At 72.7% G+C, this 55509-nt stretch carries 53 protein-coding genes (1 of these 53 only partly in view); 23 read left to right on the top strand and 30 right to left on the bottom strand.

Going from position 1 to position 55509, the window contains the following annotated elements:
- Together metK and ABD385_RS34515 are read right to left on the bottom strand one after the other, a co-directional pair.
- Positions 1-147 carry the start of a methionine adenosyltransferase gene (metK, locus tag ABD385_RS34520; RefSeq protein ID WP_344583387.1) on the bottom strand. 1068 nt of this gene lie to the left of the window's left edge, so the window shows 147 of its 1215 coding nt (coding positions 1-147); the start codon lies at positions 145-147; the stop codon falls past the left edge of the window.
- Positions 148-270: 123 nt separating this feature from the next.
- Positions 271-1086: an SDR family NAD(P)-dependent oxidoreductase gene (locus tag ABD385_RS34515; protein WP_344583385.1), complete on the bottom strand. Its 816-nt coding sequence runs from the start codon at positions 1084-1086 to the stop codon at positions 271-273.
- A 446-nt stretch (positions 1087-1532) separates the two neighbouring features.
- On the opposite strand from ABD385_RS34515, the gene ABD385_RS34510 reads away from it, so the two are divergent.
- Entirely contained in the window at positions 1533-2246 is a 714-nt protein-coding gene (locus tag ABD385_RS34510; protein ID WP_344583384.1) for a sensor histidine kinase, read from the top strand.
- Positions 2243-2914 carry a response regulator gene (locus ABD385_RS34505; RefSeq protein ID WP_344583383.1) on the top strand — a complete coding sequence of 224 codons (672 nt, stop codon included), beginning with the start codon at positions 2243-2245 and terminating at the stop codon, positions 2912-2914. The genes ABD385_RS34510 and ABD385_RS34505 overlap by 4 nt, the downstream gene beginning before the upstream one ends.
- A gap of 78 nt (positions 2915-2992) precedes the next feature.
- Here ABD385_RS34505 and leuD read toward each other — a convergent pair whose 3' ends face one another.
- Entirely contained in the window at positions 2993-3643 is a 651-nt protein-coding gene (gene leuD / locus ABD385_RS34500; protein ID WP_344583381.1) for a 3-isopropylmalate dehydratase small subunit, read from the bottom strand.
- Complete coding sequence (locus tag ABD385_RS34495; protein ID WP_344583380.1) at positions 3640-5310, bottom strand: 2-isopropylmalate synthase; 1671 nt, start codon at positions 5308-5310, stop codon at positions 3640-3642. The genes leuD and ABD385_RS34495 overlap by 4 nt, the downstream gene beginning before the upstream one ends.
- A 182-nt stretch (positions 5311-5492) precedes the next feature.
- Here ABD385_RS34495 and leuC point away from each other — a divergent pair, with 182 nt between their 5' ends.
- From leuC to ABD385_RS34470, 5 genes are all read left to right on the top strand, one after another.
- Positions 5493-6896 carry a 3-isopropylmalate dehydratase large subunit gene (leuC, locus tag ABD385_RS34490; RefSeq protein ID WP_344583378.1) on the top strand — a complete coding sequence of 468 codons (1404 nt, stop codon included), beginning with the start codon at positions 5493-5495 and terminating at the stop codon, positions 6894-6896.
- A complete protein-coding gene (leuB, locus tag ABD385_RS34485) occupies positions 6893-7984 on the top strand; it encodes a 3-isopropylmalate dehydrogenase (RefSeq protein ID WP_344583376.1) in 1092 nt (363 codons plus the stop codon). Before leuC ends, leuB begins: the two co-directional genes overlap by 4 nt.
- Before the next feature lie 19 nt (positions 7985-8003).
- Positions 8004-8966, top strand: coding sequence for an aminotransferase class IV (locus ABD385_RS34480; RefSeq protein WP_344583374.1), 963 nt, complete (start codon positions 8004-8006; stop codon positions 8964-8966).
- Positions 8967-9041: 75 nt separating this feature from the next.
- Complete coding sequence (locus ABD385_RS34475; RefSeq protein ID WP_344583372.1) at positions 9042-9452, top strand: RidA family protein; 411 nt, start codon at positions 9042-9044, stop codon at positions 9450-9452.
- A gap of 211 nt (positions 9453-9663) precedes the next feature.
- On the top strand, positions 9664-10266 hold the full coding sequence (locus ABD385_RS34470) for a TetR family transcriptional regulator (protein WP_344583370.1): 603 nt from the start codon (positions 9664-9666) through the stop codon (positions 10264-10266).
- Here the strand turns inward: ABD385_RS34470 and ABD385_RS34465 are convergent.
- Positions 10256-10906, bottom strand: a complete 651-nt coding sequence (locus tag ABD385_RS34465; RefSeq protein ID WP_344583368.1) for a CGNR zinc finger domain-containing protein — start codon at positions 10904-10906, stop codon at positions 10256-10258. The genes ABD385_RS34470 and ABD385_RS34465 overlap by 11 nt on opposite strands.
- A gap of 92 nt (positions 10907-10998) precedes the next feature.
- Between ABD385_RS34465 and ABD385_RS34460 the strand changes: the two genes are divergently transcribed.
- The 3 genes from ABD385_RS34460 to ABD385_RS34450 all read left to right on the top strand — a co-directional run bounded on the left by ABD385_RS34460 (position 10999) and on the right by ABD385_RS34450 (position 14173).
- Positions 10999-11847, top strand: a complete 849-nt coding sequence (locus ABD385_RS34460) for an alpha/beta fold hydrolase (protein WP_344583366.1) — start codon at positions 10999-11001, stop codon at positions 11845-11847.
- Positions 11848-11938: 91 nt separating this feature from the next.
- Positions 11939-13372, top strand: coding sequence for an MFS transporter (locus ABD385_RS34455; protein WP_344583364.1), 1434 nt, complete (start codon positions 11939-11941; stop codon positions 13370-13372).
- 57 nt (positions 13373-13429) lie between these two features.
- Positions 13430-14173 (top strand): hypothetical protein, encoded by a 744-nt coding sequence (locus ABD385_RS34450; RefSeq protein WP_344583362.1) that lies wholly within the window; start codon positions 13430-13432, stop codon positions 14171-14173.
- A 92-nt stretch (positions 14174-14265) separates the two neighbouring features.
- Here ABD385_RS34450 and ABD385_RS34445 read toward each other — a convergent pair whose 3' ends face one another.
- The 3 genes from ABD385_RS34445 to ABD385_RS34435 are packed head-to-tail and all read right to left on the bottom strand — an operon-like array spanning position 14266 to position 16544.
- A complete protein-coding gene (locus tag ABD385_RS34445; RefSeq protein ID WP_344583360.1) occupies positions 14266-14805 on the bottom strand; it encodes a hypothetical protein in 540 nt (179 codons plus the stop codon).
- A 12-nt stretch (positions 14806-14817) separates the two neighbouring features.
- Positions 14818-15705 carry a cyclase family protein gene (locus tag ABD385_RS34440; protein ID WP_344583358.1) on the bottom strand — a complete coding sequence of 296 codons (888 nt, stop codon included), beginning with the start codon at positions 15703-15705 and terminating at the stop codon, positions 14818-14820.
- Positions 15702-16544: a YmdB family metallophosphoesterase gene (locus tag ABD385_RS34435; protein WP_344583356.1), complete on the bottom strand. Its 843-nt coding sequence runs from the start codon at positions 16542-16544 to the stop codon at positions 15702-15704. Before ABD385_RS34435 ends, ABD385_RS34440 begins: the two co-directional genes overlap by 4 nt.
- A 312-nt stretch (positions 16545-16856) precedes the next feature.
- Here ABD385_RS34435 and ABD385_RS34430 point away from each other — a divergent pair, with 312 nt between their 5' ends.
- From ABD385_RS34430 to ABD385_RS34420, 3 genes are read left to right on the top strand one after another with little or no spacing between them, the layout of a single operon-like run.
- A complete protein-coding gene (locus ABD385_RS34430; RefSeq protein ID WP_344583354.1) occupies positions 16857-18251 on the top strand; it encodes a cation:proton antiporter in 1395 nt (464 codons plus the stop codon).
- Entirely contained in the window at positions 18248-19027 is a 780-nt protein-coding gene (locus tag ABD385_RS34425; protein ID WP_344583353.1) for an SDR family NAD(P)-dependent oxidoreductase, read from the top strand. The genes ABD385_RS34430 and ABD385_RS34425 overlap by 4 nt, the downstream gene beginning before the upstream one ends.
- A gap of 59 nt (positions 19028-19086) precedes the next feature.
- Positions 19087-19671: an adenine phosphoribosyltransferase gene (locus ABD385_RS34420; RefSeq protein WP_344583351.1), complete on the top strand. Its 585-nt coding sequence runs from the start codon at positions 19087-19089 to the stop codon at positions 19669-19671.
- A gap of 102 nt (positions 19672-19773) precedes the next feature.
- Here the strand turns inward: ABD385_RS34420 and mtnP are convergent, their stop codons facing one another.
- Complete coding sequence (mtnP, locus tag ABD385_RS34415) at positions 19774-20679, bottom strand: S-methyl-5'-thioadenosine phosphorylase (RefSeq protein WP_344583349.1); 906 nt, start codon at positions 20677-20679, stop codon at positions 19774-19776.
- Between the two features lie 314 nt (positions 20680-20993).
- Here mtnP and ilvD point away from each other — a divergent pair, with 314 nt between their 5' ends.
- Together ilvD and ABD385_RS34405 are read left to right on the top strand one after the other, a co-directional pair.
- Complete coding sequence (gene ilvD / locus ABD385_RS34410; protein ID WP_344583347.1) at positions 20994-22661, top strand: dihydroxy-acid dehydratase; 1668 nt, start codon at positions 20994-20996, stop codon at positions 22659-22661.
- Positions 22662-22722: 61 nt separating this feature from the next.
- Positions 22723-23121, top strand: a complete 399-nt coding sequence (locus ABD385_RS34405) for a DUF1330 domain-containing protein (protein ID WP_344583346.1) — start codon at positions 22723-22725, stop codon at positions 23119-23121.
- An 18-nt stretch (positions 23122-23139) separates the two neighbouring features.
- Here ABD385_RS34405 and ABD385_RS34400 read toward each other — a convergent pair whose 3' ends face one another.
- The 5 genes from ABD385_RS34400 to ABD385_RS34380 form a co-directional block, all read right to left on the bottom strand.
- Positions 23140-23718 carry an Rv1733c family protein gene (locus ABD385_RS34400; RefSeq protein ID WP_344583345.1) on the bottom strand — a complete coding sequence of 193 codons (579 nt, stop codon included), beginning with the start codon at positions 23716-23718 and terminating at the stop codon, positions 23140-23142.
- A gap of 254 nt (positions 23719-23972) precedes the next feature.
- Complete coding sequence (locus ABD385_RS34395; RefSeq protein ID WP_344583343.1) at positions 23973-24260, bottom strand: hypothetical protein; 288 nt, start codon at positions 24258-24260, stop codon at positions 23973-23975.
- A gap of 29 nt (positions 24261-24289) precedes the next feature.
- Positions 24290-25096: an SDR family NAD(P)-dependent oxidoreductase gene (locus ABD385_RS34390; RefSeq protein ID WP_344583342.1), complete on the bottom strand. Its 807-nt coding sequence runs from the start codon at positions 25094-25096 to the stop codon at positions 24290-24292.
- Positions 25097-25425: 329 nt separating this feature from the next.
- Entirely contained in the window at positions 25426-25959 is a 534-nt protein-coding gene (locus ABD385_RS34385) for a DUF1648 domain-containing protein (RefSeq protein WP_344583340.1), read from the bottom strand.
- Between the two features lie 85 nt (positions 25960-26044).
- Entirely contained in the window at positions 26045-28462 is a 2418-nt protein-coding gene (locus tag ABD385_RS34380; protein ID WP_344583338.1) for an NACHT domain-containing protein, read from the bottom strand.
- Positions 28463-28620: 158 nt separating this feature from the next.
- On the opposite strand from ABD385_RS34380, the gene ABD385_RS34375 reads away from it, so the two are divergent.
- The 3 genes from ABD385_RS34375 (at position 28621) to ABD385_RS34365 (ending at position 31281) form a co-directional block, all read left to right on the top strand.
- Positions 28621-29682, top strand: coding sequence for a BTAD domain-containing putative transcriptional regulator (locus ABD385_RS34375; protein WP_344583337.1), 1062 nt, complete (start codon positions 28621-28623; stop codon positions 29680-29682).
- The gene (locus ABD385_RS34370) at positions 29679-30395 is read left to right on the top strand and encodes a DUF6585 family protein (protein ID WP_344583336.1); all 717 of its coding nucleotides are present in this window, start codon (positions 29679-29681) and stop codon (positions 30393-30395) included. The genes ABD385_RS34375 and ABD385_RS34370 overlap by 4 nt, the downstream gene beginning before the upstream one ends.
- 133 nt (positions 30396-30528) lie before the next feature.
- The gene (locus tag ABD385_RS34365) at positions 30529-31281 is read left to right on the top strand and encodes a PE-PPE domain-containing protein (protein ID WP_344583335.1); all 753 of its coding nucleotides are present in this window, start codon (positions 30529-30531) and stop codon (positions 31279-31281) included.
- Positions 31282-31373: 92 nt separating this feature from the next.
- Here ABD385_RS34365 and ABD385_RS34360 read toward each other — a convergent pair whose 3' ends face one another.
- From ABD385_RS34360 to ABD385_RS34350, 3 genes are all read right to left on the bottom strand, one after another.
- Positions 31374-32504 carry an amidase domain-containing protein gene (locus ABD385_RS34360; protein WP_344583334.1) on the bottom strand — a complete coding sequence of 377 codons (1131 nt, stop codon included), beginning with the start codon at positions 32502-32504 and terminating at the stop codon, positions 31374-31376.
- A 159-nt stretch (positions 32505-32663) separates the two neighbouring features.
- On the bottom strand, positions 32664-33953 hold the full coding sequence (locus tag ABD385_RS34355; protein ID WP_344583333.1) for a polysaccharide deacetylase family protein: 1290 nt from the start codon (positions 33951-33953) through the stop codon (positions 32664-32666).
- Positions 33954-34025: 72 nt separating this feature from the next.
- A complete protein-coding gene (locus ABD385_RS34350; RefSeq protein ID WP_344583331.1) occupies positions 34026-36011 on the bottom strand; it encodes a transglycosylase domain-containing protein in 1986 nt (661 codons plus the stop codon).
- A gap of 783 nt (positions 36012-36794) precedes the next feature.
- Between ABD385_RS34350 and ABD385_RS34345 the strand changes: the two genes are divergently transcribed.
- Entirely contained in the window at positions 36795-37154 is a 360-nt protein-coding gene (locus ABD385_RS34345; protein WP_344583329.1) for a hypothetical protein, read from the top strand.
- A gap of 191 nt (positions 37155-37345) precedes the next feature.
- Here the strand turns inward: ABD385_RS34345 and ABD385_RS34340 are convergent, their stop codons facing one another.
- Positions 37346-38320 carry an alpha/beta fold hydrolase gene (locus ABD385_RS34340; RefSeq protein WP_344583327.1) on the bottom strand — a complete coding sequence of 325 codons (975 nt, stop codon included), beginning with the start codon at positions 38318-38320 and terminating at the stop codon, positions 37346-37348.
- A 126-nt stretch (positions 38321-38446) separates the two neighbouring features.
- Here ABD385_RS34340 and ABD385_RS34335 point away from each other — a divergent pair, with 126 nt between their 5' ends.
- Positions 38447-39085, top strand: coding sequence for a TetR/AcrR family transcriptional regulator (locus tag ABD385_RS34335; protein WP_344583325.1), 639 nt, complete (start codon positions 38447-38449; stop codon positions 39083-39085).
- Between the two features lie 61 nt (positions 39086-39146).
- Here the strand turns inward: ABD385_RS34335 and ABD385_RS34330 are convergent, their stop codons facing one another.
- From ABD385_RS34330 to ABD385_RS34320, 3 genes are all read right to left on the bottom strand, one after another.
- A complete protein-coding gene (locus ABD385_RS34330; protein WP_344583324.1) occupies positions 39147-40244 on the bottom strand; it encodes an alcohol dehydrogenase catalytic domain-containing protein in 1098 nt (365 codons plus the stop codon).
- Between the two features lie 3 nt (positions 40245-40247).
- Positions 40248-41432: an LLM class flavin-dependent oxidoreductase gene (locus ABD385_RS34325; RefSeq protein ID WP_344583323.1), complete on the bottom strand. Its 1185-nt coding sequence runs from the start codon at positions 41430-41432 to the stop codon at positions 40248-40250.
- Between the two features lie 515 nt (positions 41433-41947).
- Positions 41948-42787 carry an SDR family oxidoreductase gene (locus ABD385_RS34320; RefSeq protein WP_344583322.1) on the bottom strand — a complete coding sequence of 280 codons (840 nt, stop codon included), beginning with the start codon at positions 42785-42787 and terminating at the stop codon, positions 41948-41950.
- 339 nt (positions 42788-43126) lie between these two features.
- Between ABD385_RS34320 and ABD385_RS34315 the strand changes: the two genes are divergently transcribed.
- On the top strand, positions 43127-43669 hold the full coding sequence (locus tag ABD385_RS34315; protein ID WP_344583320.1) for a DUF1707 SHOCT-like domain-containing protein: 543 nt from the start codon (positions 43127-43129) through the stop codon (positions 43667-43669).
- Positions 43670-43790: 121 nt separating this feature from the next.
- Here the strand turns inward: ABD385_RS34315 and ABD385_RS34310 are convergent, their stop codons facing one another.
- A complete protein-coding gene (locus tag ABD385_RS34310) occupies positions 43791-44459 on the bottom strand; it encodes a DUF4097 family beta strand repeat-containing protein (RefSeq protein ID WP_344583318.1) in 669 nt (222 codons plus the stop codon).
- A gap of 401 nt (positions 44460-44860) precedes the next feature.
- Positions 44861-45439: a HutD/Ves family protein gene (locus ABD385_RS34305; RefSeq protein WP_344583316.1), complete on the bottom strand. Its 579-nt coding sequence runs from the start codon at positions 45437-45439 to the stop codon at positions 44861-44863.
- A 225-nt stretch (positions 45440-45664) separates the two neighbouring features.
- Here ABD385_RS34305 and ABD385_RS34300 point away from each other — a divergent pair, with 225 nt between their 5' ends.
- Positions 45665-46507, top strand: a complete 843-nt coding sequence (locus ABD385_RS34300; protein WP_344583314.1) for a class I SAM-dependent methyltransferase — start codon at positions 45665-45667, stop codon at positions 46505-46507.
- A 97-nt stretch (positions 46508-46604) separates the two neighbouring features.
- On the opposite strand, the gene ABD385_RS34295 is transcribed toward ABD385_RS34300, so the two are convergent.
- From ABD385_RS34295 to ABD385_RS34265, 7 genes are all read right to left on the bottom strand, one after another.
- Positions 46605-47600 carry an ABC transporter substrate-binding protein gene (locus ABD385_RS34295; RefSeq protein ID WP_344583312.1) on the bottom strand — a complete coding sequence of 332 codons (996 nt, stop codon included), beginning with the start codon at positions 47598-47600 and terminating at the stop codon, positions 46605-46607.
- A gap of 38 nt (positions 47601-47638) precedes the next feature.
- Positions 47639-48382, bottom strand: a complete 744-nt coding sequence (locus ABD385_RS34290) for an ABC transporter ATP-binding protein (protein WP_344583310.1) — start codon at positions 48380-48382, stop codon at positions 47639-47641.
- A complete protein-coding gene (locus ABD385_RS34285; protein ID WP_344583308.1) occupies positions 48355-49248 on the bottom strand; it encodes an ABC transporter permease in 894 nt (297 codons plus the stop codon). The genes ABD385_RS34290 and ABD385_RS34285 overlap by 28 nt, the downstream gene beginning before the upstream one ends.
- A gap of 414 nt (positions 49249-49662) precedes the next feature.
- On the bottom strand, positions 49663-50694 hold the full coding sequence (locus ABD385_RS34280) for an acyl-CoA dehydrogenase family protein (RefSeq protein ID WP_344583306.1): 1032 nt from the start codon (positions 50692-50694) through the stop codon (positions 49663-49665).
- Positions 50691-51857, bottom strand: a complete 1167-nt coding sequence (locus ABD385_RS34275) for an acyl-CoA dehydrogenase family protein (RefSeq protein ID WP_344583304.1) — start codon at positions 51855-51857, stop codon at positions 50691-50693. The genes ABD385_RS34280 and ABD385_RS34275 overlap by 4 nt, the downstream gene beginning before the upstream one ends.
- A 64-nt stretch (positions 51858-51921) precedes the next feature.
- Positions 51922-52767 carry an enoyl-CoA hydratase/isomerase family protein gene (locus tag ABD385_RS34270; RefSeq protein WP_344583302.1) on the bottom strand — a complete coding sequence of 282 codons (846 nt, stop codon included), beginning with the start codon at positions 52765-52767 and terminating at the stop codon, positions 51922-51924.
- Between the two features lie 85 nt (positions 52768-52852).
- On the bottom strand, positions 52853-54034 hold the full coding sequence (locus tag ABD385_RS34265) for a CaiB/BaiF CoA transferase family protein (RefSeq protein WP_344583300.1): 1182 nt from the start codon (positions 54032-54034) through the stop codon (positions 52853-52855).
- A gap of 121 nt (positions 54035-54155) precedes the next feature.
- On the opposite strand from ABD385_RS34265, the gene ABD385_RS34260 reads away from it, so the two are divergent.
- On the top strand, positions 54156-55085 hold the full coding sequence (locus tag ABD385_RS34260) for a LysR family transcriptional regulator (protein WP_344583298.1): 930 nt from the start codon (positions 54156-54158) through the stop codon (positions 55083-55085).
- Positions 55086-55509 lie beyond the last annotated feature (424 nt).

Below are 55509 nucleotides of genomic sequence, written 5' to 3'. Positions count from 1 at the left end.
TCCGGTGGTGATCAGCGTTTCCACGGCGACGCGGGAGCCGGGGTCCTCGCGCAGCAGGGCGTCGAGGATGGTGTCGCTGATCTGGTCGGCGATCTTGTCGGGGTGGCCCTCGGTCACGGATTCCGAAGTGAACAGCGTGGAGGTCATGGGGTCTCCTGGGAAAGGATGCGGGCGGTGCGGGAACGAACGGGTGGGTGTCGGGCCGTATGTGACGGACAGTCATGAATGGGTCGTGGTGAGCCGGGGCGTGCGGACGTGGCGAGTTGGTCCTCAGGCCGCGGTGCGTTTGCGCAGCCGCAGTGCTCGCCAGGTGGCGTCCGCGGTCCAACCGCCGTCCACCGGCAGGGCGGTGCCGTTGACGTAGGCGCTCAGCGCGGGGTCGGCGAGGTAGGCGACGGCCTCGGCGATGTCGGTGGGCGTGGCGAAGCGGGCGAGCGGCACGCGGTCGACGATGTCCTGCGGGGTGTAGGCGCCGGAGGCGAGGTCGGCCTCGTCCATCTCGGTCTTGACGAAGCCGGGGCAGACGGCGTTGACGCGGACGCCACGACCGCCCCACTCCACCGCCAGGGTGCGGGTGAGGCCCAACACCCCGTGTTTGCTGGCGTTGTAGGCCACGCGGTCGGGAATGCCGCCGAGCCCGGCGATGGACGCGATGTTCACGATCGTGCCGGGCTCGTCGGAGCCGAGCATGACCGTGCCGAAGGCCCGACTGAGCAGGAACGGTCCGGTGAGGTTGACGTCCAGCACGCGGCGCCACTGGGCGGCGGGGGTGGATTCGGCGGGCGCGATCAGACCGATGCCGGCGTTGTTGACCAGGACGTCGACGCGGCCGAAGTGGTGGAGGACCTCGTCCGTGGCGGCCGCCACGGCGGCCTCGTCGGAGACGTCGGCGACGACTCCGACGGCCTTGGCGCCCGCGGCCTGGAAGGGGCCGAGGCCGTCGAGCGTCTCCTTGGGGTGCGCCAGGTCGATGAGGGCGAGCGAGTAGCCCCGGGCGGCGAGGACTTCGGCGACCCGGCGGCCGATTCCCTGCCGGGCGCCGGTGACGACGGCGACCCTGGCGTTGGCGTTCCTACCGTTTGTCATGGGCTCCAGCGTCGCCGCGGCGCTCGTGCGGCACATCCGGCGAAGGTGACAGCGCGCACTGCGCTTTGGGGACACCGACGGTGGGCGCACCGGAGCGCGACGGCGACGCCGAGGGGCAACAGGCGGCGTCCGGAAGGGGACATGATCGCCCGTCAGACGCTCTATCCAAGCTACATAAAGAGCGCTATCTTTTGTTCTGTGAGCGCCTGAAGGGAGGCGTCTGATCGGCGGGCCGCCTGTGTCGCGAGTGCTGACGGGCGGGGGAAACGCTGGGCGACCAGGGCTGGATCCCGTGGGCGCAGGACAAAGGGCCCAGCACGCCGAAGGATTTCCTTTCTTGCACCGCAACGGATTCCGCCGTGCCCCAGTGCGTGCATCGCGCGCATTCGGTGCGTTCATTCCCGACCATCCCGGACCGCGGACGATGTTTGAGGAAGTGCTGTGTGATGACACGCGACGCAATGACACTGCCGGGGCTTCCCGGGATGTGGGACCGTCCACCGATAGCGGAGGACGCCGGGCCGCCGGGCCGGCGCGCACCCTCCACGGGCGAACGGGCGCCGTCCGCCGACGCCGACCGGCCGGCCGACGCCGGCGCTCCGCTGGCCCCGTCGGACCGGCAGGGGCTGAGCCGCGAGCTCCACGACTGCGTCGCCCACGCCATCGTCGTCGGCCTCAACTCCATCGAACTCAGCGAGTTCTACGCGGCCGACGGCCGTCCGGAGCGCGCCAGGGACAAGCGGACCGACGCCGTGCGCCTCCTCCACCAGGCACTGCACACCGTCAAGGAACTGGCCGCCCGTCTGCGGACGCCCGGGACGGACCACCGGCCCGCCGCACACCCACCGGCCCCGGTGCCCGGGTGCGCCGCGGACGTCAGCGAGGTCTACCTGATCCTGCGCGAGGCGTTGGGCAACGCCCTCGCGCACGCCGGCGCCGACGACATCACCATCTCCCTGCGCACCCGCAACGGCATGCTGCTCGCCGACGTCGTCGACGACGGCGACGGCCTGGAGAGCGGTGGACGGGAGCGTTCGCCGGGGCTCGGGCTGGCGTCCATGAAGGAGCGCGCCGCCCTGTTGGGGGGCTCACTCCGCACGAGCCCGGGGCCCCGAGGGGGCACCCGCATCGCCGTCACGGTGCCGCTGGTGGCCCGGTGACCGCGGGGGCCGGCGTCGCCGCCCGGGTCGTCATCGCCGACGACCACACGCTCTTCCGCGAGGGCATCGTCGAGATCTGCGACAACGAGCACGACCTGGACGTCGTCGGCCAGGCCGGACACGGTGAGCTGGCCGTCGCGCTGGTCCGCCGGACCGGCCCGGACGTCGTCCTGCTGGACGTGGAGATGCCGGGACCGGGTGCCGAGGAGACCCTCACGCAGATGCTCGGCGTCCCGGAGCCGCCCCGCGTCGCCATCCTGACGATGCACGACGACGCCCGCATGGTGAGCCGGCTGCTGGCGATCGGTGCCCAGGCGTACATCTCCAAGAGCTCCACGCGCGAGGAGTTGCTCGCCGCGATCCGGGCCGTGCGCAACGACTCCGACCGGGTGGTGCTCTCCGTCGCCAAGGAAACCGTGAGCCGACTGGAGAGACCCGCCCAAGGTCCGCTCTCCGCACGCGAGTTGGAGGTCCTCGGACTCGTGGCTCGGGGGCTGAGCAACGCCCAGGTCGCCGGCGAGCTCTACATCTCCGAAGGCACCGTCAAGCGCCATCTGACCAACATCTACCTCAAGCTCGAAGTCCGCTCCCGCATGAGCGCCATCAACAAGGCGATGGCCATGCGCCTGCTCCCGGCCGCCACGGAGACCGGCGCCCCAGGGCGTTGACCCGAGCGCAGGAAGGCCGCCCCGCACGCCGGGGCGGCCTTCCTCCAGCGCGACGGCGGGGACGGGCGGGGACCGGGATCACCCGGCCTTCGAGCCACCCGTGCCGTCGCCCGGCCCACCGACGGCCGCGCGGGACGCCGCGACCCGGGGCAGCCACCCGGGCCGCCGCTCCTCGTGCGCGTCGATCCCGGCACCGCGGCGCAGCGTGATGTCAATGTCGTCCAGCCCGCTCATCAACTGCCAACGGCTGTGCTCGCCGATCTCGAACGGGATGCGCAGGTCGCCGGTGAACAGGGCGCGTTCCGCGAGGTCCACGGTGACCTCGGTGGTCGGGTCGGCTTCGATCAGCGCCCACAGCCGCTCCACCTCCTCCTTCGGAACCCGCGGCGTCACCAGCTGGTTCTTGGCCGCGTTGGCGCGGAAGATGTCGCCGAAGGACGGGGCGACCACCGCGCGGAACCCGAAGTCGCGCAGCGCCCACACCGCGTGCTCGCGCGAGGACCCGATGCCGAAGTCCGGGCCCGCCACCAAGATGCTCGCCCCGGCGTGGGCCGGTCGGTTCAGGACGAAGTCGGCCTCCTGCCGCCAGCGGTGGAACAGCGTGTCCTCGTAGCCCGTACGCCCGAGGCGCTTGCAGAACTCGGCCGGGATGATCTGGTCGGTGTCCACGTCACGACGGCGCAGCGGAGCCGCCGTGCCCGCATGCCGCACCACGGGTACCGGACTCACGCCGCCACCTCCGCGACCAGCCGCCGGGCCACCGAGCGCAGCGCCCTGGCCAGGCTCTCCTCCTCCGTCGCCGCGACGCCGACCCCCCAACGGGTGGTGGTGCCCACCGACGCCTCGGCGTAGGCCACGTGCCGCGCCTCCCCGGCCCGCGGTCCCTGCACCCGCGTCTCGCCCAACGAGCCCTCCAGGGCGTGCCGGGCCAGCAGGACGTCCAGGACCGCCCGCGGCGACGACCGGTCCTCCAACGGGCCGGGCAGCGGCGCGCCGTCCGCCTCGTGCAGGTAGTCCTCCGCGAACCACACCAGGAGCTGGTCCGCCGTCACCTCGCCGCCCGCCTCGGCCTTGGTCTGCACGATCGAGGCGAACTCGATCTGTAGCCGGCGCGGCAGTTCGAAGGCGTGCGCCGTGCGCATCAGGTGGGACACCCCGCCCTTGCCCGACTGCCCGTTGATCCGGATCAACGCCTGGTAGTCCCGGCCCACGTCGCGCGGGTCGATCGGCAGGTACGGCACGTCCCACGCCGCGGACCCGCTCTCCTCCAGGGCCCGCAGCCCCTTGGCGATCGCGTCCTGGTGGGAACCCGCGAAGGAGGTGTAGGCGAAGTCGCCGACCCACGGGTGACGCGGCGAGACCGGCATGCGGTTGCACTGCTCGACCAGCCGGCGCGCCTCGTCCAAGTCCCCGAGGTCAAGGTTCGGGTCGATGCCCTGCGAGTACAGGTTCATCGCCAGCGTGATCAGGCAGACGTTGCCGGCCCGCTCGCCGTTGCCGAACAGGGTCCCCTCGACCCGGTCCGCGCCGGCCAGGAGCGCCAGTTCGGTCGCGGCGACCGCCGAGCCGCGGTCGTTGTGCGTGTGCAGGGTCAGCGAGATCGCCTCGCGGTGGGCCAGGTTGCGGTGCATCCACTCGATGCGGTCGGCGAACTCGTGCGGGGGGTACGCCTCGACGGACGCCGGCAGCACGACGCGGACCTGGTCCGCGGGTTCGGGACGCCACAGCTCCAGGACCGCGTTGTGCACCTCCAACGCGAACTCCGGCTCGGTCTGCGTGAAGGACTCCGTGCCGTACTGCAGGTAGATCTCGGTGCCCGGCAGCGAGTCGCGCAGCTTCAGCGCCCGCTCCGCACCCCGCAGGGCCAATGCCTTGACCTCCGCCCGGCTCATCCGGAACACCGCACGCCGCTGCGTCACCGACGTCGGGTTGAAGATCTGCACGATGGCGCGCGGCGCGCCCTCGATCGCCTTGACGGTGTCCTCGATCATCCCGTCGCGGATGGGCGACATGACCTGGATCGTCACGTCGTCGGGGATGGCGTCCCGCTCGATCACGTCGCGGGTGAATTCCAGGTCGGCGCGACTGGCCATCGGGAAGCCCAGCTCGATCTCCTTGAAGCCGAGCCGCACCAGGAGGTCGTACATCACCCGCTTGCGCTCGATGTCCATCGGCTCCAGCAGCGCCTGGTTGCCGTCCCGCAGGTCGACGCTGCACCACGTCGGTGCGCGTTCGGGCACGCGGTCCGGCCAGGTCCGGTCCGTCAGCCTGAACGGCTCGTACCGACGGTACTTGTGCACGGGCATGGCGCCGGGGCGCTGCGCCCGGTCCGCCGCGCCGGGCGGTTCGGGGGTCGGTGTCCGGTCCGATGCATTCTTTCCGGGAGAGTAAGTCACGCCCAGAGTGTCCTCCCGCCACCTCGGAATTCGCGCCCGACGATGGATGAATTTCCGCTGCCACCGGAGCGGAACCGACATGTGACTTTCGTCGTACCCGAGCTGCGTCCATGTGCCCGGAATGAATTTCCGCGCCAATTCGCCTTCAAATACGGGAATGCCGAGCGCTACCGTTCACGGCCATGGGTCTTACCTTGGCCGAGAAGATATGGCAGGAACACACGGTCCACCAGGACGAGAACCTGCCCGACCTGATCTACATCGATCTGCACCTCATGCACGAGATGACCAGCCCGCAGGCCTTCGACGGGCTACGGGCCGCGGGCCGCCGGGTGCGCCGCCCCGACCTGACCGTCGCCACCGCCGACCACAACGTCCCGACCGACCTCACCGACGGCCGCCGCACCATCTCCGACCCGGTGTCCCGCGCCCAGGTGCAGGCCCTGCGCGAGAACTGCGCGGAGTTCGGCGTCGCACTCTACGACCTGGACGACGAGCAGCAGGGCATCGTCCACGTCATCGGCCCCCAACTGGGTCTCACCCAGCCGGGCATGACGATCGTCTGCGGCGACAGCCACACCAGCACGCACGGCGCGTTCGGCGCCCTCGCCTTCGGCATCGGCACCAGCGAGGTCGAACACGTCCTCGCCACCCAGACGTTGGCCGTGCCGCCGTTCCGCTCCATGGCCGTCAACGTCGACGGCAGGTTGCCGGCGGGCGTCACCGCCAAGGACCTCATCCTCGCCGTCATCGCCCGCATCGGCACCGGCGGCGGCCAGGGGTACGTCATCGAATACCGCGGCGAGGCCGTGCGCGGCCTGTCGATGGAAGCCCGGATGACCGTGTGCAACATGTCCATCGAAGCCGGCGCCCGAGCCGGCCTGATCGCACCCGACGACACCACCCTGGCCTACCTCAAGGGCCGCCCGCACGCGCCCACCGGTGCCGCCTGGGACGCCGCCGCGGCCCACTGGAGCGCCCTCGCGACCGATGCGGACGCGGTCTTCGACAAGGAGGTCACCCTCGACGCCTCCGAGCTGAGCCCCTACGTCACCTGGGGCACCAACCCCGGCCAGGGCGCTCCCCTCAACGGCACCGTGCCCGACCCGGACTCCTTCACCGACCCGGGCGCACGCGAGGCGGCGCGCACGGCCCAGTCGTACATGGGCCTTGCCCCGGGCACGCCGCTGCGCAGCATCACCGTCGACACCGTCTTCGTCGGCTCCTGCACCAACGGTCGCCTGGAGGACCTGCGGGCCGCCGCCGAGGTCCTGCGCGGCCGCCGCGTCGCCCCCGGCGTGCGGGCCCTCGTCGTCCCCGGATCCACCCGCGTGCGCCTGGACGCCGAGGCCGAGGGGCTGGACGAGGTCTTCCGTGCCGCCGGTGCGGAATGGCGCTCGGCCGGCTGCTCGATGTGCATCGGCGTCAACCCCGACCGCCTCCGGCCGGCCCAGCGCAGCGCCTCCACCTCCAACCGCAACTTCGAAGGCCGCCAGGGCGACCGCGCCCGCACCCACCTGGTCTCCCCGCCGGTCGCCGCGGCCGCCGCCGTCCTGGGACGCCTCGCCTCCCCGGAGGAACTGTGACCACTTCCCCCGCACCAGCGGCACCCGCCGCACGGCCGCGGATCGTCGCCCTCCCCGGCGACGGCATCGGCCCCGAGGTCGTCGCCTCCGCCCTCCAAGTGCTGCACGCGGTGGGCGACTTCGCGGTGGTGGAGCACCCCGTGGGAGCCGCCGCCATCGACCGGACGGGGCAGCCGCTGCCGCCGGACACCCTGGCCGCCTGCGCCGCTGCCGACGCCGTGCTGCTCGGCGCCGTCGGCACCGGACACCAGCCCGCCGACCCCGAAGCGCCCCGACCCGAACAGGGCGTTCTCGAACTGCGTGCGGCGCTCGGGCTGTACGCCAACCTCCGCCCGGTGCGGGCCCTTCCGGCCCTCGCCGCCGCGAGTCCGCTCAAGCCGGAACGCACCAAGGGCGTCGACCTGATCGTCGTGCGCGAACTCACCGGCGGCCTGTACTTCGGCCGGCGCGCCCGCACCGCCGACGACGCCTACGACACCTGCACCTACACCGTCACCGAGATCGAGCGGGTGACCCGGGTCGCCTGCGAACTCGCCTCCCGCACCGGCCGCCGCGCCCGAGTGACCTCCGTCGACAAGGCGAACGTCCTGGACACCTCCCGGTTGTGGCGCGAGACGGTCACCCGGGTCGTGGCACGCGAATACCCGCACGTGGCGCTCGACCACCTGCTCGTCGACACCGCCGCGATGCGCCTGGTCACCGACCCCGCGTCCTTCGACGTCGTCCTCACCGAGAACATGTTCGGCGACATCCTCAGCGACGAGACGGCGGCCATCACCGGGTCCCTCGGGCTGCTGCCCAGCGCCTCCCTGCCCGGCGCCCCCGACCCGGACGGCGGGATCCGCGGCGGGCTCTTCGAACCCGTGCACGGCTCCGCCCCCGACATCGCGGGCCGCGGCCAGGCCAGCCCCCTCGGCACCGTCCTCTCCGTCGCCCTGATGCTCCGTCACGGACTGGGGCGGCCGGCAGCCGCCGACGCGGTCGAGGCCGCCGTCGAACGCGCCCTGGACGCCGGACTGCGCACGCCCGACCTCGGCGGCTCCGCCACCACCGACGACACCACGCGCGCCGTGCTCGCGGCCCTGTGAGAGGAGACGAGCGCACGAGATGACTCCACCGACCTCGGCCCACACCCACTGGGAAGGCCCTGGGGCCCCACGCGTCGCCCCCGGCCGCGGCATCCCCTTCGGCAGCAGCAGCGTCCAGCACGGCACCGCCGTCTTCGAAGGCATCCGGTGCTACGCCGGCGCGCGCGGCCCCGCACTGTTCCGCCTCGACGACCACCTGCTCCGGCTGCTGAACTCGGCCCGGCTGCTGGGCATCCGCCACGACCACGACCTGCCCCGGCTGCGCGCGGCGACGCTGTCCGCCGCGGCGGCGAGCGGCTTCGCCGACGCCTACGTGCGCCCCGGACTCTTCGCCACCGACCCGATCCTGAGCATCGACCTCTCCTCGTTGCCGTTCACGCTGGGCGTCGAGGTCTGGCCGGTCGCCGCGCCGCCTTCCGCACCGGCCGCTGCGGAACCCGGCGTCCGGCTGACCGTCTCGCCGTGGCGCCGCCCCTCGCCGGCGACCTTCCCCCCGCGCGCCAAGGCCGTCGGCACCTACGTCACCTCGGCCTTGGCCAAGACCGCGGCAGTGACCGCCGGCTTCGACGACGCCCTGCAACTCGACTGCGTGACCGGCCGGGTCGCCGAGGCCACCGTCTCCAACGTGTTCCTCGTCAGGCAGGGCCGGTTGTGCACGCCGTGGCTCGCGGACAGCCTGCTCGCCGGCATCACCCGCGACACCGTGCTGACCCTCGCCCGTGACCTGGGGATCGAGGTCGCCGAGGAGCCGGTGGACGTGGGCGACGTGCGCGCGGCGCAGGAGGTCTTCCTCACCGGCACCGCCAGCGAACTGGTGCCGGTCGCATCGCTGGACGGCCACCGGTACGCGCCCGAACGCCCGGTGTTCGACGCGATCGCGGCGGCCTTCCGGGCGACGGTGACAGGCCGCGCCGGACATCCGGAGTGGCGTACGCCGGTGGCCGCGCCCCGGCCGGACGCCCCGGCGGCGCTCGCGTCCTGACCCCGTCCTCGGCACCACCGGATCCCCGGGCGCCCGCCCGGCCGCCGCACCCCGTCCCCTTCCGGAGGAAACCCCATGAGCAACAGCACCAACGAGCGTCAACTCTTCAGTTCCGGCTCCCCGTTCGAGGCGGTGGTCGGCTACTCCCGTGCCGTGCGGGTCGGTCCGTTCGTCTCCGTCTCCGGGACGACGGCCTCGGGGCCCGAGGGCCCGATCGGCGGCGACGACGCGGGCCGGCAGGCCGCCGAGGTGCTGCACCGCATCGCCGCGGCCCTCAAGGAGGCCGGCAGCGACGTCGGCGACGTGGTCCGCACCCGGGTCCACCTCACCGACATCGCGGACTTCGACGCCGTCGCCCGCGCGCACGCCGCGGTGTTCGGGCAGGCGCGGCCGGCCACCACCTTCGTCGGGAACGCGGCGCTGGCGCACCCCGCCCTGCTGGTGGAGATCGAGGCCGATGCGATCGTCCCGGAGGACGGTCGCTGATTCGACGCATGCCGCCACGACGAGAGAGACCGACCCGAAGAACGGCGCCACCCCACGTACGCACCCGCCCGGCTCCGACGGGCCGGGTGGCGGGCGACGTCGCAGCCGAGCGGCGCACGGAGCACCGGGGCCACGTCCCGGGTGCGGCTCCGTGCGCCGCTCGTGGCGCACTGGCACCGGAGGGCGGGCAGCCGGACGAGAAAGGCATCTGGTGATCCAGCAACGAGCCGTACAGACGCGTCGACGTGTCCTGCAGGCGGGCGCCGCGGAGTTCGCTCGGCGGGGCTACGCGGCCACCACGCTCACCCACATCACGCGGACGGCGGGGGTGACGATGGGGGCGATCACCTTCCACTTCGCGTCGAAACGGGCGCTGGCCGACGCGGTCTGCGCGCAGGGGCACCGGATCACGCGCGAGGCCGTGGCGCCCGGCGGGGGTGCGGGGCGCGGGCTACAGGCGGTCGTCGACATCACGCACGCCCTGATGCTGCTGCTCGGCGAGAACGACCTCGTCCGTGCCGCGAGCCGGTTGGGCGGCGAGGTGGGGGACCGGAACGGTTGGTACGGGGCGTGGCTGCCCCACCTGCACGCGGCCTGCGTCCGCGCGGGCCGGGAGGGGGCGTTGCGGGCGGGGGTGGACCCGGCGACGGTGACCGTGCTGGCGGTCGGCCTCGTCGCGGCGGCGGAGACCGCGGCGCTCCAGGCCGCCTGTGCCCAGGCCGGCACGACGACGGCGGCGCAACTCACCCGGGCCTGGCGGACCCTGCTGGGCGCCGTCGCCCCGCCGGACGGCGCCCCGGGCCTCAGCCCCTGAGGTCCGGGGCGTCCGGGTCCTCCGGGGGGCCGGCCGGGCCCGCCGCCCCTCGACCCGTTCCGCCGTCCTCCGTGGTGCCGTTCGGCTTTGGGGGCGTCAGTCGGCGGGCGCGGTGCTTGGCGACGTTGAGGCGGTTGCCGCACAGTTCGGGCATGCAGTAGCGGCGCCGCCCCGCCTTGCTGGTGTCCACGAACATGCCGTCGCACACGGGCGAGGCGCAGTGCCGGATGCGATCGTGACGGAGCGTGCGGAGCACGCCCAGGAGACCGGTGCCGATGACGGCGGCCAGTTGCTGCGCGAGCGGGGCCCGGGGATCCGTGGTCACGTACCACTGCCAGCGCCCGTCCACGTCCCGTTCGAGGAACGGACCCACGCTGGCCCGTCCGACCAGGGCGTTCGCGCCCGCCACCACCTGGTCCTCGCTGTCGGACTCCAGGAGCGCGCGCAACTCCCCGCGCAGCGCCAGCACCTGCTCCAGATCCTGCTCGGTCGCCCGGCGCCCGGGCTCCGGGGGGTCGACCGGAACCTCGAACTCCACCAGGAAGCGGTCGAGCGCGGCGGGATCCACGAGCATTTCGCCCGTGCTCCTGCGGACCAGGGCGGAGGTGTTGACCAGGTCGGTCGCGACACCTGCACCCAACGCGTAATCGGAAAAAAGAAACTTCAAGCCTTACTCCATGCTAGAGTAACTGGAGAACATTGATTATACCCCTTAGCTCTGGAGGGATCGGCATGAGCACGCATGCCCAGCCCACCCCGTGGAAGCTCCACCAGCGCGTCCCGGTCGCCGGCGGCGAGGTCGCCACCGGGATCTTCGGCGAGGGCCCGCCGGTGGTCCTCGTCCACGGCACCCCCGCCTCCTCCTACCTCTGGCGCAACGCCGTCCCCGCCCTCGCCCGCCACCACACCGTCTACGTCTGGGACCTCCTCGGCTTCGGCGCCTCCCGGATCGCCCCCGGGGCCACCCCCTCCATCGCCCAGCAGGCCCGCACCCTCGCCGAGCTCGTCGACCACTGGGGGCTGACCGCACCCGCCCTCGTCGGCCACGACATCGGCGGCGGCGTGGTCGTGCGCGCCCACCTCCACGACACGGTGCCGGCCTCCCACCTCGCGCTCCTCGACGCCGCCGTCCTCGGCCCCTGGAACACCCCCTTCACCGAACACCAGCAGCGCTACGCCGAGGCGTACCGCACCATGCCGGCCCACATCTTCGACGACCTCGTCACCGCCCGCCTGCGCACCGCGGCGCACCACCCGCTGTCCGAAGCGGCCGCCGCGGCCTACCGCGCCCCCTGGGCGGGCGCCGAAGGGCAGCGGCGCTGGATCGACCAGGTCTGCGCCGTCACCTACGAAGACACCCGCGAGGCCGTCGACCGGCTCGGTGAGATCACCGTGCCCACCCTCGTCCTGTGGGGCGCCGAAGACCAATGGCTGCCCACCACCACGGGCGACCGGCTCGCGGCCGCCATCCCCGGCGCCGAGCGCCTCACCCTGCCCGGCGCCGGCCACTTCGTCGCCGAGGACCAGCCGGAGGAGACGGCCGAGGCGCTGGTCGCGTTCTTCGGGCACCAGCGCGGCTGACCGGGATGCGGCGCGCCGCCGCGCCCGCCCCGCACCCCGCGTGCCCACGCCCTCCGTCCCGCCCCGCCGGCCCCCGTCTGGAGGATCCGTCATGTCCGCCCTCACCCCGCCCACCCCCGCCCCGGGCTCCCCGCCCGCTGCGGCCGGCCCGACCGGTGCGTTACCGGAGCAGCAGCCCGCCCCCGGTGGACGCCCGGGCGTCGCGCTCCTGGCCGCGCTCCTCGGCTTCCTCATCATCACCGTCGACGTGTCCGGCGTGAACATCGCGCTGCCCGCGATCCGTTCGAGCCTGCACGGTGGCATGGCGGGCCTGCAATGGGTCGTCGACGCCTACACCCTGATGTTCGCCGCGCTGATGCTCTCCGCCGGCGCCTTCGCCGACCGCGCCGGGGCCCGCCGCGCCTACGCCCTCGGCGTCGCCCTCTTCACCGTCGCCTCCCTCGCCTGCGCCCTCGCCCCCGGCATCGGCACCCTGATCGCCGCCCGGGTCGTCCAGGGCAGCGCCGCCGCCGCCGTCATGCCCGCCTCCCTCGCCCTCATCCGGCAGACCTACGAGGACCCCGGACGCCGCGCCCGCGCGATCGCGCTGTGGTCGGTGGGCGGCTCGCTCGCCATGGCCATCGGCCCCGTGCTCGGCGGCGCCCTCACCGAAACCGCCGGCTGGCGCGCCGTGTTCCTCCTGAACCTCCCCGTCGGCGCCGTCATCCTCGGGCTCCTCGCCCGCGTCCCCGTCTCGGCCCGCCGGCGCGTCCCCTTCGACCCGGCCGGCCAGGCCACCGCCGTCCTCGCCCTCGCGGCCCTGGCCTACGCCGTCATCGAGGGCGGCCACGCGGGCCGGCTGACCTGGAGTTGCGCCGTCGCGCTCGGCATCGCCCTGGCCGCGGCCCTGGGCTTTCGCACCGCCGAGGCCCGGCACCCCGCTCCGATGGTGCCGCTGGAGATGTTCCGGCAGCGCGAGGTCGTCGTCACCCTCTCCGTCGGCTTCGCCGTCAACGCCGCCTACTACGGCACGATCTTCCTGCTCGGCCTCTACTACCAACAGCTGCGCGGCATGTCCGGCACCGCCGCCGGGCTGATGTTCGTGCCCACCGCCGCCGTGATCACCGCCGTGAACCTCCTCTCGCCGCGCCTCGCCGACCGTTACGGGCGCCGGCCCGTCATCGTGTGGGGGCAAGCCCTCCTCGCCCTGGCCATGGCGGCGTTGCTGGTGCTCGGGCCCGACACCCCGGCCTGGCTCGTCCTCGTGCTGCTCCTGCCGTTCGGCATCAGCGCGGTGACCGTCCCCGCACTGACCGCCCTGCTCATGGACCGCGTGCCGGGCCACCGCGCCGGCACCGCCTCCGGACTGCTCAACGCCATGCGGCAGACCGGCGGCGCGCTCGCCGTCGCCCTCTTCGGCACGCTGCTCGCAGGACCCGCCGACGGCGACTTCTCCGTCGGCGGGCTCCACCTCAGCCTCGCCCTCGCCGCCGCCCTGCTGTGCGCCACCACCCTGCTGGCGCGCCTGCTGCTGCCCCGCGACTGACCGGCCGGGCCCGCCCGGTCGCACCGCCGGCTCCACACCGGAAAGGACACGACACTCATGAAGGCACTCCTCCGCTCGCTGCAACGGCTCTTCCAGGACGCGCCCCACCTCGACGCCACCGGGCCGGCCCTCCACCCCAGCGCCCCGCCGTTCCACCGTCACGAAGGCCGTACCTCCGACCGCCCGGCCCCCGCGCACCCGTCCGCGCCGCCGACGGCTCGCGCCGAGCGCCCGACCGTCCGTGGCGTGCCCCCGCAGCCCACGCGGTCCGCCGCGGCGGACGAACCGACGAGTCGGCCCGCGGACCGGTCGGCCTCCCGAACGGAGAACCCGTTGGACACCGTCGCCTTCCTCGCCTACCTCGACGGCCGGCAGAGCCGCTGGCGGCTCACCCTGGACGACTGCATCGCGCACGCCGGCGAGGACCCGCGCGCCCGGCTCCTCGCCGTCTTCGACGCGCTGAAGGAGTGGGCCGTCTCGCCGTCCGGCTTCCGCAGCTGCGCCTTCGTCCACGCCCAGGTCGAACTCGTCCGTCCCGAGCACCCGGCCCGCACCGTCGTCGCCCGCCACAAGCACGCCCTGCGCACACGGGTGCGGGAACTCGCCGAGGCCACCGGCACCCCCGACTCCGACCTGCTGGCCGACCAACTCCTGTTGCTGTACGAGGGCGTCATCGCCCAGTACACGGTCGGCACCGTGCACGACGCGGTGGACCGGGCCCATGCCACCGCCCGGCAGCTCATCGCCGCCGCGACCCCCTACCCGCTGGACGCCTTCTGGGCCGGTCCGCGGGCGTCGTGAGGGCGGCCCCGGACGCACACGGACGCGGCGCGCCGGGAAGACCGCTCACACGTCTTCCCGGCCCGCCGCGTCCGTCGGCCGACCGGTACGTCCTACGGCTGGGCCACGAGGGTCACGTGGTCCACGCCCTGGGCCGCCGGGATGCCCGCGCCGAGGCACTTGTACGCATCGGGGGCGGGCGAGGCGAGGACCCGGGTCGCGGCGTAACCCGCGAAACGGCCCGTCAGCACCTCTCCCACGCCCGCCGAGACGGTCTGCCCCGCCGGGCGGCCCACGACGTAGGTGAAGGTGGCGGTGGACCCGCCGCCGGTGTCCCAGCGGAACTGCGGGGAGCCCACCGAAATCAGCTGGTTGGACAGGCAACTCGCCTCCACCACGTAGCTGGAGGAGAAGACGACCGAGGTGACCGCCCCGCCCGTGCACGACAGCGTGCTGCGCGCGGTGACCCGGGTGGGGCGTTTGCGCACGGTCAGGCCGGGCGAGAACGTCTCCGCGATCGTGCCCGAACAGGAGACGACCCGCGGCTCGGGCGCACCGGCGGCCCACGCGGGCCCGGCGGCCAGCGTGCCGCCCGTCACCGCGAGCAGCAGGGCACCGGACAGGCCGGCGGAACGGCGTATCGAAGAACGCATGGTGACTCTCCCTCAGGTTCCCTGTGGGTGTGCGGGGTCCTCGGCGGCGGGCGGCACGAACGCCACCGCGCGCCCGGGTGCGCCGGTACCGCCCTCGACCTTCAGCGGCAGGAAGCAGAACCACGCGCCCCGTGCCGGCAGCCGGTCCAACCCGGTCAGGCACTCGACGTACACCGCGCCGGCGCTCAGCCCGCGGACGTGGGCCGGCACGCCGTCGTGCGCGGCACCCATCGACGGTGCGTCGGTGCCGACGCACCGCACGCCGCGGTCCAACAGCAGCTCGACCGCGGCCACATCGGGCGCGGGCCAGCCGGGCGCGCGCCCGGTCACGATGACGTCGTACAGGTACCCGTCGCCCTCGGGGCCGCGCCGGTAGCGCGCGTCCCAGCCGGTGCGCAGCAGCACCACCTCACCCGCGGTCAGGCTGCCGTGGCGACGCTCCCAGGCGATCAGGTGGTCCGCCGTGATGAACGGGCTCACCCCGCCCTCGCCCCGCCCGCCGGTGTCGAAGGTCGCGGGCGCCGTGAGGTCCACGACGGCCGCGGGCCCCATCAGCTGGGACACCGGCACCCGTTCGGCGGTGACCTCGCCCGCCGGGCCGGCGTGCGGCAGTCCGGAGTCCGGGGGCGGGACGAAGTGACTGGGCGCGTCGAAGTGCGTCCCGGTGTGCTCGTCGATCGCCATCCAGCGGGTGGCGTAGGGCGCACCGCTGCGGTTGTAGACGGCCTGGGCACCGTTCCTGCGCGTGGCGAACCAGCTCCAGAGCTTGTGCTGGTAGGGCTGGTGGGCGGGCCAGTGGCAGGGCAGGTCCTCGGCCAGCGTCAGCGAGAGGTCGAGCACCGTGCACGCCTGGAGCTGCGGGACCGGCAGCCCGTCGGCGGAAGCGGGGCGAGTCGTCATGCGGCCACCCCCGCCCGGTCGTGGGCCGTCCGCGGACCGCCGGCCGCTTCGTCGTCCGGCCAGGAGACCCGCTCCATGCGCACCGCACGCCCCTGACGGACCTCCAGGACCACCGCCCCCAGCACCAACGGGCCCACGCTCACCGACGGCATCGCGCCGGAGAACGGGTTCCCCGTCGAGCGCAACCCCGAGACGAGGTTCGCGGGCGCGAAACCCTGGACGCCGTCGCCGGGACCGGTCATGCCGACCTCGGTGACGAACGCCGTCCCACCGGGCAGCAGGTACAGCGGCCCGGTCGCCTCGTGGGTGTGACTGCCGAACACGGCGGCGGCCTCGCCGTCCACCGCGTGCGCGAAGATCTGCTTCTCCAGCACGTGGTCGCCGTGGTAGTCGACGATCACCGCTCCCCGTCGGTCCGCCCGCTGCCAACCCTCCCACGCGGGAAGGAACTTGCCGGCCGTGGCCTTGACCGACTTCATGGCGCAGTGATCGGCCAGGTTGAGCACCGTCACCGTCTCACCGGCGGCGTCGGCGTGCAGCACGCCCCGGCCCGGCACCCCCGGCGCGAGGTTGGCCGGACGGATGACCTGGGGAAGCTCCAGCAGGCCGACGGACTCCTCACTGTCCCAGGAGTGATTGCCGCCGGTGATCACGTCGGCGCCGGCCGCGAGCAACCGGTCCACCTGGGCGGCGCCCATGCCGAGGCCGTTGGGCGCGCTGTTCTCGGCGTTCACCACCACCAGGTCCACCCGGTGCCTGCGGCGCAGCTCGGGCAGGCTCGCCGCCAGCCGCTCGGTGGCGCGCTCCCCGACGACGTCTCCACAAAACAGGACGATCATGTGCGACTCCTCAGCCGGTCGAAATTCGAAACGCAGGACAGAAATCAGCAAACGCGCACCGAATTGTGCCGGCCCGCGCCGCCCGGCCGCATCAACCAAGGGTCGTACGGCCGCTGCGACCTCGGTGTCGCCGGGTGAGCGCAGGCGACCGATTCCTCGGGCAACCCGCCGCAGTACGGTGCGCAATTCGCGGTAGCCGAATCCCACTCAACGGGCAGGAATGCCAAGGACCTTACGTCGATTCGAAAAGGCGCCAGCCTCATTACGCTTCCGGACATTCATGTCCACCATTCGATGAATTTCGGAGGCCTGATGACGCTGTCGACAGTCGACGTCGCCCATCTGCTGGTCGCCCTCCTGGTCCTCGTCGTCGCCGCACACACCGCGGGCCGGCTGTTCGCCCGGCTCCGTCAACCACCGGTGATCGGCGAGATCGTGGGCGGCCTGCTGCTCGGACCGACCGTCCTGGGCGCCCTCGCGCCGCACTTCACCGCCCGGCTCTTCCCCGCGACGGGGCCGGTCGCCACCGGCCTGGACGCCGTCAACCAGATCGGCCTGCTGCTGCTGATGTTCCTCGCCGGCGCCGAACTGCGGATCCGCGCGGGCAGGAAGGAGCGCCGCACCGCCGCGGTCATCGCCGCGGCGGGGCTGGTCCTGCCCTTCGCCGCCGGGGTCCTCGTGGTCCTCCTGATCGGCCACCACGACGTCGCGGGGCCCAACGGCACCGCCCTGACCCTCGCGCTCGTCTTCGGCATCGCCACCGCCGTCGCCGCGATCCCGGTGATCTCCCGGATCCTGATGGACCTCGGCATCCAGGACACGCCGTTCGCCCGCATCGTCCTCATGGTCGCCGTCGCCGAGGACGCCGTCCTCTACATCGTCCTGGCCGTCGTGCTCGGCCTCGCCGCGGCCCGGTCCGACGGTGCCGGCGGCCTGTGGAACGCGATCGGCACCGACGCACCGCTGCCGACCATGGCGTACTACCTCGTGGCCACCCTGGTGTTCTTCGCCGTCTGCACGGCCTGGGGACCACGGCTCTTTCGCTGGCTGGCCAGCCGCCGCTGGAACCTGGTGGAACGTCAGAACCCGACCGCCTTCCGGCTGGCGGCCCTCTTCGCCGGCGTCGCGGTGTGCGCGGCCCTGGGCATCAACACCGTCTTCGGTGCGCTGATGGCCGGGATCTGCGCCGCCCGCAGCGACTCCGGCAGCCCGGACCTCCAGGCCGAGGGCCGATCGCTGCACGCCTGGGAGGCGATCCGGCACTTCTCCCTGGCCTTCTTCGTCCCGGTCTACTTCGCGCTGGTCGGTCTGCGTCTGGACCTGGCCCGCCAGCTCGACCCCGTCTTCTTCGCCTGGTTCCTCGCCCTGGCGTGCCTCGTGAAGGGCGGCAGCGTCTGGCTGGCCGGGATGGTGACGGGCGCGGGACGCAGCGCCGCCACCCGCCTCGCGGTCGCGCTCAACGCCCGTGGCACGCCCGGCATCCTGCTCGCCAGCGTCACCTACGGCGCCGGCATCATCAACGCCCACTTCTTCGCCGCGCTCGTCCTGATGTCCATCGTGACCTGCCAGATCGCCGGATTCTGGCTGGACCGCGCCTGCCGCCGCGACGCCCGCGCCACCGGGCCGGCCGCCGCCCGCCCCGGCCCGCCCACCGCCCCGGAACCGCACTCCACGGCTCCGACCGCGATCCCCCAGGAGGTCCCGTGACCGCACCCCCGGAAGCCCGCCGCCTGCGCGGCAAGACGTGCCTGATCACCGGCGCCGCGCAGGGCATCGGCCGGGCCACGGCCGAACGCTTCGCCGCGGAGGGGGCCCGCCTCGTCCTCGGCGACATCGACGGTGCCGCACTCGGCCGGCTCGCCACCCGACTGACCGCCGCCGGCACCGAAGTCCGCACCGCCGTCGGCGACGTGGCCGACCCCGGTGCCGCCTACCGGATGACCGACACCGCCATGGAGAGCTACGGACGACTGGACGTACTGGTCGCCAACGCCGGCGTCCTGCCCCTGCAACGCATCACCGAGGCCACCCCGCAGGACTGGGACCACGTCATGGCGGTCGACGGCCGCGGCATGTTCCTGTCCTGCAAATACGCGATCGAGGCCATGCTGCCGAACCGCAGCGGCTCCATCGTCTGCCTCTCCTCCATCTCCGGCCTCGCCGGCCAGGAGTCGCAGAGCACCTACGGTCCGGCCAAGTTCGTCGCCTCCGGACTGACGCTGCACCTGGCGGTGGAATGGGCCGCGCACGGCATCCGCGTCAACGCCGTCGCGCCCGGCACCATCAGGACCGACCGGGTACGGCGCCTGCCCGACGAACCGGGCGGCGCCGACTACCTCGCCGACGTCGCCCGCCGCCACCCGCTCGGCCGGATCGGCGAACCCGCCGAAGTCGCCGCCGCCATCTGCTTCCTCGCCTCCGACGAAGCCTCCTTCGTCACCGGCGCGATCCTTCCCGTCGACGGCGGCTACCTGGCGCAGTGACCCGACCACGACCCGCACCCCGGCCACCTGTTGGCCGACCCACCACGAGAGCAGGAGCCATGACACCCCAGCCCACGACGGTCCCCGCGACCACGCCCGCCGACCCGCCCGGAACCGCCGCCCTCCGGGCCGCCGTCCGGCAACGCATCCGCGTCGTCCCCGACTTCCCCGAGCCCGGCATCCGGTTCCAGGACCTCACCCCGGTCTTCGGGGACCCGGAACTCGTACGGCGCCTGGCCGTGACCTTCACCGCGGCCTTCGACGGCGCCTTCGACCGCGTCCTGGCGATCGAGGCCCGCGGCTTCGTCCTCGGCACCGCCGTGGCCGCCGCCGCGGACCGTCCGCTCGTCCTCGCCCGCAAGAAGGGCAAGCTCCCAGGCCCGGTGCACCGCGCCGACTACGCCCTGGAGTACGGCACGGCGACCCTGGAGATCCAGCGCGACGCCCTGGCGCCGGACGACCGCGTCCTGGTCGTCGACGACGTCCTCGCCACCGGCGGCACCTTCGCAGCGGCCGGCGCGCTCGTCGCCGACGCCGGTGCCACCGTGGCCGGTTACGCCGTCGCGGCCAGCATCGCCGGCCTCCACGGTGCCGCCCGACTCGCCCCCGCCCGGGTCTTCTCCCTCCTGACCACCGCCGACTGACGGCCCCGACGACGGTCCGGGACCGGCGGCCCGGACCGAGCGGCCGGTACGCCGAGGGCCCGGTCCCCGCCGCAGCGGGAACCGGGCCCTCACACCGTGCCGCTACGCGGCGGGCGGTGGCCCCTGCGCCGCGAAGTGCCGGCCCACCAACAGCCGGTTGCGTTCCCGGCTCGCCTGCGGCACGGCGTCCAGCGGCGTGATCACCGAGGTCGCCAACGCGTTCTGGCAGGCGCACTTCGGCTCCGGATCGAGCGATTCCAACAGCGCGACCAGACTCGCCTTGGCGGCCGCACTGTTGCGCCGCATCACCTCCGCCACCCCGCTGGCGCTGACGTCATCGGTCTCGGCGCGCCAGCAGTCGTAGTCCGTCACCAGCGCGAGCCCGGCGTAGCACAGCTCCGCCTCACGCGCGAGCTTGGCCTCCGGCAGGGCCGTCATCCCGATGACGTCCAGCCCCCACGACCGGTACAGCTCGGACTCCGCCCGGGTGGAGAACTGCGGTCCCTCCATGCAGCAGTACGTACCGGAGGCGTGGACGACCGCGTCCGTGGCGCGCCGCGCCGCCGCGCCCAGCAGCTCGCGCAACCGGCCGCAGAACGGCTCTCCGAACGGCACGTGCACGACGATGTCCTCGTCGAAGAAGGTCGTCTCCCGCCGGTTGCGGGTCCGGTCCACGACCTGGTCCGGGGTCACGAGATCGCCCGGCCGGAGCTCCTCGCGCAGGCTGCCCACCGCGCTGACACTGATCAGTTGACGCACGCCCAGGCTCTTGAGGGCGTAGACGTTGGCGCGTGCCGGCACGTTGGTGGGCACGATCTGGTGCCGCCGCCCGTGCCGGGGCAGGAAGGCCACCCTGATCCCGCCCAACGAACCGACGACCAGCGCGTCGCTGGGATCGCCGTACGGGGTCACCACCCGGACCTCACGCACGTCGGTCAGCGCCTCCAGGTCGTAGAGCCCGCTCCCGCCGATGATCCCGACCTCGACCGCGTCCGATTCGGTTGTCATGCCGCACACTCCATTCCGCTCGCCGTCATAGCGACACCTGCCTTTCTCGCTCGGACGCTACCGGCGCCGTGCGCCGCGCGAAATTCACCGCCGGCGCACCCCACTGCGACGCGGGGCACAGTGCACCGGCCCGAAAGTCGTAGGCGAACGGGCGCACCGGCCCGAATTCCACCGCATTCCCTTTCCCCACTGCCCCTTTCCGGCGGGCTTCCCTAAACTCCACCGCAAGAAAAGCAAGAGAAGCAAGGAGAAAGCACCTCGCGCGGCGAGGGGAGTTCCACTCCCGCCATCCGCAGAAGAGTCCCGGAGGGACGATGCCAGCGAATCCGTTTCTGTGCGGCCGTGACCGTGCTCCGGCGCGAGCGGCCCTGCGCGCCACCGGCCTGTCGACCGAGGACCTGTCCCGGCCGATGATCGGCGTGGCCCACAGCTGGATCGGCACGATGCCGTGCAACCTCAACCACCGCCGCCTGGCGGAGTCCGTGATGCGGGGTGTCCGCGACGCGGGCGGCACCCCGCTGGAGATCAACACCATCGCGATCTCCGACGTGATCACGATGGGGACGGAGGGGATGCGGACCTCCCTCGTCAGCCGGGAGGTGATCGCCGACTCCATCGAACTCGTGGGCCGCGGCCACGCGTTGGACGGTCTGATCACCATCGCGGGGTGCGACAAGACCCTGCCGGCCGCCGCGTTGGCGCACGTCCGCCTCGGACTGCCGGGCCTGGTCCTGTACTCCGGCACGATGCTGCCGGGGCGCTTCCGCGACGCCGAGGTGACGCTCCAGGACGTCTTCGAAGCGGTCGGCCGCAACGCCGCCGGCGAACTGGACGACACCGGGCTCGCCGAACTGGAACGGGCCGCCTGCCCCGGCGCCGGCGCCTGCGCGGGCCACTACACCGCGAACACGATGGCGATGGCCCTGGAGTTCCTCGGCCTGAGCCCGTTCGGCTCCATGGACCCGCCGGCCGCCGACCCGAGGCGGACGGCGGTCTGCGAGGACGCGGGCGCACTGGTCATGCGCATGGTGGAGCAGGACCTGACACCCCAGAAGATCCTCTCCCCGAGCGCGTTCCACAACGCGATCACGGCGGGTACGGCCACCGGCGGGTCCACCAACCTCGTCCTCCACCTCCTGGCCATCGCCCGCGAAGCGGGCATCGCACTCGACCTGACGGACTTCGACGCGATCAGCTCCCGCACCCCGGTCATCGCCGACCTGCGCCCCAGCGGCCGCTTCACCGCGGTGGACCTGGACCGCGCCGGCGGCACCCGTGTGGTGGGCCGCGTGCTGAACGAAGCGGGACTGCTCGACGCGGACGCCCCGACCGTGACGGGACGGACCGTGGCCGAAGAGGTGCGCGAGGCCCGGGAGACCCCGGGCCAGCAGGTCGTCGTGCCGGCCGGGCGCGCCCTGAGCCCGACCGGCGGACTGCTGGTCCTCAAGGGCAACCTCGCGCCCTCGGGCTCGGTGGTCAAGGCGTCCGCCACGATGACGCCGCGCTTGACGGGGCCCGCGGTGGTCTTCGACCGCGAGGAGGACGCGATGGCCGCGGTGCAGGCCGGGCGGATCCGCCGCGGAGACGTCGTGGTGATCCGGTACGAGGGGCCGCGCGGCGGGCCGGGCATGCGGGAGATGCTGGGCGTCACGGCGGCGCTGGTGGGCCGCGGCCTCGGGCCGCACGTGGGACTGGTGACCGACGGCCGCTTCTCCGGAGCGTCCCGGGGACTGATGGCCGGTCACGTCGCACCGGAGGCCGCGGTCGGCGGACCGCTGGCCGCACTGCGCGACGGCGACCAGGTGACCATCGACCTCCGCCGGCGGGAACTGTCGGTGGCGCTGTCCGCGTCCGACCTGGCGGACCGCCTGGCGGCCTGGACCGCGCCGCGCCCCCGTTACGACTCGGGCGTGCTGGGAAAGTACGGGTCGTTGGTGTCCTGCGCGTCGACGGGGGCGGTGACGACGCCGGTGCGTGCCTGACGCCCACGGACCCCTTAAAAGACTCCGACGGATCGATGACGGAAAGACAGGAGAGTGTGCCATGGCGGTGGACCCCACGGGCCGGAGCCTGAAGCAGTTCCTCCAGGCGGACCCCGAGGCCCCGGTGGTGATGCTGAACCTGCTGCGCTTCGCCCCCGGAAGCGGGGAGGAGGGCTACGCGGACTACCTCCGGCACTTCCGGCCGCACGCCGAACGGGTGGGCGCCACCATCCTCTACTACGGCCTGGGCTCCACCCCGGTGGTCGCCGAGCCGGGCCAGGACTGGGACGCGGTGCTGCTGGTGTCCTACCCGTCCCGCAGCGCCTTCTGCGAGATGGTCCGCGACGACGCGTACCAACGCGGTACGCAGCTGCGCACCTCGGCGGTGACCGAGGCGGTGCTGCAACCGACGTCGGACGCCGCCGAACGGGTGTGGGGGAGCGCGACCGCGCACCCCTGAACAGGCCCGTCGCCGCCGTCAGATGCGTCCGTCGTGCCAGCGGGGCCCGCCCTCGGCCCACTCGCGCTCCCACTGCCGGATGCGGCGCGCCCTCAGGTGGTGGCGCACCCCATGGAGGACGCCCCACAGCACGGCGCCCCATCCGACCGCCGTCAGGACGCCCACCAGCGCGGCCGCGACCACGCCACCGGTCGCGTCCAACGGCTCCTGGGTGAGCCGTCCGCTGCCGTCCAGCCACACCGCAACGCCCGATCCCGCCTTGCGCCCGGCCTCGACCTGCGTGACCCCGCGGTGCAGGGTGCTGCGGGCATCGCGCCAGCGGACGGGTGCCCGCACCGTGTCGAGGTTCCCGCCGTCGGAGTAGGGGCGTTCCGTGCGGCCGGGGGCGTCGTCCACCAGAACGGCGGTGGCGGGGTAGCGCTCCAGGCGCTGGTTCCGAAAGGCGTCGTGGGCCGCCCGGCCCGTGACGACACCGACACCGGGGCCGCCGATCACCACCAGCACCAGGACCAGCAGCAGCACCGCGGCCTCCACGACGTCGGACGGGCGCTTGAGCGGATTGTTCCGCCAACGCCACAACACCTTCACCGGGTTCACGGCCGACGCCTCCCCACGCCTGGACTGCGGACCCGCGCCACCCCCGCACGACCGGCCGGCGCCACCGTTCCGCTGCCGCGCCGCCCGACACGCCAACCAGCCGCATGGCCAAGGGGGTTGAGGGCCCGTACGCACATGAGGGGCCAGTGTGCCGTGCGCACCGGCGCGGACGGGGCGAGCGCGCAGAACTGGCCGGTATCCGTCGCGTCGGCCGCGGGGATCCAGTCACCCGGCGGCCGACCGGAGCGCTCGCGCTACCAGCCGCGCCACAGCTGGTACCGGACGGTCGCGACGAGGTAGGCGACGAGGCACGCCAGCCCCGGGAAGAGCGCCATCCCGACGACGGCACTGATCCCGCGGAAGCCGGACTCGGGCCCCGACACGGCGAACGCCACGAAACCCGCAACACCCGGCAGCAGGAGGGCGATCGCCCACGCCCGGCGGACCGCGATGCGCCGCCGCCAGGCGAGGTCCTCGTGGCGCCACCGGATCGCGGGAGCTTCCTCCTGGGCCCGGCGCACCGCCTCGGCACGCCGGCCCACGTGGCGCTCGGCGGGGCCGAGGGCGTCGCTCAGGCGTGCCGACCGACGAGCTCGTCGGCACGCCTGGTGAGGCGTTTGACGGTGCGGCCCTCGGTGGCGCCCGGGGCCGGTTCGACGCGTTCGTCGCGGTCGTAGTAGGCGCCGTTGACGACGTCGGTGGCCGGGTCGCACAGCCGGACGACGTGCGCCGCCCCCCGCGCCGCCGGTTCGCCCTCGACTCCGTAGAGCGACAGCAACCCCGTGGCGCAGACGCCCGGGTGGACGGAGACCGCGGTGACCCGCGGGTCGGCGGCGAAAACGGTGAGTGCGAGCTGGGATTGGGCGTAGGCGGCGAGCCGGGAGTACCGGCGGGACCGTTGCAGGTCGTTCCACTGGAGGGAGGCGGTGCGGTGCAGCGACGAGGAGACGTTGACGACGCGCCCACCGGGGCCGTCGGTGAGCACCGGCTCCAGGAGGCGGGTCAGCAGGTAGTGGGCGAGGAAGTTGACTTGGAAGGCGGTTTCGTAGCCGTCGGCCGTCAGGGTGTGGCGCTCCGGAGCCGCGGTGGCGGCGTTGTTGACCAGGACGTCCAGGCGGGGGTGGTCGGCGAGGACCCGGCGTGCCATCGCCGTCACCTCGTCGAGGCACCCGAAGTCCGCGGACAGCGCGCACAGTCGGCCGGCATCGAGGCCCGTGGCGGCGAGCCGCTCGGTGGCCGCGCGGGCCTCCGCGAGGGTGCGGCCGTGCACGAGGACGGTGGCACCGCGTTCGGCGAGCTGCCTGGCGGTCTCGTGACCGATGCCGGAGGTGGCACCGGTCACCAGGACGGTGAGGGAGGAAAGGTCGAAGGTGGACATGATCCATCCGCAGGAAGAGGGAAGGGGGCGAGTGCGCCGCATCCGCGGCCCGGGGCAACGGCGACGGGCGCACGAGGGAGCGGGGCGCCTGATGTGGTCAGCGCGCCCCGTCGGAATGCGGAGAGCCCTCAGCGCGAGGCGGAACTCTCCGTGCAGCGCGGCGCACGACACGGGGCCGCCGGATGAGGCGGACGGTCGAGAAGGAGCCAGGCGCTGTTCACAGGAGCCATCCCAGCCCGCCCGGCACCTGCGGTGCAAGGCGGCCGCGCTCCTTTTGTTACGTCCCTGATGAGCCGGGTTCCCCAGACGTCCTCCCCGCCCCCGGGGCTTCAGCTCGCGGGTGTGCGGCGGTCGCGGACGGCGGCCAGCACCGTCCCGGCGGTCCCGGCGAGCAGCGGCACCACCATGGCCGCGAACAGCCAGCCGGACACGTGCGGGTCGGCCGTGGAACGCCACAGCACCGCGCAGCCGACCAGGAGCGAGAGGCCCGTGCAGGCGTTGAGCACCAGCAACGCCCGGGCGGTGCGCAGCGCCGAGGCGCGGGTGCGGGGTCGGTTGAGGGAAGAGCGCACCAGTCCGTTGCCGAACGCTGCCGCGTCCTTGGGCAGTTCGGCCTCCGGTGTCACGCGCAGCATCAGCTCGGCGCAGGCGGTCAGCAGCACGGTCGCTCCGAGGTGCACGAAGACCAGCGCGAACGCGCTGCCGATCGTCGGTTCGGTCCAGGCGTCCACGCCGTCGATGCCGATGTGCCGGGGGATCCGGTCCGGAAGGTGGGGGTAGCGCAGGACGCCCCAGACGAGGAGTGCGGCGAGCAGTGCGACGTTGGGAAGCAGCCACCGGCGGATCGGACGTGAGAAGACCATGGGGTCGATTGTCCGCCGTCGGCGCGTTCGCCGCAGGGGATGGCGCGCGTCCGGTCGCGCGCGGGTGCCTGGTGCGCTCGTCGCTTCAGTGGTCCACCGTGTGGGCCTCTGTCCGGGTGGGGGTTCGGCGTGGTGCGCGCGAGCCGCGGGCGAGGTGGTGCTGGAGGCGGGCGTGGCGGAACTGGTAGACCGCGCCGGCCTGGCGGAGCACGCCCCGTCGGTAGGCGTCTTCGAGGAAGGCGACGACGGACCAGGGGAGCCGGCCGGTCAGCGGCAGCCAGATCCGGGAGAAGACCGTCCACTGGCCCCAGGAGGTCAGGCTGAACGCGTAGCCGAGGGCGCCGCCGAGCCCGCTGATGACGCCCAGTTTGAGTGCGGCCGTGAGGTTCCAGACGAGCGGCCCCAGGACCGCCGACGCGGGGTAGACCACCGCCATGGATCCGAAGCCGACGAGCACGCCGAAGGCCGGTGACCAGAGAAGGAGTTGGGTGGCGACGGTACGGCCGTTCGTCCGCAGCAGGCTGATCGGATTGACGGCGGTGCGGATGTCCAGAGGCGTTTCGAAGAGGGTGAGCAGGCCGAGGGCGGGGCCGGCCGCCAGGGCGAACATCAGGCCGTAGATGACGCCGTCGCCGACGCTGCCGGCCACGACGTCCGGGAGCCCGACGTGGGCGACGGCGCCGTTCAGAATCCCGCGCACGAAGCCGTAGCCGACGCCGAAGACCAGGCCGCAGAGCCCCCCGATCGCCAGGCGCCGGAGGGGATTTCGGCCGGTTCTCCGCTCCCCGCTGCGGAGCTTCATGCGGACGACGGACGGCTCCACGGCGGTGTCCTTGGCCGCGACCAGGAACCAGTACGCGATCCCGAACAGGAGCCCCGTGAGGAGCCCCGCCACCAGCCCGTCCAGGAGTTGGTACGCCAAGGAGTCGAAGAGGGTGCCGACGACGCCGTCGACGAGCGCGATGGTCAGGCCGATCACCAGCGCGGTGACCAGCGTGCGCGTGGTGCGGCGCATCCCGTGGCCCAGGCGCCACCACTCCAGGTCGGGGGTGTCGAGCCGGTTCAGGTGCTGGGCGAGGTAGCCGAGCCAGTGCCGGGCGCGCTCCGGGTCCCAGGCGCGGAGCGGCCCACTGCCGGGGCGGTGTTCGGGGCGGGGGCGGTAGGCGGTCGTGACGAAGTTGTCGAGGAGGTGGTCCTCCAGTTCCTCGGGGGTGGCGAAGTGGCGGGTGTCCAGCAGCGCGGCCGGGTCGCCGTCGGGGGTGTCGCTGTAGACGGCGCGGGCGAGGGTGACCATCAGCGGAGTGGTCAGCACCGCGGCGAGGTTGGTGCCGGCCCGGCTGCGCGGCCGCTCGCGCAGTGCGTGCAGCACGGGTTCCCAGCCGGTCGCCGAGCGGCCGCGGGCCTTGCGGGCGGTGCGCGGCAGGTACGCGGCCAGGTCGTCGAGGGTGAGATCGGTGAGTTCGACCGCGGCGGCGGAGGTGAGGACGTCGGTCTCGGCCACTGCGGCGGCGTACTCGGACGGCCGGCTCGTCAGGAGCAGCGGCAGCGTCGTGGCGTTGAGGGCCTCCAGTGCGGGGCGGCGCAGGCCGTCGGCGATCTCGTCGAAGCCGTCCAGCACGGGGAGGATCCGGCCGGTCTCGACGAGCCCCTCGGCGAGGTTCGTCCCCCCGGGCCCGGGGGCGGCGAGGCCGGGGTGATCGCGCCGGAGTTGCGCGGCGAGCCAGTCCCGGAGCGTGATGGCGGTCGGGTCCCACGAGCCGATGCTGAAGATCACCGGCACGGCGTCGGCGCGGCCCCTGGCCTTCAGGTGGTCCAGGACGAACCGGACGGTGAGGATCGTCTTGCCGGAGCCCGAGCGGCCCAGCACCACCAGTCGCCCGGACGGGATCCGCCGGTACACGTCCACGATCGCGTCGAGTTGCCCGCCCAGTTCCAGGGGGGCGTGGGCCTCCCCAGGGGGCAGGCGGCGGATGTTGGCCCAGTGGTCGGTCAGTTCCTCGGCGACCGGCCGCCAGCGCACCGGCAGCGGATAGGGGTCGTGGACCTGCCGCTGTTCCTCCTCGCGTCGCCAGCGGGCGGCCACCGTCTGCGCGACCTGGTCGGCGACGTCGGCCAGGACCTCGTGCAGCGGCGACCGTGGCGGATCGCTCGGCGTCGGCTCGGGGGTGGCGGGAACGGCGGGTGGAACGGGCGGTTCCGCCGGACTCCCGGCGTCCGGACCGGTGCCCTCTCGACCCATGCTGTTCGGACCCGTGCCGTCCGGATCCGTGCTGTCCGGGGTCCGCAGGACGGCGGTCGACAGGAGTCGTTCGCGTTCCTCGGGACGCAGCCCGAGCGCGTCGGCCAGCAGCCGCACGGTGGTCACCCGTGGGTCGGCGCGTTCGCCGGTCTCCAGTCCGCGGATGGTGCGGACGCCCACTCCGGCGCGTTCCGCCAGGGCTTCCTGCGTCAGGTTCGCCTCCCGTCGCAGCCTCTTCAACAGCGCACTGAACTCACTGGTCACGGGTCTCGGCCTTCCCCCGGCATGTCGATATCCCCAGGTGAGGGACTCTAGCGCGGCCACCGGCCGGATACGGCCGGTCTGTCGGCCTGTTCGTTCAACCGCCCCGGGAGCAGCGTCGTCGGCAACTGCCCGACCGCCTCAGCTCAGGAGAGCCCGCAATGCCGACCACCGCGGCCCTCGACCGCCCGACCGCCACCGAACTCACCCGCCAGGAGTGCGAGGTGCTCCGTGCGGTCGGCTGCGGCCTGACCGACGGCGAGGTCGCCGGTGCCCTCGCCCTGACCGAGCCCGCGGTCGACGTCCACCTCCGCCGGATCCTCGCCAAGCTGGAACTGCGCGACCGGGCCGCCGCCATCGTCCACGCCTTCGACTGCGGGCTGGTCGTCCCGGGACGGGGCCCCCGCGTGGCGGCCCGCCCCGTGCCGCGGGCCACCGTCCGCCGGGCGCCGGAACGACGGGTGCGGATCTCCGTGCTCGGGCCGCTGCGCGCGTGGTACGACGGGCAGCCCGTGGACCTGGGGCATCTGCGCCAGCAGGCCGTGCTGGCGGCGTTGGCGCTGTGCCGGGACCGGACGGTCAGCAAGGACGAACTGCTCGACGGGATCTGGGGGATGGAGCCGCCGCTCACGAAGGTCGTGCCGGTGTACATCTACCGCCTCCGCAAGGTCCTGCAGACCGGGAACGGCACGGAGTCGGTGATCCGGCACGACCGGTGCGGCTACCGGTTGGTCCCCGGCGCGGTCGAGGTGGACGAGGCGCGGATGGAGGAACTGGTCACCGCCGCCGGCGCGGCCGAGCGGGCCGGCGAAGTGGCCGAGGCGGTCCGCGTCCACGCCCAGGCGCTGGGCCTGTTCGGCAGCGAGCCGCTCGCCGGGCTCCCGGGCCCGTTCGCGGAGCTGGAGCGGCTGCGGCTCGCCGAGCGCCGGACCGGGCTGCTGCTGCGCAAGCTGGACCTGCAACTGCGGCTGGGCCGGCACGCGGAGACGGTCGGCGAGCTGTGGGCGCTGGCCACGGCCCAGCCGTTGGACGAACCGGTCGCCGCGCTGCTGATGCGCGCGCTGTGTCTCAGCGGCCGGCAGGCCGACGCGCTGTCCGTGTTCGAGCGCACCCGCCGCAGGTTGGCCGACGAGTTGGGGGTGTCGCCCAGCCGGCTGTTGCGGCGGACGCACCAGACGATCATGCGCGGGTGCGATGCCGGCCTCGCTCCGACCGCGCCATGACCGCAGCGACGCCGCGCGCCCGCGGAGCGGAGCTGCTGCTGGCGCGGATCTCCGCGGCGGCCGGCCGCGCCCGCCTCGGCAGACGACGGGCCACCTACCCGGTGACCGCCCACCGCCCCCGCGCGCGCAGGGGCCCGTTCCGAGCGATCCGGCTGCTGGCGCACCTCGCCCCGGGCGGCGGCTCCACCGCGTCGAGGGCGAGCCCGAACGCGCGACTGGACCTGTACGAGCACGGGGCGACCGTTGCCCTGAACGGCCGGATCCACGTCGTCCGTTACGACACCACCTCGATGTTCCGGCACCGCACCCGGTCGCGCGGATCCGCCCCTTCCGGTGGCTCCGTCCGCCACACGCTCACCGACGTCGACTTCCGGTACCTGGTGCTGCGCGGCGGTCCGGACGGCGGTGATCCGCTGCCCTGGGAGGCGGAGCTCCAACGGGCCGTCACCCGGGCCCAGTTACCCGGCGCCCTGGCCGCGCTCCGACGGGGCGAACGCCTCTCCTTCGGAGACGTCTGGCTGACCGGGGAGCAGATCGGCTCCGGCGGGCGTCGCACGCCATGGTCACGGGTGCAGCGGATCGGCGTGCAGGAGGGGGTCCTCGTGGTCACCACCGGTGGTGCGGAGCACCGGTGCGGGCCGGTGTCCAGGATCCCCAACCCCTTCGTGTTCTGGGCGCTCGTCGAACGCCATCGCACCGACGGCGCCCGCTGACCACCGGGGGCCCGGCACCGTCCGCTGCGTCGGTGCCGCGTCCCCCGGGTTTCATCCCCATTCCAACGACGGCGGCTAACGTCGTTCCCTCATGGACGACTTGTCCCGTCCCAGCTCAAGGAGAATCCGAGCGATGACCCTGCGCGCCCGATGGAAGGCGGCGATCGGTACGGTCGGCGCAACGGCCATGGTGGCCCTCACCGCCGCCATGCCCGTCGCCCACGCCGCTCCGGTGCACCACTACTACCTGGAGATCGGCGGTACGGGCTCGGCGGCGCCCGCGCCCGCCTGCACCTCGACCTTCGCGTTCGCCAACAAGCACCTCAACGGCGGCATCCCGGTGCCGGTCTGCTACCCGGCGAGCGCCGGCCCCTGGCTCAACGGCCACAACGCCCCGGACATCGGCGCCCCCAGCTACGACGCCAGCGTCCAGGAGGGGTACCGCAACCTGCTGGCCGCCGCCGAGCAGACCTACCACCGCGATCCGCACGCCCGCTTCACGATCGTGGGGTACTCCCAGGGCGCCCAGGCGGCCGACCAGGTGCTCCGGACGATCGCCGACGGCCGCACCGAGATACCCCGCTCCCAGGTGAACGGCATGCTCTACGCCGACCCCATGCAGCCCGGCACCGGCGTCTGGGCGCGTGTTCCGCAGGGGTGGAGCGCCCTGGGGTTCACGTCCACGGGGGCCGCCCCGGCGAAGTACGACGGCGTGCCGGTGCGGCGCTTCTGCATCCGCACCGACCTGGCGTGCGACGCCACCTCGATCCAGTCCGTGCCCGGATTCCTGAACCAGCACCCCAAGTACTGGCAGGACGGCAACGTCATGACGCAGACCATCGGCCACGACGGCGGTGACGGCATCACCTGGTACGACGCCCAGTAGGTCGTCGGCCCCAGTGCTGCGGGGCAGCCGCCGAGCCGTCCTGACCGGTCCGGCGACCGCCCCGCAGCCCGGCACCGGGCACGCAGGTCCGCTCAGGTGCGGTAGGCGTAGTACGCGGCGCTCGGGTACGACGCGATGAGGCTGGCCACCGACCTGTTGTAGGTGTCGGTGGAGTGGTAGGTGAGGTACGGCACGCCCTGCCGGCTGCGGCTGGTGACGATCATGGAGTGGTCCTTGGACCCGTCCCGGTCGAAGTCCAGCTGGAGCACGTCCCCGACGTCCATTTGGTAGACGTTGGCGAGGCTGGTGGCCCGCTTGGAGGACAGGGCGAACCAGGAGAACTCGTTCACGCCGACGAAGGAGTCCGACTGGATCTCGGCGTTGCCGAACCACTTGTGGAAGTCCGTCGTGTAGCCGGGGACGTGCTGCCAACCGCCCGCCTTCAGGGCCTGGCTGACGAAGTTGGTGCAGTCCCCACCGGCGCCGGCGTCACTGAAGTCGGGGTAGTCGGGGTTGTACCGGCTCCAGTACTTCGTCGCGTAGGCCGCCATGGCGGCGTAGTCGTATCCGGTGGCGCTGAAGTTCTTCGGGTTGGCCGGCGCGGGCCGCGTGGTGGCCGAGCGGGTGGCCGAGGGCGGGTCGTCGGAGGTGGCGGGCGCGGCGACGGCGGGCCTGGCCACCTGGTTCACCGCGAGGTAGCCGTCGTCGGTGTCGCGGACGTCGGTCAGTTGCCAGGCATTGTTGCGGTCGGCCTGGAAGGTCAGCCGGTGGTGGGCCTGGAAGCCGGTGGTCGCGGGCCGGCCGGCCTCGGCCTTCTCGTACGTCAGGGACGTGGTCTCGGTGACGTCGACCGTGGCCCGCCGTCCCGTCAGCGCGGCGCCGTCGAGGGCGACTTCGGTGTGGGCTCCGCTGTACTTCTCACCGAGTTGCGCCAGCCGGGACTTGCGGGCGCGCAGGGCGTCGAGCGTGGCGCCCTCTTCGCGGGCCTGCGCCGCGGACAGTCGCACCGTCCCGGTGAAGCCGGACGCCCGACGCGGGTGCGACTGCTGCGGTCCGCTGCCGGCGCCGTCCACCAGGGACTGCGTGCGATCGGCGAAGACCGCATCGGCCAGCCGCTGGAAAGTGGCCCTGGTGGCCTGGTCCACGGTCGGGCCGTCGGCGACCGCCGCGCCGGCGGTTCCGCTGGGCAGCACGACCCCGGCGGTCAGCGAGGCTGCCGCCACCGCGAGCACGGTGGCGCGGTTCCGCCCGCGGCCTGTTCTTCTCGATGTCAACGGTGTTCCCCTCTACGCCGGCACACGGACCGGGCGAGCGCATTTTCGCATGAGATGTGTGCGTGATGTGAAGGGGTACGCACAATTACAGCCAGGTTGCCTCCGGGGTCACTTGACGACCGTGGACCAGTCCGGCGCCTGCGCCGGATCCAGCCCGCGCAGCCGTTGCAGCGTCTCGGGCCGCTGCACGTCGAGCCAGTCGGCGAGCTCCTTGAAGGACACGCACTTGACGCCCTTCTTGGTGCAGGTCTTCTTGATCACCTGGTCGATGGCCTTCATGTAGATGCTGCCGTTCCAGTCCTCGAAGTGGTTGCCGATGAACAGCGGCGCCCTGCTGCCGTAGTAGACGCGGTCGAAGCCCGCCAGGTAGGAGTCGACGGTCTGCTGCTCCCAGGTGGCGTACTTGGCCGGATCACCCTTGGTCTCGCCCTTGGACTGGTTGTAGAGGAAGTTGAAGTCCATCGACAGGCCCTGGTAGTTGCCGCCGGGGTACGGCAGCATCTGGAGCGGGAAGTCCCAGACGCCGTCCTTCTTGGTCGGCCATATCTGGAAGTCGCCCGGGGAACTGGCGTCGTAGCGCCAGCCGTAGCTCTTCATGGCCTTGAGCAGGTTCGGTTGCCCCTCCAGGCAGGGGGCGCGCCCGCCGGTCACCTCCTTGCGGAAGTCGAAGGGCAGGGTGGGAACGTCGCGGAAGCCGGTGTTCGTCCGCCACTTCTCCACGAAGTCGTAGAACTGGTCGATCTCGCTCTTCCACTCCGCCACGCTCCAGTCGCCACCCCCCTTGGCGCCGCAGAAGTGGCCGTTGAAGTGGGTGCCGATCTCGTTGCCGTCCTCGTAGGCCGCGGAGAGTTGGGTCAGGGTGGTGCGGATGTGCTCGTCCGTGGGGTAGCTGATCGCGGCGGAGCCCACCGGGTGCTGGGGCGGGTGGTAGAGGTCCTGCTTGCTCTTGGGCAACAGGTAGATGCCGGTGAGGAAGAAGGTCATGTGGGCGTCGTAGTCCTTGGCCAGCTCGCGGTAGTGCGAGAAGAGCCGCTCCTCGCCCTCCAGCGCACCGTCCCAGGAGAAGACGACGAACTGCGGCGGCTGCTCGCCGGGCTTGAGGGGCTTTGCCGCCAACTGCTTCTTCTGCGGCCCGGTGTAGGAGGTCGAGCCGTCCCCGAGGACCTTGGTCCTGCCGTCCCAGGCCGGCTCCTTGGGGGGCTTCGCCGGTCCCCGGTCGGCCGAGGCGCCCTTGGTGCCGGAGGACGCCTGGGCGTCGCCGTTGGCCTGGTCGAGCACCAGGTACCCCGCGACGGCCGAGCAGACGACGAGGACGGCGGACGCGAGGACCGCGGAGCGGGTGCGGAGGGTGCGGTGGGGTGCGCGCGCCTTGCGGCGGCGGCCTGGAGTCGACTTCATTCGGGGCCCAAATCTGCGGAGGGAGGTTCCGGTCCGGATGCGGTACGGGTACGGGTGCGGGCGGTCCGCCGGTCAGCGCAGGGGGCTCGCGGCGCCCGCCCAGATGGCGTACGGAACGCTGTCGGCGGCGGTTCCGGCGAGCCCGCCGAGCGGCAGCGGTTCGAGGCTCTTGGCCAGGTCCATGCGGTAGACGACCACGGCCGTCGAGACGGCGCGGGCCGTGCCGACGTACCAGGCGGCGGTGTCGTCGGCGGTGCTGCCGGCCTTGCCGGACACCGCGGCCGATGCGGGAGCGGCGCCCGGGTGGGCGGAGCGGAACGCGTCCGTGAGCGCCCGCGTCACCTCCCCGGCCACCGAGGCGGTGACCGCGCGGCGCGTCTCGGGGGCGTCCATCCGCACGGTCTCGCCGTTCCGGGTGACGTGGTGCACGGAGTAGGGCTCGACGTGCGCTCCCGCCGCGGCGAAGGTCGCGTAGCCGCTGGCCATCCGGATCGCGCTCGGCGTGGAACTGCCCAGGGACAGGCCGGGGACCTGGGGCCCCATGCTGCCGGGCAGCAGTCCGGCCGCCTGGGCCGTCTGCTTGACCTTGTCCAGGCCGGTGTCCATGCCCAGCTGCATGAAGGGCGTGTTCACCGACGAGGCGAGCGCCTTGCGGAGCGTGATCGGGCCCCACGACCTGCGGTCGTCGTTGTGGGCGGCGACCTTCTTGCCGCTGCGGTCCCAGTAGGGGCCCTCCGGCGTGCTGACGGGCACGCCGTCGTCGCCGTCGTAGCGGGACTGCGCGCTGACCTTCTCCCGGGGCGCGTCCCGCCGCTTGACGACGCCGTGTTCGAGCCCGGCCGCGTAGACGAACGGCAGGAAGGCCGAACCGGCCGGTACGGTCGCGGCGTTGGACTCGTTGTAGCCCTGCTTGCGGTGGTCGGGGCCGCCGTAGACGGCGAGGACGCGGCCGTCCGTGGCCACCGAGGCGATGCCGTAGTGGGCGGCTGCGGCCCCGCCCGGGTCGGTCTGCCGGGCCTTCTTGCGCGCCGCGGCCACCAGGCCGTCGAGCGCCGCCTCCCGTTTGCGGTCGAAGGTGGTGTAGATCTGGTAGCCGCCCAGGTCGAAGTCCCTGGCCGGAACGTGCCCGGCCTTCTGGGCGTACTGGGCGGCGAGTTCGACGAGGTAGTCGCTCTGCTGGCCGGTGTCGTACAGCGGGTTCTGCTTGAGCGGCTCGGGGAAGGCCCGGTACGTGGCCCGCTCGGCCGGCGACAGCTTGCCGATCCGCACCATCCGGTCCAGGATCCACTTCCAGCGCTCCACCGCCCGCTGGTGGTTGGCGGCGCTCAGCGTGGGGTCGTACAGCCCGGCGCCCTTGAGCAGCGAGGCGAGGAACGCCGCCTGGCTCACGTCGAGTTCGCTGACGTCCTTGCCGTAGTAGGCCTGGGCGGCGCGCTGGATGCCGTAGGTGCCGCGGCCGAACCAGCTGGTGTTGAGGTACCCCTCCAGGATCGCGTCCTTGCTCATCCGGTTGTCCAGCTTGAGGGCGATCATCGCCTCGGTGAACTTGCGGCTGAGGGTCTGGTCCTGGTTCAGGTAGACGTTCTTGACGTACTGCTGGGTGATGGTCGAGCCGCCCTGGGTGTCGCCCCGGCCGAGCGTGCGCCACAGGGCGCGGCTGAGGCCCTTCACCGAGACGCCGGGATCCTCGTAGAAGCTCTCGTTCTCGGCCGCCAGCACGGCCCAACGGACGTCCCCGGGTATCTCCTTCAGCGGCATCGCCTGCCGCTGGACCCAGCCGGTACGGGCCATCGGCGTGCCGTCGGACCAGAAGTACACGTTGTCCTGCTGGGTCGCGTAGGTGTTCAGGTCCTTGGGTATGTCGGTGGCGGCGTAGGCGATGACCAGGAACAGTCCGGTCAGCCCGACGGCCGTCGACGCGATGCCCAGCCACTGCCGCCAGGAGGGCGCCCAGCGACGCCAACCGGCGCGGCCCGGGCGCGGATAGCGTGGCCTGATCCGGCGGGCGAACGGCGCCAGGCGCGCGACGAGGGCACCCAGTGGCGCGTCGCCGCGCATGCGGGCCGAGGACGACCGGGCGGCCCGACGTCGGCCGGCCCGCCCGCCGGACGGCCCTGACCGCGGAGCCGGCGCGGCCCCGTCGGTCGCTGCGGGCGGCGGCATCCTCAGTTGCAACGTGTACTCGGGGTCCGCGGGCGTCGTGTCCCGGACGCCGTCTCCCGCGCCGGTCAAGGGCTCCCGCGGCGTCCCCCGCCGACGGCCCGACGGCCCGCGGGTCTCATCCGGCCCGCCAGGCCCCCGCCCAGTCGCTGTCACTGCGTCTTCCCTCCGCGCTGCGCGAGTGACCCGCCCGGGGCGCCGCAGTCGCCGCAGACGCAACTGCCATCACCCCACCCCCTCCAGCCACGCCGCGGCCTTCACTACTCATACAAATCTATCAGTGACCTTTTCGAAATCTCCACGCAAGGCTCGAACATGGAAGCAATTCGGACAGGGCCCGGCGACTGTTGACCTCGCCGCCGCACCCGCGCCCGGCGGGCAGTTCACTCACTGCCAACACACCTGTGCACCCGTTGCTCACGACAATCCCGGGCGGCTGCGGGAACGTTGGCGTGCGCAGGAACGACGCACCAAAGCGTTCGCACCTGCACAGGGGGAGGTTCAGCGAGGGAGACGCGTGACGGCCGCGAGCGGGTCCCTCTCATCGAGGCCGACCGCGTCCGGGGCCGGCTCCCGCGGCCCCGGCGAGCACCCGCACCGAAGCCCCTCCGGGTGGCTGGTCCGCACGCACTCGCACCCCCGCTCCGCACGGACAGTTCAGGATCAGACGAGGAGAACGTCATGAAGCTCAGGAATCGTCTCTCGGCCTTGGCCGCCACGACGGCGTTGCTAGCCGGTTTGGGGGCCACGACCGGTGCCACTGCCGCCCAGGCCGCGAGTCCCTGCGACCGTCCCGCGGTCACCAACAACTCCAGTGCGTACGGGTACTTCCTCGGGGACTACCGCCTGAAGACCGCGCCCGCAGCGGAGTGCGGCACCGTCGTGACCGTGGCGGCGGGTACCAAGTTCTACACGTGGTGCTACGTCACGAACTACTACGGCAACAGGTGGGTCTACGGGAGAGTCGAGGGGACCGAAATCAAGGGGTGGGAGTCCGGGGACAACGTGTCCTGGGCCAGTGGGACGCTCAACCACTGCTGAGGCAACTCGTCCACGCGCCCTGCCGCTGAGGGGGGCCACCGTTCCCGCCTAGCGGTGGTGGGCCCGTGGGCACGGGCCCACGGGCACGGACCCGCGGTGTGGACTTCGCCGCCCCGCCGGCGCGGCGAAGTCCGTCGCCGGGCGTTCGGATCCGACGGTCCGCCGTCGGATCCGGCCCCGCGCACGGCCCGTCAGAAGTGCCGGGTCAGCCAGTCCAGCAGGAGGGCGTTGGTGCCTTCCGGGTCTTCGAGCTGGGTCCAGTGACCGGTGTCGATCATCCGGCGCTCGAACTCCGCGAAGTACCGGAGCAGGTCGTCGGTGAGCATCGGGTGGCAGATCGGGTCGTGGCGGGCCGCGATGAGCAGGGCCGGCACGTCGACCTTGGGGACGTCGCCGTCGGGGAACAGCGCGGTCTGCACCTCCCAGTTGCGCAGGATGCTGTGGTACCAGCTCAGTCCGCCGCCGAAGCCCGTGCGGGCGTAGGCGTCGGCGTAGTAGCGCAACTCCGCCGGATCCAGGAGGACTTCGCCGGGCCAGGTCGACTCGTCGTCCCAGAGCCGGTGGATGTAGGCCATGCTGTCCGGATCGTGGCGGCCGGTGCGGGACAGGTTGGTGCCGGAGCCGGTGTCCCGCCGCAGGAAGAAGCGGAAGGCGCGCTCGGGATCCTCGTCGAGTTTCTGCTCGCACTCCCGGGTCTGGAAGTGCGCCACGTAGTTCCGCGGGCCGTAGAGCTGCGCGTACCGTTCCACGGGGTTCTCGCGGGAGTGGCCGAAGGGCGTGTTGAGCGTGATCACGCCGGCCACCGCGTCCGGCTGGAGGTGGGGCATCATCCAGGAGACCATCCCGCCGAAGTCGTGGCCGACGACCACGGCCTTCTCGTAGCCGGCGTCGGCGATCAGACCGGCGACGTCGGCCGTGGTCTCCGCGATGCTGTAGGCCCGGCGGTCCGCCGGGCCGCTCGACCGGCCGTAGCCCCGCATGTCGGGCGCCAGCACGTGGAAGCCCGCGTCGGCGAGCGGACGCAGCTGCCTGCGCCACGACGCGGCGAGTTCCGGGAAGCCGTGGCAGAGCACGACGCACACGTCCTTGGTCCGGCGCTCCGGCTTCGCCTCGAAGACGGCGAGGCGCACGCCGTTCGTGGCGACGGAGCGTGGTTCTGGCAGCACGGGTGTCCCCCTCGGGAGCGGCGACATCATGTCGAGCGAACGATTGGAGCGGTCGATTGGAGCGGTCGATCCAGAGGGTGCGCCGGGCCGCAGGCCCCGACGGCGCAGTCGACTAGGCTGCGGCGCATGGCCTCCACCTCTCACAACCGGCAGGGCGACGCCACCCGGCAGCGGCTGATCAAGGCCGCGGAGCGCCTGTTCGCCGCCCACGGTGTGGATGCGGTGTCGGTCCGGGCGGTCAACGCCGCGGCCGGGCAGGGGCCCGCTTCGGTGCACTACCACTTCGGCTCCAAGGAGAACTTGGTGGCCGCGGTGCTGCTCGGTGTCGGGGCCGCGGTGCGCGATCAGATCGCCGGCAACGTGGCGGCGCTCGCCGCGCGGCGGACGGCCCCCACTGCGGCGGAAGTGGTGCGCGCCCTGACCGATCCCTATCTGGCCCTCCTCCTCAAACACCGGGTGCGCGGCATGCGCTGGGTGAAGATCGTGGTGCAGATCTCGCGGGCGGGCCGGCCGGCCATCGACTCCACCGGTCAGGACGCCGTCGCAGCGGGTCTGCGCGCGCAGGTGCAGCGCGCCTTCCCCGACTGCGCCGCCGAACGGATCGAGTTGCGCTGGCCGATCGTGGTGATGGGATTCCTCCAGACGTTGAGCCAGGCCGACGACCTCGCGACGCGGGGCAGCCGGCTCGGCCGCGACGAGTTGGTCGCGTTCTACGAGGACCTGGTGGACTTCGTCATCGGTGGCGCGGAGCGCATGTTGGGGTGACGGCCCGTCAGCCGTCATCGCATGTCGAGTTGACCGGCCGCCAGTCGCCAGTCGCCAGTCGTCAGCTGTCGGCCGTCCTCGCATGGTGAGATGCCAGGCCGCCGGCCGTGCGCCGCGGCAGCACCATGATCTTCACGTGTGCCTCGGGGTCCCGCAGGGCGGCGAAGGCGTCCGCGACGCCTTCGAGTCCCACCCGACCGGTGATGAGCGCGTCCGCGTCGATCTCGCCGTCGGCCAGGCGCTGTAGCACGATCTCGTAGGCGCGATCGGTGGGGCCCTGGCCGAAGTTGACCGTGATCCGCCGGAGTTGGCCGACCACCGGAATGATGGTCTCGTCGGCGAACGGTGCGGCCAGGACCTGGATGCGCGAGTCGTGCGGCAGCTGGTGCAGCAGGGCGTTGAGCATGCCGGCCCGGCCGCTGCACTCGTAGGCGATGAGGGTGCCGTCGCCGGCCGCGCCGTCCGCCACCAGCGCGTTCCACAGCGCGACGGGGTCCTGCCGGGTCGGGTCTACGACATGGTCGGCGCCCATCTCGGCGGCGAGCTCGCGCCGCTTGGGCGACGGCTCGGAGGCGATCACGGTGCGTGCTCCGCGGGCCTTGGCCGCGATGATCGCGCCCAGTCCGATCGTGCCGCAGCCGATGACCAGGGCCGAGTCCGTCGGGGTGAGGCCGGAGCGTTGGACGTGCATCTCGCCGACGTGGAGGGGCTCAGCCAGCGCCGCGTGTTCCAGGGAGAGGCCCTCGGGAACGTGGCGGGCCCACCCGCCGTCGACCGTGATGTACTCGCCGAACGCGCCGTGATAGGCGTTCGAGTACCCGATGATCTTGGGGATTCCGGTCGAGGTGTCGGTCGCGATGCCGAGGCCCGCCACCCGGTCCCCGACGGCGAAGTCAGTGACCTCGACGCCGGTCTCCGCGACCGTTCCCGCGAACTCGTGCCCCAGGACCACCGGGCGCCGCGGGTCGAACTGGGCGAGAGGGTAGTCGGCGCCCTCGACCACCTCGACGAACCGGCACGGGTCCTTCGACACCGTCAGGTCGCTGCCGCAGATGCCGCACGCGGCCACCGCGATGCGCAGTTGCCGCGGGCCGAGCGGCGGCAGTTCGGGTACGTCGGTGAGGGTGAAGGCCCCGTCCAGGTACTGCACTGCGCGCATGCTTCAGGCTCCCGTCCCGGCCGATTCGCCGTAGTAGTCGGTGTGTGCCTTGGTGAGCGCCCCGACCAGCCGGCCGATCAGCTGCTCGCGGTGGTCCTCGGCGAACTGGAGACTGGCCTGCCGGTTGCGGTTGCGGCCGCGGAAGTGCGGGACGACCTCGGACGCGAACAGTTCGTAACTGCGCTTGGTGTCCTCCCAGTTGGCCATGTCCACGTGCAGGATCAGCAGCGTGCCGAAGCCGCCGGTCTTCTCGATCAGCCGCTGGATCTGGGCGATCGCCTGGTCCGGGGTGCCGATGACGGCCTGGCCGAACTCCCCGAGGGAGTCATTGCGCCAGTGGTCGATCACGCCCCGAGGGGTCCGGCCCCACTCCGGGTGGCGGCCGTTCTGCCGGTTGGCGTACGCGGCCATGGCCTGGATGCGGCGGCTGACCGCCCGCTCCGCCTCGGCCTGGGTCTCGGCCAGGAACATCGGGGTGACCAGGCGCCACCGTGCCCGGTCGGCGACGTGCCTGTGCTCGGCGGACACCTTCTCGTAGATCTCCCAGTTCCGGTCGAGCGCGTCGAAGCCCGACGGGGAACTCGCGGCCAGCGACAGCAGCGACAGGCCGTTCCGGCCGGCGAGGACCGATCCGTTCGGGGAGACCGTGGAGGCGGCCACGACCTCGATGCCCGCCGGATCGTAGGTCGGCAGTTGGGCGCGGGCGTCGCGGAGGGTGAACCAGTCGGTCTCCATCGTCACCACCTCGCCGCGCAGCAGCGGCAACACGGCGTCGAGCGCCTCGCCCTGCATCCGCCGCTGGTCGGCGGGGTCGATCCCCATCATGTGGGCGTCCAGCGGGATCTTGCCCGGGCCGGTGCCGAGGACGACCCGGCCTCGGGTCTGCAGGTCCAGCTGCGTGATGCGGTCGACGGTGACCAACGGGTGGTGGTACGGCAGCGAGACGACGCCGGTGCCGAACCGGATGCGGGAGGTGCGCTCGGCGGCGGCCGCGATGAACTGGTCGGGGGCGGGAACGATCTCGGCGCCGGTGGAATGGTGCTCGCCGATCCAGGCTTCCTCGAAGCCCAGGTGGTCGAGGTGTGCCATCAGATCGAGATCGCGCCGCAGTTGCAGCGCCGGATCGGCGTCCAGCGGGTGGAACGGGGCCAGGAACGCCCCGAACCTCAATGAGTCGGCCTTCCACATGATGTGACGTCTCCTCAGTTGACGCGATCGACGCGATCGGGGGAGCACCTGGACGAGCGCCTCGTTGTCTATCACACATTTCAATCACTTGATAGAACTCCTGCCGCGGGACCGGCCCCTCCCAAGTGCCGGCGCACGCCCGGTGCTTGGGCCCTTGGGTCCGGCCCCGCCCCTCCGTCGGCCCCTCCGCCCACCCCTCCGTCCGCCCCTTCCTCGCGGCCTGCTTCATGGCCTCCGGCAGGCCGGTGGCGACGGGGTAGCGCAGCGGCACGGTGAACGAGGCGAAGACTCCGCCCCCTCGACCGGGTCCGCAGGGTCGGGGGCCGGGCCAGGACCCCGTCCGGGACCTGTTGGGCACGTTGCAGGTGCGGGGTGGCGAAGTGCGCGTCGAAGGCCCGCCGGTTCTCCTCACTCTCAACTGCCGAGCGGATCCAGGTGAGTTGCTACCACTTGCGTTCGGGTCCGGGCACGGCGTCGCCCCGTTCCCTCGCAAGGTCGCTCGGCTGCTCGGCCGCTCAGCCGCCGGTGGCGAAGCCAGGGAACAGGGTCATGCCGCCGTCCACGTAGAGGGTGGTGCCCACCACGTAGTCCATGAGGTCCGAGGCGAGCCCGACGGCCGCGTGGGCGATGTCCTCCGGATCGCCGACGCGTCCGTAGGGAATCAGCCGCAACAGGTCCTCCTCGGCGTCGGGGGTGTCCCAGGCACTGCGGTTGATGGGCGTCCTGATGGCTCCCGGCGCGATGGCGTTGACCCTGATCCTGCGGGGCGCCAGTTCCTGGGCGAGGGTCTCCATCATCATCTGCACGCCGCCCTTGGAGGCGGCGTAGTTGACGTGACCGGCCCACGGGATCAGCTGGTGGACCGAACTCATGCAGATGATCTTTCCGGCCGCGCGCGACACCTCGGGGACGACCCCGCGCCTCAGGAACTCCTTGGTCGCCTCGCGCGCGCACAGGAACTGGCCCGTGAGGTTGACGTCCAGGACCTTCTGCCACTGGGCCGTCGTCATCGTGGTGAACGGGGCGTCGCGCTGCAACCCGGCGTTGGCCACGAGGATGTCGACGGTCCCGAACTCCTCAACCATCCGTCGGGTCATCGCGACGACCTGGTCCTCCTGGGACACGTCGGCCTCGTACGCCGCCGCGCGCACGCCGAAACCGGAGATCTCCTCGACCACCTGCTCCGCCGCCTCCCGCCCGGCGACGTAGTTCACGACCACGTCGGCTCCGGCGCGGCCCAGGCCGATGGCCGTCGCCTTGCCGATGCCCGAGCTCGCACCGGTGACGAGTGCCTTCTGGCCCTTCAGCAGTTGCGTGGGAATGACGCCTTGCGGGGCACCCTGGGGGACGTTCACGCCGGTTCTCCTCCTCGACTGGCCGGCCGCACGACCTCGTGCGAGCCCGGTCGGCTCCTGTCGCCACCGAACCATCGGAACCCCCGGGCCACACGCCGGGCGCGCGCAGATTGCGCTGCCCGGTGGAACGGCGTCCAGCCCTGGTACCCGGCAACGGAGCCGTCGGCGCGGAACTCCACTTCCACCGAAAGCAGTTCGCCGCCCGGGTGCGGGACGCCACAGCCCATCGCGCCGAGCGCCAAGGCCACTGTGGTGAGCGGTCGACCCCACCGGAAGACGTTCCGCCCGCTCGTGCACCATGACGCGTACACGTCGTCGGCGCGGCACTAGAGTGAGTCGGTGACCTCTCCGCAGGAAGACCCGTTGGTGCCGCTCGGCGAAGAAGACCGCGAGGCGGCCGTGCAGCGCCTGCAGACGGCCTACGCCGAGGGGCGCATCTCGCACGAGGAGATGGACGAACGCCTCGAACAGGTCCTCACGGCCGAGACGCCGGGCGCACTCGCCTCTGCCATGGCCTCCCTCCCGGAGGGGAGCCCGGAGCCCACGTCGACGATCGCCGCCGCCGGCGGACGGATCCGGCGGCGCGGCGCCTGGCGGGTGCCCCGCAACCTCAAGGTGGCGTCCGCCTTCGGACGGGTGCACCTGGACCTGTCCCGGGCGGTCATCGAGCATCCGGTCGTCGACATCGAACTGGCGCTCGGTACCGGCCGCGCCAAGATCACGGTGCCGCGCGACGCGATCATCGACGTCGAGGGCCTCAGTACGGGGTGGAAGGACCTGCGCTACCGGCCCGGGCGGCGGTCCCGCTCCGACGGGCCGAAGATCCGCATCTCCGGGTCGATGGGATTCGGCCGGTTGAAGATCCACCACGCGCGGCGCTGAGACGTCCTCCTCCCGCATCCGGACCACTCGCGCGGCGCGTCGCCCCGGGTGGCCGACACGCCGCGTGGCCCCGGACCCCGCGTCCCAGGTCGGGGACCGCAGCGGCCTACCGGAGCACCGCTCAGAGGGAGCGGGCGATGATGTCGCCCGTGGCGGTGGTCGCGTGGAGGGTGAGGTGGTCGGCGGCACCGTCGTTGCTCTTGAGCGCGTTGCGGATCCGGCCGTTGGAGGTGCCGCCGTCCAGGGACGCGGAGACTCCGGTGGCGGCGCAGACCTCCACCTCGCCGGCGTCGGTGCGCAGCACCACCGTGCCGCGCACCGCCTCGGCGATGCGGATGTCGCCCTTGCTGGTGCGGATCTGCGCGGGGCCGCCGAGGCGGGCGACCGAGACGTCGCCGGCGCTGGTGGTGAGGTGGGCGCTCGCGACCTCGTCGAGGGTGATCGGGCCGTGCTCGCTGTCGACGGTGACGTCGCCGAAGCGTCCGACGGCCCGGAACGCGACGCTGGGCGCCGTCGCCTCGATCCCGGAGCCGGCCGGCAGTTGGACGGTGACCTCCACGGATCCGGTGGGACCGAAGTACTGGTTCCGCACCGAGGCGGCGATCCGCAGGACGCCCTCGCGGAAGGTGACCGTGGTCTGCTCCGCGACCTTGACGTCCCGGCTCTTCGAGGCGTCCGCGGGCAGGACCTGGACCGTGGTGTCGGACTGGTCGACGGCGATGAACTTCACGCGCCCGGCGGGGATGTCGAGGACGGCGGTGATCGGCTCGGGGGTGTTGAAGGTCGGCATGGCGATGCCCTCCTGAGGGGACGTCGGGGCGTCCTCGCCGGTGCGAGGACGCTTGTGTGGTGGTCGAAGCCGCTGACGGCCTGACGACTGACTCCACTCTCGACGGCCGCCCTGACACCGGGCAGTCACCGCGCTGACGTGGCCCCTGACACGACATTCCACATGCCTGAACGGCACCTCAGGGCAGGGCAGTTGGTAGTTCATGGGCATCCCTCGATGCCGGACGCGGGCCCGCCCGATCACTTGCCGTACGCCCTTCGGCGGTACCTGCCCGCCCTGCCGTGACCGTCGGCCGCAGCACCTCCACCGTTGCGCGAGACGAACGGTCACGGGGAACGAGGAAGGCGATGCGGGACGGTCAGGAGACCTTCACCACGAGGCCGGGAACCGGGCCCGCCGGGTCAGCCCGAACTGCCGTCGGTCAGGGTGAAGGTGACCAGTGCGAGCCGGCCGTCGACGTCGAGGGTTTCGGCGTCCCCCTCGGAGAGCAGCGCGGCGTCCAGGCGGTCGAGGCGGACGGGCTCCCCGCCGAGGGCGGCCGACCCTTCCAGGACCACGGCGAGCACGGACGTTCCGGCTTCGGGCCGCACCTCGACGCGGTCGCGCACGATCCGGACCCGCGCCGTCGCATCGGCGCGCCGCACCATGACGTTGAAGTCGACGATCGGGCCGCCGAGCAGCTCGCACTGCGTGTCGGAGTCACCGGAGAAGGCGAACGGCTCGTAGGGGGCGGCCATCACGTGCAGGGTGCCGTCGACCGTCAGGGCCATGCCGGGGCCGTCGACGACGGTGATGGTCCGCTCCACGCCCTCGAAGACGGAGAAGGGTCCGCTCCGCGCGACGTCGGCGATGCTGACGCGCCAGAGGAAATCGCCGGTCCCCGCTCCCTCGGGACGGGCGGCCACCTCGGTGGTGACACCTCCGCCGTTCTTCCACGGCGCGGGTGTTCTCTCCTGCGCCCGCAGAACCTGTGGTGCCATGTGGCTTCCTTCCGGATCGGACAGCCGCTGAGCCGTTCCGCACGGCTCGGCGGCCCGGACAAGAGGAGAGGACCCCGCGGGTGGGGCAGCGCCCCGGACCTTGAGGTCCTCGTCACCGCACCCTACGCGACGGCCTTCGCCGCGCCCTTTTCGGCGGCCGGTAGTGGGTGCGTGCGGTCGAAGGCGCCCTCCCCGGCGCGGCGCGGGCCGCCTACCTTGGTGTCCATGCCGTACGGAACCCCTGGGGACGAGCCGGCGTCGGAGCGGTCGCGACGCCACATCTTCGGCGACGACGCCGACCAGTACGACACGGCCAGGCCCGGCTACCCCCACCAACTCATGCAGGACGTACGGGACTTCGCCGCACTGGCCGCGAACGAGCCGGCGCTGGAGGTGGGTGCCGGCACCGGCAAGGCCACGTTCGACTTCGCCCGCTGCGGCGTACCGGTGACCTGCGTCGAACCGGACGTCCGCATGGCCCGGGTGCTGGGCCGGCGCTGCGCGCAACTGCCCGGCGGCGGCGTCACCATCGAGGTCGCCGACTTCGAGACCTGGCGTCCCCGGCGACGCTACGGGCTGCTGTACTGCGCACAGGCGTGGCACTGGGTCGACCCGGCCGTGCGCTGGGACAGAGCGCGGTGCGCCCTGGTTCCCGGCGGAGCGATAGCCCTCTTTTGGAACCACTGGTTCCTCCAGTGCGGCGAACTGGCGGACCGGCTGACCGCCGCCCATGCCAGGCACGGCGTCGAGGTGCCGCCGGACACCCTCCTCGATCCCCGGCCCCGTCCCGCCCGACGCGGCCCCGAGGCCCGCCAGTGGCGTGACATGACAGCGGCCGGCTTCGTCGAACCGGACCACCGCCTCTACCTCTCGGCACACGAACGGTCCCCGTCCGCCCTCATCGACCTCGTCAACTCCTACGGGGGCTACCGCGCCCTCCCGGCCGGGCCCCGGGAGCGGGTCTTGAACGAGATGGCCCACCTCGTGGCCGAACACGGCGGACGCGCGCAGGTGAAGGTGGTCACGAGCCTCTTCCTGGGACGGACACCACCCACCGCCGCTGGCTGACGGGATACCCCACCCGCCAGCCAGCAGCCAGCAGCCAGCGCCCAACGACCGACGCCCAACGGCCGGTTCGTGCCGACGAACGGACGTGTCACCGGGCCTAGCGGAACGCGTGGGGCGGGGTGGTGGACGGCGGCAGGCCGGCGTTGAACCGGGTGTCGACGAAGGTGGAGAAGTCGACCTGATGGTGCAGCAGCTTCAGGTTCGCGAACTCGTCGACGATCTTCTGCTCCGAGGCGACGGCGGCCTTGTCCACGGCGACCCGCACGGTCGTGCCCGCCGTGCGCTGCACCGCGTCCAGCGCCACCTTGTACGGCACGCCGGTGTCCTTCGACCACACCTTCGCCCACTGCTGCGGGTGCTGATAGACCCATTCCCGGGCGCGCTGCAACCGTTGCAGGTAGTCCTTCATGGCTGCCGACTTTCCCTTGTCCGCCAGCGCGGAGGGGGCGGCGACGTCGAAGGTGAGGCCGTTGACCAGGCCCTGTCCGCTCACCAGGACGCGTGCGTGGTCGCCGTCCAGTGCCTGGGTGGTGGTCGGGTCCGCCGCAGCCCAGGCATCGACGTCTCCCCGCTTGAACGCGGTCTTCGCCTCGGCGGACTGGAGGTAGTTGACCTTGACGTCGTGGATCGACATTCCGGCCCGCTTGAGCGCGGCGAGCAGCAGGTCGTGCCCGGTGGTGCCCTGCATGACGGCGATCTTCTTGCCCTTGAGGTCCTGGACGCTCTTCAGTGGCGAGTTCTGCGGTACCAGGATGGCCGTGCCCGCCACCGAGCTGTGCATCGCGCCCACGACGGTGATCTTCGATCCGGACGCGGCGGCGAACACCGGTGGCGTGTTGCCGGTCCAACCGAGGTCGATCGCCTTGGCGTTGACGGCTTCCAGCAGCAGCGGTCCGGAGGAGAACGTCGACCAGTTGATCTTGTACGGCAGGTTCTTCAGCTCGCCCGAGGCCTCCAACATGGCGCGGTCACCGCCCGTCTGGTCGCCGACGTCGAGGGTGGTGCCGGCGTGGGCCTGCGCGTCCTTCCCTCCGCATGCCGTGGCCAGCAGAGCGAACGGGATGAGCAGGGCGCCGAGACAGCGTCGTTTCATGGGAGTCTCTCTTCGGTTCGGGGGATGGGGCGGGGCGGTCAGCAGGGGTCCTGGGGCGCCACCACGCCGAGTTCGGTCAGCAGCCCGGCGCGCAGCAGGGAGAACTCCGGTGCGCCCACGTCGCGCGGGCGCGGGAGGTCCACCGGTTGCTCGTGGGCGATGACGCCGTCCTGCATCACCAGGACCCGGTCGGCCAGCAGCAGCGCCTCCTCCACGTCGTGGGTGACGAGCAGCACGGCGCAGCCCCTGCGCTGCCACACCTCGGCGACCTGCTGCCGCGCGGTGATCCGGGTGAGTGCGTCGAGCGCGCCGAACGGCTCGTCGAGCAGCAGCAGGTCCGGTTCGCGGACCAGCGCCCGGGCCAGCGAGGCGCGTTGGGCCTCGCCCCCGGAGAGCGTCTTGGGCCAGGCATGCGCGCGGTGCTCCAGGCCGACCTCGGCCAGCGCCCGTACCGCGGTCTCCCGCGTGGGGCGGCCCGGCAGGCCCAGCACGACGTTGCGCCACACGCGCTTCCACGGCATCAGCCGGGGCGTCTGGAAGGCCACCGCCCGGCGCCGCGGTACGAGCACGCTGCCCTCGATGTCCCGATCGAGCCCGGCAAGCACCCGCAGCAGCGTGCTCTTGCCGCAGCCGCTGCGCCCCAGCAGGGCCACGAACTCGCCGGACCGCACCGTCAGCGCCAGCTCGTCGAGGACGGCCCGACCGTCGAAGGACCGGGTCAGAGCGTTGACCTCGACGACCGCCCGGTCGGCGGTCACTTCCCCGTGAACGTCGGTCGCCATTGCAGCAACAGCCTTTCCAGCGTGCGGACGACGACATCGGCGGCCAGGCCGAGGAAGGCGTAGACGATCAGGCAGACCACGATGACGTCGGTGCGGTAGAACTCGCGGGCCTGATCCATCAGGAAGCCGATGCCGTCGCTGGCGTTGACCGTCTCGCCGAAGACGAGGGCCAGCCACGCCGAGCCCAGTGCGAACCGCAGCCCGGTGAGGGCGCCGGGCAGCGCCCCGGGCAGCACGACATGGCGGATCAGGCCCCACCGGCTCAGGCCCAGCGTGGTGCCGGCCTCGATCAGCTGCTCGTCCACGCCGCGGATCCCGGCGTAGGTGTTGAGGTACAGCGGGAAGGCCGCGGCGAGGGCGATCAGCGCCACCTTCACCGTCTCCCCGATGCCCAGCCAGACGATGAGCAGCGGGACGAGCCCGGCGAACGGCACCGCGCGCAGCATCTGCACCACGGCGTCGATCAGGTCCTCGCCGGTCCGCATCAGCCCCGAAAGCAGCCCCAGCCCGACCCCGGCCACGGTGCCCAACAGCAGCCCGACGACGACGCGCTGCACCGAGACCGCCATCGCGGACGGCAGCGTGCCGTCGGCGAGCAGCCCGCCCGCGGTACGGGCGATGGTGCCGGGGGAGGCGAGGATGTCCGACGGGAGGACGCCGGTGGCGCTGAGCACCTGCCACAGGACCAGCAGCAGCACGGGCCCGACAGCACGCCGGAGCCAGCGCGGCACGCTGCGGCGCCGGGACGACGCGGAGACGAGCGGTTCCAGCTCGACGGCCGCCGCACCGCGTGCGGCCACGCCTTGAGGATCAGTGGCGGAAATGAGCGCTATGCGCGGTTCAGGGGGTTCGTCGGCAGTACTCATGAAGGGCTCCACGTCGGGGGCGGAAGGACGCGGGCGCACGGCGCGGAGCAGCGGGAAGCGGGTGGGCGTCGGCAATCGCGACTGCGTGCGGCGGAGGTCCCGCCTAGCAGGTCAAAACGACCGCTCGCCGGGAACGCCTGGTAAATGTGATGTGAACACGCGGTCGAAGCTAGCAGGTACGACCCTCGGGCGGTCAACGGCGTCTCGCCCATCGGACGTGGTCGCTTGCGCGGCGAACGGTGCCGAAGGACGTGTGGCGGGCCGGCGACGTCGCCGTGCGAGCCGACCCGCCGGCCGGGAGGCAACGGCCGGCGAACCGGTTCTCGGAGCGTTCGGACCGCTAGGACGTCTCCGGCCGGCGGGCCGGCCGGTGCCCGCGCCCGTGCCCGTGCCCGTGCCCGTTCCGGACAGGGCTCAGCCGCCGGTCACCCGTTGCCACAACCGATCGCCGTTGCCGTTGTCGTTGGCGTCGCCGTCGCGCTCGCCCTCGCCGTCGAGCAGGTGCCGACCGATCCGCTGCTGCCAGGCCCGTTCGCCGCCGTCCTCGTCGCGCCAGGACCACATGCGGGTGGTGGCCAGATGGAGCGGACTTAGTTCGGTGAAACCGATCGCGCCGTGCAGTTGGTGGGCGATGCGGGTGATCTCGGCCACCGAGGAGGCGGCCTGGGCGGCGGCGAGCCAGGCGGTGAACTCCGCGGAGTCCGGTTCGGCCAGGGCGACCGCGGCCGCCTCGACGGCTGCGGCGACCAGGGCCGCCTCCTCGACGAGCTTGGCCTCCTCCTGCTTGACGGCCTGGAAGTGACTCAACGGCCGGCCGAACTGCACGCGGGAGGCGGTGTGCGCGACCGTCAGCTCCAGACAGCGGAGTGCCGCACCGGCGATCAGGGCGGCCCGGGCCAGGCCGGCACGCCATGTGGCCTGGCGGACCAGCGCGGCCGGCACGCGGCGGACCCGCGCGGCGGGGACGGCCACGTCGAGGAGCACCAGGTCGTCCCGGGACTCGCCCGCCAGGTTGGTGCCCGCCACCCGGCGCCACTCGGTGGCTTCGAGGAGGAAGAGCACGGGCCCGCCGCCCGGGCCCTCGGTCAGCACGACCGCGGCCTCGGCGGCGCGGGCCCACGGCACCCGGCGCAGCGTGCCGCTGACCCGCAGGGCGTCATCGGTGCCCGCCGCTCCCGACGGCCCGACCCTGCTGTTGGTGTCCACGTGGGCGAACCGCACGTCGAGCGGGCCGGTCGCCACGGTGAGGTGGCCGTCCGGGACGGCGAGCCCGGCCGCGGCCAGCAGTGGGCGCGCGACGAGCAGCGTCTCGGCGAGCGGTGCCGGGGTGCCGCGGTGGCCGGCTTCCCGGGCCAGGGCCACCAGGGTGGTCGCCGGCGTGTCGAGCGGCGGCAGGGCGTCGGCGGCGCGTTCGGCGGGCGCTTCGGCAGGGGATTCGGTGGTCATCGGGACAGCTCCAGACCTCGGGTGATGATGCCGCGCAGGATTTCGTTGGTGCCGCCGCGCAGCGTGTATCCCGGCGCGTGCAGGATCGCGGTGGCCAGCAGTTCGGGGTAGCTGCCAGGGGTGGCGTCGCAGCGGGCGGCGGTCGGCAGGATCTCGCGGACCTCGTTGACGAGTTCGCCCTCGAAGCGCGTCCCGAGGTCCTTGACCAGGGCCGCCTGCACGTCGGCGGGCCGGCCGGCAGCCAGGGTCGCGGCCACCCCCAACGACAGCTGCCGGATGGCCGACAGGCGCGCGGTGAGCCGGCCCAGCCGGGCCTGCTGCTCGGGACTGCCTTGGCCGGTCCGCCGCAACTGTTCCACCAGGGCGGTCAGGAGCGGAAGCGTGGACAGGAAACGTTCGGGCCCGCTGCGTTCCAGGGCCAGTTCGCCGGTGACCTGCTGCCAGCCGTCGCCGGGGCGCCCCAGCAGTGCGTCGTCGGTCAGTTCGACGTCCTCCAGGTGGCAGTAGTTGAAGGTGTGCTCGCCGCTGAGGAGGCGGATCGGCTCGACGCGGACGTGCGGATCGCGCAGGTTGACGATGAACTGACTCAGTCCGGCGTGGCGGTCCTCGGACTCGCCGGTCCGGGCGAGCACGATCGCGTGGTCGTTGACGTGCGCGCCGCCCGTCCACATCTTGGTACCGGACAACCGCCAGCCGCCGTCGGTCCGTTCCGCCCGGGTCCGTACCGAGGCCAGGTCCGAGCCGCTGTCCCGCTCGCTCATCCCGATCGAGAAGAAGCACGCGCCGGCGGCGATCCGGGGCAGGAAGTGGTTGCGCTGCGCCTCGGTGCCGTGGCGCAGGATGCTGGGTCCGGCCTGCCGGTCGGCGACCCAGTGGGCCGACACCGGGGCGCCGGCGGCCAGCAACTCCTCGATGACGACGTAACGTTCGAGGTTGCTGCGCCCGCCACCGCCGTACTTCCGCGGCAGGGTCATGCCGACCCAGCCGCGCCGGGCCAGGCGGCGGGTGAAGGCGGGGTCCCAGCCCGTCAGCCAGGAATCGGGTCGCCCGAGGACGGTGCCGGCGGCCCGCTCCGCGGCGAGGAAGTCACGCACCTCCTGTCGCAACTGCGTTGTTCCTGGCGGAAGTTGGACGGCTTCGAGGCCGAGGGTGGCGGGGGTCATCGAGGGGCTCCTCAGGCGGAGTGGTGGGCGTGGACAGTGGTGGGTACGTGGTGGGCGGCGGTGGTCAGGCGCCCGTGAAGTGCGGGCGGCGGCGCTCCCGGCGGGCCTGGACGCCCTCGCGGAAGTCGTCGGTGGTGGTCGTCACCGGCTGGGCGAGCGCCTCCCAGGCCAGCGCCCGTTCGACGGTGGGCTGGCCCTGGGCCAGACCGCTCTTGGTCAGCCGGACCGCGAGCGGGGCCGCGGCGGCGATCTCGTCGGCCACGTCGAGTGCGGCCGAAAGCACCCGGTCCGCCGGCAGTGCCTCGTGCACCATGCCGATGGCGGCGGCCCGGGTCCCGCTGATCAGTCGCCCGGTCAGCAGCAGCTCCCGTGCCCTCGACGGGCCGACGGCCTCGGCGAGCAGGGCGGTGGTGGCCATGCCCGGGTGCAGGCCGAGTTGGACGAACGGTGCGCCGAGCTTCGCCTCCGCCGCGGCGTACCGGAGGTCGCAGGCGAGGGCCAGTGCCAGTCCGGCGCCCACCGCATGGCCGTTGACGGCCGCCACGGTGGGGACGGGCAGGTCACGGACGGCCAGCCAGGTCCGGTAGAAGTCCGACAGCTGGGCCCGGGTGCCTGAGAGGTCCTGGCCGTGCTGGTCGGCGAGTTCCCCCAGGTCGGCGCCCGAGCAGAACGCGGGGCCGGTCCCGGTGATCACGACGGCGCGCAGGTCGGGGTCCTGGCGCAGACACCGCACGGCGCGCCGCCACTGTGCGGTCAGCCGCCCGGTCATCGGATTGCGCCGCTCGGGGTTGTCGAAGGTGAGCACCGCGACGCCGTTGGGCCGGTGCTCGACGCGTAGCGGCTCCTGCTCGTGCGGCGCTGCCTGTTCGTCCCTGGGTGCGTTCTCGTCCCTGGGTGCGTGCTCGTTCACGGGTCCTCGATTCGGTCTGCGGTGCAGGTGCGGGTGCAGGTGCGGGTGCAGGTGGAGGGTCGGCAAGGGGGGAGTTGACGGTGAATCAGGCGGACGGTCGGTGGCCGATCTCGGCGAGGACCTCCTCGGTGTGCTCGCCGATCCGCGGGCAGTGCCGGTGCAGGCCGGCGGGTGTGGCCCAGAAGCGCACGGGCTGGCCGATGAGGCGGTAGCCGCCCTCGGTGGGGTGTTCGGCCTCCTGGAGCAGCCCGCCTTCGGTCGCGTAGGAGCTGGTGGCGGCCTCCGCCAGACTCAGTACCGGGGCGGCGGGGACGCTGTGCGCATCGCAGAACTCCTGCCACTCCGCGCTGGTGTGCCGGACCGTGAACTCGCCTACGAGTACGTAGAGTTCGTCGGCGTTGCGGGCTCGCGCGGCGAACGACGCGAAGCGTGCGTCGTCGGCCAGTTCCGGGCGGCCGACGAAGGCGAAGAAGTCACACCAGTTGCGGTCGCTGTAGGGCAGGATGCACATCCAGCCGTCCGCCGTGCGGGAGGCCGTGCGGCGGGGGCTGAGCGCCCGCGGGTAGCCGATCGGCCCCGCGGGCGGGTTGTGGGTCGCCGCCGCCAGGTGCTCGACGAGGTTGAACGCCAGCATCGTGTCGGCCATCGGGACCTCGACGTGTTGGCCCTCGCCGGTGCGGTCACGGTGGTGCAGCGCGGCGAGCACCGACTGCACGATCACCAGGCCGCAGATCTTGTCCGCAAGCACCGTGGGGACGTAGTGGGGGACGCCGCTGACCTGTTCGTTCAGCCACACCAGGCCGGCGGCCGCCTGTACGACGTCGTCGTAGGCCGCATGCCCGCCGAGGGACGAATCGCTGCGGAAACCCTGGGCGTTGAGGTACACCAGGCCGGAGTTGACGGCCGCCACGTCCTCGTAGGACAGGCCGAGGCGCCGCAGGGCCTGTGGGCGGACGTTGGTGAGGAAGACGTCCGCGCTCGCGAGGAGGGCGAGCAGGGCGTCGCGGCCGCCCGGGGCCTTGAGGTCGAGGGCGACGCTGCGCTTGTTGCGGTTGAGGTTGAGGGCTATCACCCCCATGCCGGGGTTGCGGGTCGGCGGGTAGTGGCGGGTCAGGTCACCGGTCGGCGGTTCGACCTTGATCACGTCCGCCCCCAGGTCGCCGAGCTGTTGGGCCGCGTACGGCCCCATGATCACGCTGGCCAGCTCGACCACCCGCACGCCGTTCAGCGGACCGACGCCACCTTCCGCTTCCCGTCCTGTCGCCATGGCACGTCTCCGATCTCCACCGGGGCCGGCTTCGTACGCCGGGCCGTTGACAGCCAGTCAAATCCCAGGCGCCCCATATCGTCCAATACTTCCTTCCGGCACCTTTCATATGCTGTGCCCTATGGAATTGACCCAGCGCCTCCTCCAGCAGGTCGTCGTGTTGGCCGAGGAACAGCACTTCGGCCGGGCTGCCGAGCGACTCGCCATGCGGCAGCCACCGCTCAGCCAGGCGATCCAACGACTGGAGCGCGGCCTCGGCGTGGCCCTGTTCGACCGGCTGCCACGGGGCGCCCGACTCACCCCGGCCGGCCGCGCGTTCGCCGAGGACGCCCGGCGGCTGCTCGAAGCGCAGGCCGCCGCCGTGGACCGGGCCCGCCGGATCGCCAGCGGACACGAGGGCGAACTCCGGCTCGGGTTCATCAGCAGCCTCGGCTACGACTTCCTGCCGCGCCTCCTGCGCCGCGCCCACGCGCAGTTGCCGGGACTGCGGCTGCACCTGGGGCAACATCCCTCCGCGGAACTGGTCGACATGGTCCAGGCCGGGACGCTCGACCTCGCGCTGGTCCGGCTCCCCGTCACCGGTACGGAACGCCTGACGGTCCGTCGGATCGGGGTGGAACGGCTGGTGGCGGTCCTTCCCGAACACCACCCGCTGGTCGCCGCGTCACGCCTCGACCTGCGGGAACTCGCCGAGGAACAGTTCGCGATGCCCAAGCCGGGCGCCCTTCCCGGGCTGGCCGAACAGGTCGCGCTCGCCTGCGCGCAGGCCGGCTTCACACCCCGACCGCGCGGCCAGGCGGACGACCTGCCGGGGCTGCTCAGCTACGTCGCCGCCGGCCTGTGCCTGGCGCTCGCCCCCGAGCAGGTGCGCACACTGGGCATCCCGGGCGTGGCCTACCGCCCCCTGCACGGCGATTCCCCCTACCTGGAGACCGCGGTCGCCGCCGTGCACCGCGCGGACGGCCCCGACGCCGCCGTGCAACAGGTGCTGAAACTGATCGACGCCTGCGACCTACCGACGACCACCGCCGAGCCGCCGACCGGCCCCTGACCCGTCGGCGGAGCGAGGCGCGCGCGTGTGCAGCGGCCCCGTCGGAGTTCAGAGGGGGCCGCCGCGCGTAACGGGCCTTAGCCGGGTGTTAGTGGAGCGGCAGTCTGGCGGTAGTGGGGCTGGCCAGAGTGGTGGTCGTACCGAGGAGAGAACGACTTCGACTTCCCTGGGGGGACCCGAAATGACTGCCAGCACCTCTACCCGCTCCGCTCGTCGTCGCACCCTGCGCATCGCGGCTGCGGCCCTGACCGCGGCCGCCGCGTTCTCCCTGACCGCCTGCTCGGGTTCGGATGCGGCCGGTTCCAAGGCGGGGGGTCAGTCGGGTGCGGGTGTGGCCGCGGAGGCCAGTGGTGCGGGGTCGGCCGATGCCAGTGGGGCGGACTCCTCCGCCGGGGCGCCGGGCACCGCGGCCCAGCCGGACAAC

This window comes from Streptomyces lunalinharesii, from assembly GCF_039532155.1.
Lineage (GTDB): Bacteria > Actinomycetota > Actinomycetes > Streptomycetales > Streptomycetaceae > Streptomyces > Streptomyces lunalinharesii.
Note: the sequence above shows the minus strand (reverse complement) of the source record. Positions and strands in the feature narration are given on the sequence as shown.

What these genes read in the sequence shown, in the direction of transcription:
- ABD385_RS34455 (WP_344583364.1), top strand. Translation starts at nt 11,939, where the DNA reads ATGTCCGCCCTCACCCCGCCCACCCCCGCCCCGGGCTCCCCGCCCGCT.
- ABD385_RS34265 (WP_344583300.1), bottom strand. Translation starts at nt 54,034, where the DNA reads ATGGCGACAGGACGGGAAGCGGAAGGTGGCGTCGGTCCGCTGAACGGC.
- mtnP (WP_344583349.1), bottom strand. Translation starts at nt 20,679, where the DNA reads ATGACAACCGAATCGGACGCGGTCGAGGTCGGGATCATCGGCGGGAGC.
- ABD385_RS34285 (WP_344583308.1), bottom strand. Translation starts at nt 49,248, where the DNA reads ATGAGTACTGCCGACGAACCCCCTGAACCGCGCATAGCGCTCATTTCC.
- ABD385_RS34480 (WP_344583374.1), top strand. Translation starts at nt 8,004, where the DNA reads ATGACTCCACCGACCTCGGCCCACACCCACTGGGAAGGCCCTGGGGCC.
- ABD385_RS34290 (WP_344583310.1), bottom strand. Translation starts at nt 48,382, where the DNA reads ATGGCGACCGACGTTCACGGGGAAGTGACCGCCGACCGGGCGGTCGTC.
- ABD385_RS34300 (WP_344583314.1), top strand. Translation starts at nt 45,665, where the DNA reads ATGCCGTACGGAACCCCTGGGGACGAGCCGGCGTCGGAGCGGTCGCGA.
- ABD385_RS34345 (WP_344583329.1), top strand. Translation starts at nt 36,795, where the DNA reads ATGAAGCTCAGGAATCGTCTCTCGGCCTTGGCCGCCACGACGGCGTTG.
- ABD385_RS34390 (WP_344583342.1), bottom strand. Translation starts at nt 25,096, where the DNA reads ATGTCCACCTTCGACCTTTCCTCCCTCACCGTCCTGGTGACCGGTGCC.
- ABD385_RS34435 (WP_344583356.1), bottom strand. Translation starts at nt 16,544, where the DNA reads ATGATCGTCCTGTTTTGTGGAGACGTCGTCGGGGAGCGCGCCACCGAG.
- ABD385_RS34420 (WP_344583351.1), top strand. Translation starts at nt 19,087, where the DNA reads ATGACACCCCAGCCCACGACGGTCCCCGCGACCACGCCCGCCGACCCG.
- ABD385_RS34430 (WP_344583354.1), top strand. Translation starts at nt 16,857, where the DNA reads ATGACGCTGTCGACAGTCGACGTCGCCCATCTGCTGGTCGCCCTCCTG.
- ABD385_RS34260 (WP_344583298.1), top strand. Translation starts at nt 54,156, where the DNA reads ATGGAATTGACCCAGCGCCTCCTCCAGCAGGTCGTCGTGTTGGCCGAG.
- ABD385_RS34385 (WP_344583340.1), bottom strand. Translation starts at nt 25,959, where the DNA reads ATGGTCTTCTCACGTCCGATCCGCCGGTGGCTGCTTCCCAACGTCGCA.
- ABD385_RS34365 (WP_344583335.1), top strand. Translation starts at nt 30,529, where the DNA reads ATGACCCTGCGCGCCCGATGGAAGGCGGCGATCGGTACGGTCGGCGCA.
- leuC (WP_344583378.1), top strand. Translation starts at nt 5,493, where the DNA reads ATGGGTCTTACCTTGGCCGAGAAGATATGGCAGGAACACACGGTCCAC.
- ABD385_RS34310 (WP_344583318.1), bottom strand. Translation starts at nt 44,459, where the DNA reads ATGCCGACCTTCAACACCCCCGAGCCGATCACCGCCGTCCTCGACATC.
- ABD385_RS34355 (WP_344583333.1), bottom strand. Translation starts at nt 33,953, where the DNA reads ATGAAGTCGACTCCAGGCCGCCGCCGCAAGGCGCGCGCACCCCACCGC.
- ABD385_RS34375 (WP_344583337.1), top strand. Translation starts at nt 28,621, where the DNA reads ATGCCGACCACCGCGGCCCTCGACCGCCCGACCGCCACCGAACTCACC.
- ABD385_RS34445 (WP_344583360.1), bottom strand. Translation starts at nt 14,805, where the DNA reads ATGCGTTCTTCGATACGCCGTTCCGCCGGCCTGTCCGGTGCCCTGCTG.
- ABD385_RS34460 (WP_344583366.1), top strand. Translation starts at nt 10,999, where the DNA reads ATGAGCACGCATGCCCAGCCCACCCCGTGGAAGCTCCACCAGCGCGTC.
- ABD385_RS34295 (WP_344583312.1), bottom strand. Translation starts at nt 47,600, where the DNA reads ATGAAACGACGCTGTCTCGGCGCCCTGCTCATCCCGTTCGCTCTGCTG.
- ABD385_RS34510 (WP_344583384.1), top strand. Translation starts at nt 1,533, where the DNA reads ATGACACGCGACGCAATGACACTGCCGGGGCTTCCCGGGATGTGGGAC.
- ABD385_RS34280 (WP_344583306.1), bottom strand. Translation starts at nt 50,694, where the DNA reads ATGACCACCGAATCCCCTGCCGAAGCGCCCGCCGAACGCGCCGCCGAC.
- ABD385_RS34440 (WP_344583358.1), bottom strand. Translation starts at nt 15,705, where the DNA reads ATGACGACTCGCCCCGCTTCCGCCGACGGGCTGCCGGTCCCGCAGCTC.
- ABD385_RS34275 (WP_344583304.1), bottom strand. Translation starts at nt 51,857, where the DNA reads ATGACCCCCGCCACCCTCGGCCTCGAAGCCGTCCAACTTCCGCCAGGA.
- ABD385_RS34475 (WP_344583372.1), top strand. Translation starts at nt 9,042, where the DNA reads ATGAGCAACAGCACCAACGAGCGTCAACTCTTCAGTTCCGGCTCCCCG.
- ABD385_RS34370 (WP_344583336.1), top strand. Translation starts at nt 29,679, where the DNA reads ATGACCGCAGCGACGCCGCGCGCCCGCGGAGCGGAGCTGCTGCTGGCG.
- ABD385_RS34335 (WP_344583325.1), top strand. Translation starts at nt 38,447, where the DNA reads ATGGCCTCCACCTCTCACAACCGGCAGGGCGACGCCACCCGGCAGCGG.
- ABD385_RS34350 (WP_344583331.1), bottom strand. Translation starts at nt 36,011, where the DNA reads ATGCGCGGCGACGCGCCACTGGGTGCCCTCGTCGCGCGCCTGGCGCCG.
- ABD385_RS34325 (WP_344583323.1), bottom strand. Translation starts at nt 41,432, where the DNA reads ATGTGGAAGGCCGACTCATTGAGGTTCGGGGCGTTCCTGGCCCCGTTC.
- ABD385_RS34450 (WP_344583362.1), top strand. Translation starts at nt 13,430, where the DNA reads ATGAAGGCACTCCTCCGCTCGCTGCAACGGCTCTTCCAGGACGCGCCC.
- ABD385_RS34330 (WP_344583324.1), bottom strand. Translation starts at nt 40,244, where the DNA reads ATGCGCGCAGTGCAGTACCTGGACGGGGCCTTCACCCTCACCGACGTA.
- ABD385_RS34305 (WP_344583316.1), bottom strand. Translation starts at nt 45,439, where the DNA reads ATGGCACCACAGGTTCTGCGGGCGCAGGAGAGAACACCCGCGCCGTGG.
- ilvD (WP_344583347.1), top strand. Translation starts at nt 20,994, where the DNA reads ATGCCAGCGAATCCGTTTCTGTGCGGCCGTGACCGTGCTCCGGCGCGA.
- ABD385_RS34515 (WP_344583385.1), bottom strand. Translation starts at nt 1,086, where the DNA reads ATGACAAACGGTAGGAACGCCAACGCCAGGGTCGCCGTCGTCACCGGC.
- ABD385_RS34405 (WP_344583346.1), top strand. Translation starts at nt 22,723, where the DNA reads ATGGCGGTGGACCCCACGGGCCGGAGCCTGAAGCAGTTCCTCCAGGCG.